Below are 57,671 nucleotides of genomic sequence, written 5' to 3'. Positions count from 1 at the left end.
CATACGAAAAGGCCAAGGCTTTTTTCAAGAAGCGCCTGGCTGATTTGGCATCTCTCGCTTTACTAAGGAAAAAGTCAATGGTATCCCCATCTGAATCAACTGCACGATACAGGTACATCCATTATCCTTTTAATTTTATTTACGTTTCGTCTACTCTCCATGAGTCATTGGTTTGTTTGAGATGACGTCGGCTCCTCTCATCCAACTCAGGACCATATTGATGTACCCAGCGCATTATGGTTGTGTGAGTAATGGGTAAGCCTCGTTCCTCCATCATTTCCACCAAATCACGAAAACTTAGCCTGTACCGTAGATACCATCTCACCGTTAATAAAATAATATCAGGCTGATAGTGCTTCCATTTAAACAAATTGTCCTTTTCCAAACCAATCATACACCTTTTTAGAGTAATAGTTTTAATATGTCCAAGTCTCCAAACTCTTCGCTGATAAATTCTGGCTCCCATTTTTCTTTTCTCAAAAAATAATAAATTGACTATTTATAATAATCTATATATAATCGAAAGCGGTCATTTACAACCAAAATCAGTCAAAATCTTTCATGATTCATTCATCCTGAAGGAGATTTTGGTTTTTTTTGAAAGCGATAAATTAAATTTAAAGATAGGGGGAGTTAATTGTGAAGGGGTTACATACCTTTTTAATTTTCTTTTTCGGGGCTTTGGGAGGTCTTTTATTTGGCTATGATACCGGCGTTATTTCCGGTGCTATTCTATTTATCCAAAAAGAGATGCATCTTTCCGTTTCATTGGAGGGATGGGTTGTCAGTGCAGTGTTAGTTGGAGCGATTATTGGGGCCGGAATAAGCGGACCGCTTTCTGAAAAATTTGGACGTAAGTGGCTTATTTTTTTCGAGGGGATTATTTTTTGCGTGGGTGCAATAGGTTCGTCTCTTTCTACTTCAGCTGAGATTTTAATTGCCTTTCGTGTTTTTTTGGGACTAGCAGTTGGCGGGGCCTCCGCATTAGTTCCCGTTTATTTGGCGGAAATGGCTCCGGCTGAAATTCGTGGTGCCTTAACGTCGTTAAACCAATTAATGATTGTAATCGGCATCTTAGTGGCTTATTTAGTTGACTTTGCCTTTTCAGCATCTGGTCAGTGGCGCTGGATGTTGGGACTAGGAATCGTACCGGCACTAATTATGATTATTGGCGTTTTATTTTTACCTGAAAGCCCGCGTTGGCTGATCGTGCACAAGCGTGAGGGTGAGGCACGGAAGATATTGGCGAAATTAAAGCCGAAAGAAATGGTAGACGCTGAAATTGCTGAAATTAAGCGTATGAATATAGATCAGCAAGAGGATAAAGGCGATATATTCCAGCCATTTATGCGTCCTTTATTAGTCGTTGCCGTGTTACTTGCTATGTTCCAACAGGTTGTTGGGGTAAATGCGGTCATTTATTATGCACCAACGATTTTGACGCAGGCTGGCTTTGGTACATCTGCTTCGATATTGGGCACAATTGGAATAGGCGTAGCGCAAGTGATTATGGTATTAGTCGGAATGAGTTTGGTGGACAAACTGGGCCGTAAACGCTTGTTGATGATGGGGAACGTTCTAATGTCAGTCAGTATGATTGTAATGGCTATTGTACTAAAAGTTTCGCATGGCGGCATTGCTGTTGGTTGGACGGAACTTATTTGCATGACTTTGTTTATTGCTGCTTTTTGTATGAGTTGGGGACCAGTGATGTGGGTGGTTGTTTCTGAATATTTACCACTTAAATATCGTGGTGCCGGTTTAGGAATTGCCAGTGTTGGTAACTGGGTTGCCAATTTAATAGTTTCGCAATCATTCCCTATTTTGCTTCAGGCGATTGGCGGTGCAAACGTCTTTTTGATTTATGCAGTGATGGGGGTTTTGGCCATTTTGTTTGTTAAATTTTTCGTTGTTGAAACAAAGGGCCGCACGCTGGAACAGATTGAAGCGGACTTCCGAAAAGGTTCTAATCGAAAGATAAAAACCAAAACGTCTTTAAGTGAATCCACAAAAATGTAAATTTTGGAGGAAAAAAATATGTATTATGGTGCCATAGAAGCTGGAGGTACGAAATTCGTATGTGCCATCAGCAATGATCAATTAGAAGTGATTGAGAGAATCAGTATTCCAACGACAACTCCACATGAAACTCTAAACCAAGTGTTTACGTTTTTTGACCAATTTTCATTAAAATCGATTGGAATTGGAACATTCGGGCCGATCGATGTGAATAAAAATTCAGAAACATACGGGTTTGTCACTTCAACCCCAAAACCCGGTTGGAGTCATTTTAATTTTCTAGGAGCAGTGAAAGAGCGCTTCAATGTTCCAATCGCATGGACGACTGACGTCAACGCCGCTGCATATGGGGAGTATCAAAAAGGCAATGCAAAAGATAATAAAAGCTGCCTTTATCTGACGGTCGGCACAGGAATCGGCGGCGGTGCGATCATAAATGGCGAGATCTTAGAAGGATTTGGACACCCGGAAATGGGGCATATTCTTGTACGACCACATGAAAATGATTCTTATCGAGGAAAATGCCCATACCATCATAATTGCCTGGAAGGTCTGGCATCCGGTCCTGCGATTGAAGGCAGGTATGGCAAAAAAGGATTTGAACTTGAAACTGAAGACGAAGTGTGGGAACTCGAAGCCTATTATTTAGCCCAGGCATTGGTGGACTATACCGTCATCTTACGGCCTGAAAAAATCATCTTAGGCGGCGGTGTGATGAAACAAAAACAACTTTTCCCACTTATTCGAAATGAATTTGCAAAAATCATGAATTCATATCTGCCAACTCCAGATTTGAACCAATACATCGTTAGTCCAGGATTAGGCGACAACGCCGGAATCATAGGATGTCTCCTATTAGGCTCCGCACAAAAGTAGGGACAAGAATACAAGAATGATCTGAACCCAAAAAGTTAGACACGGGATTTAGGCGGCTACTTGGGCATGAGTTCGGTACTGCACTGGACTCATGCCTTTTAATTTTGCCTTAATTCATTTATTTGAGACCTAACCAACATTATAGCTTTTCTTGACCAAATGGAAGATGACGTCCTGCCTGTTAATGCAGAAAAGTAAAAAGCAAATGTGATGGTGGTGGAGTTATCAATCCACTACCTTCCATTAAAATCCCTTCCAAACACTCTAATAATAAAAAAACGGCTGATCTGCCTCGTAACGGTCAGCCGTTACTAAAAGAAAAAGATATCACCCATAATTTGAATCTGTTTATTTTCTATTTCTTTTATTTTTATCTGCTATGTCTTCTGTGCCATTCACAATTACCTTTTCAATTAACGTTTTCCGATACCTAGTTTCATGCTTTATGCTATGAATGTTCTGATGGGCTACGTTGGGAATTTCTTTTTTATTCTTTGCTGAGAAATGTCCTCTATATAATAAACTGTTCCTTCAGTATATAACTGCACCTCAAGATTAACCCCATAACTCTTTACCTCTTTTTTATTATTATGGAATTTACGTTCCTTTCTAGAGCATAAAAAAGGCCGGAGTATTCTCCTAGCCATTTCTATATAAATAGTTATTCAGTGCTGATTTAAAAAATCGAATAATTTAAACTACATTACCCTAAATCCTATGATTACTGATATATCCCCAAAGGCAAATGATATGACGTTTTTTCCTTACTATTTTTTACCTTGGACAACTTTCTTATCCTCCCTAAAAATTTTTTCGAGCTGTAAGCCAATTATAAGAGAACAATAAACTAATAAAATACTATATTACCCAGATACTTCCGTAATGAATATCATGGTTAACAAGCCAATAACAAAGGAAAAGGTTGCAGATCTTTCATTACCATCACCGTGACTTTCTGGAATCAGTTCCTTGTATACTACAAACAACATGGAACCTGCAGCAAATGCTAACCCATAGGGAATAATATCTAATTGATTATTTAATTGCAGACCAATAAATGACGAAACTAATTCAATTCCTGCAGTAAAAACAGTATATAAGAGTGCTTGTACCTTTGGGATTTGATTCGTAATTAAAAATAGGCAAACTAGAAATCCTTCAGGTATATTTTGAATACCAATGGAAAAAGAAACGAGTGAGCCTAAGTCCTCAAGATGACTAGCATAGCTAATTCCTACTGACATTCCTTCAGGTATATTATGTATCGCCATTGCAGCGATTAGAAGAAAAGGATTGGTTTTTTGGTTCGCGTGCACCGAGTGATCGATCTCTAAATGTGGTAAACTAATCTCTAATAATGTAAGTGTCGTAGTTCCTAATAATATACCAATCACCAAAACAATCATATTAGACAACTTTAACGTTGAAGGGATTAAACCATAGGTAGAAGCAGCTACCATTATTCCAGCACTATAAGCTAACAAATTATCCTTAATACGATGTGTTACATTGCTTAATAATAAAGCGGGCACCGCACCCAAGGTTGTCCCTAAAGCACTAATTAGGATTCCTAAATTAACTACCACAAGTATCCACCTTTAATCAATTTTTATAGCATTATATGTAAGAGAAGTGTATTGCAGAATAAGGACCAAAGGGAAAATCCTTTATTTTTTTAAAAAGGATTTCCGACATGTTCTATCTTTCAACTAAAACTAGAAAGTGAGAAAAATGCACTTTCTGTAGCAATTGCATACGACCATAAGGTAGATATTGTGGCGTCGATAGCAGCTGCAGGAGGGGTAATCCTATCGATTATTGGGGATAAACTTAATATTCATGTTCTCCTTTATGGTGATAATATAGCTAGTATAATCGTTGCTATTTTAATTTTTAAAATCGCGTTTGAAATGCTTAAAGATTCCTTTGTTTTACTTGAAAGAAATATAGATTCAGAAATAATGAAGGACTACCGTAGGATTATTTCGTCATTTCCAGATGTTAAACGAATCGATAGGATTAGAGCAAGGGAGCATGACCACTATGTATTAGTAACCCTTCAAATTTCGATAGATCACGAGAAAACCATTAAGGAAGGACATAATCTTACCAGAGAAATCAAACATGAACTAATGAAAAAGCATGATAATATTGAAGAGGTTCTCATTCACTTAAATCCATACTATCAAAATTAGTTTTAAAATCTCTTCTTACCTTTATACAATCATTAGATGTTTATAGGAGAAATGTTGATTGTTGCTGTGTTTACATTGGGATGAAAGTTAATTGTATCTTTATCAAGTAAATCACTGTCTAAGACAACCTGTACATGGTTAGCCGTATCATTTATCAACCCGAAAGCGCCGACTGCCCCAGGATAAACTTTTAAATATTTATTCAATCTTTCCGGTGAACCAAAACTCAACGGGGTGCTAGCAATAAGCCTAGATAAACGTTTCAAATCTACATCTTTATCTTCTGATATAATCACTAAAAAATGTTTATCCCCTTTATTACTTCTTAAAAATAAATTTTTAGTATGTCCTCCGGGAATAGCGATATCCAAATTTCGAATTTCCTCAACTGTGAAAACAGCTACATGTTCATTCCTTTCAAAGGAAATGGTTAGCTTTTCCAAAACATCATATACACTTTTTTCCTGTTCTAGCAGTATCAGTGGTGCTTTCCTCCTATTTGACTAATTGTATATCAACAGCTTTTCTTTTCTTAGCCTTAGACCTTGCATCTGCGACAAGAATTGCTGAATACAAAACCAATGCGATCCCTAACACCTGCCACCCCCGCAGATGTTCCCCAAGAAAAAGTACTCCAGTTAATACTGCAATGATGGGTTCTACCGTTGCTAAAATGGAAGCCTTACTAGCTTCTAAATGTTTTAGTCCTGAAGTGTACAAAACAAAAGCTGCAACCGTTGATACTAGCGCTAACAATACCGCTGACATCAAAACATCTACATGTTGAAATTGATCAGTCTTTCTTACTATGTCACTTGTCAGTAGCATGAAAATACTCATATAAAGAAATGTGTACGTTGTAATTGTCAATCCAGAATACCGTTTGGTTAAGGGTTTACTGAAAATACTGTACAATGCATAACAAAATCCAGATAGAATCCCCATTAACAATGTTTTCATAGGTATACCTTCTTGACCGAATGGCAGTAGACCTACAACAAATGCACAACCTGTAATAGCAAGAGCAAGGGCCCAGCCTTTACGAATGGTCAAGGGCTCTTTAAAAAAGAGCCTAGATAGGATGGTTACAAACAAAGGCCCTGTATATAAAAGGGTTACTGCTAGAGATAAACTCGATTGAGAAAAAACTTCAAAATAAAAAAAATTAAAAAAAGCGATGCTAAAAATTCCCGCACCAGCAAAAAAAATATGATCCTTTAATCTAGTTCGTAACTGACCACGATAAAATGCTGCCATAAGCAGAATTAAGATAACAAAGGTAAAAATACCCCGAATGGCAACTACGTCCCAAGCTGTGAAGCCGTGAGCATACAATGGAGTAATAAATAAACCAATAAGTCCCCAACATACCGCACCAACAATTGTAGTCAAATAAACTCTCAGACTTGACTGTTTTTCCATATCATTCACTTCCTATTCAGTTCTACGCTATTTTCAGCCATTTCATTCGCTTTTCTTGTTTGGAAGGTTAATAGTACCCATCTTTCTTCCTCTTCTTGATATAGAATAACCGTTCCATGGTCAAAGATTTTTGCTTCCTTAGAACCTTTATAGCTTCGATGAAATCACTATAGCATATAAATCTAATATTTTGACTTGATGACCCAGAGATGTTAGTTCCGTAACAGCGAGGTCCTTTAAAGCACCATTAAATGACTTTGGCTCTGGGTGTAAGGAGATAATAAATATATTCATATTTGTATCTCCTTAAGTAATAATTGTTTATTAGATGTAGATTTTGCAATAACAACCCCAACTAAAATGAGCAAAGCACCAACATACCTTGTAGTCCCATATTTTCATGCAGGAAGATAATTGCAAATATGGCTAAAAAAATATGCTCAAGCGAAAAAAGAAACCCAGTGTTTTCGGGTGTCGTGTACTTTTAAGCAATTGGCTGCATGACAAAAGCATAAGCAGAGTGCTAATCTAAGTATTGTAAACCACTGAATCGACGAATGAGGTAAAACAAGTGTTTCAAACAGAAAAGTTCCAATGGTTGCATAAACGCAGGCAAATGCGAGTTGATAAATCCCTAGCTGTAAGGCATCAACCTCTCAGGAAAAGTGGTTTGTCACTATTATGTGTACCGAATATAAGAAGGCGGTACCAAACAATATAACGATCCAACTCAAAGGTAAAATCATCCCGAATAATAGTTATTTTATTTTCCCCAAAAAACTTTAAAGGAAAGTAGACGTCCACACCCTTATACATAACCTGCACTTTATAAGATTGTAGATTTAACTAAATAATCATCATTAAAATAAATCACTTGGGTAAGAAATTTACAGCCTTGCGTTCTTTCAAAAGCGGCTTTTGCTTCTTTTTCAGTTTCAAACTCAAACATCGCAATATTGTTCTTGGAATGGACAGTCATAATCCACATGAAAAAAGTTCCTCCCATTTAAAAGAATATTTTTTCCTTTTTTCCATAAATTTTAGATAATTTTGGAGTTTATCCTACTTTAACAGGTAGTAAAACCCCCACATCAAACCAAAATACTAGATAAAGAAGCACGAAGGAGACCCCTTACTCTAAGCCTTAAACCTAAGAATGCAGACTTGGCCACAACTGAAACTAATGATCCACCAGTAGGGAAGAAGCTCCCTACTTTGGCGAATATTTTACATTATACCCAGCCACGGAACCGTGAAGCTTCAGCTGGTTTTCTAATTCCAACCATATAGGCCGCTAAACGCATATCAACTTGATGGGTCTGTGATGTTTCATAAATCGTTTTAAAAGAATCGATCATGATTTTTCGCAGTTTTTTAGCCACCTCTTCTTCTGACCAATAATAGCCCTGATTATTTTGAACCCATTCAAAATAAGAAACGCTGACACCACCTGCACTAGCCAATATATCCGGTACAAGGAGGACTCCTCGTTCATCCAAAATTTTTGTTGCTTCAAGTGTTGTTGGCCCATTTGCTGCCTCTACTACAATCCGAAAGCTTCCTGCATTCCCAAAGCCTTGGATTACGATTCGTGCACCTTGTAAATCAATGCCCCTCTTCTTTGCAGCTTCTTCAATGCCAAATTACCACGCCGCGTGCTGTTGCCGTTTCACGGCCTTGTGATCCCCCTAACACAATTGGTTTCCCTGTAATAAATCCGGGAGAATCAAACTCTCGAAGGCAGCTGTATTCATCCATCATCCACGCCATAATTTGAGAGTTCGTGTACACATCTGGTGCCGGAATATCTTTTGTGGGGCCCACAATTTGGCTAATAGCACGTACATATCCACGACTTAATCTCTCAAGTTCTCCAAAGGACATGTTCCTTGGATCACAAATAATACCGCCTTTCCCCCCACCGTAAGGAAGATTAGTGATTCCGCATTTTAAACTCATCCAAATGGATAGTGCTTTTACCTCTTCCTCAGTTACTTCAGGATGGAAGCGTACGCCTCCTTTTGTGGGACCTACTGCATCGTTATGTTGAGAACGATAACCGGTAAAAATTTGATAGGAACCATCATCCATTCGGACTGGAATGCGCACGGTAAGGATTCTTAGCGGTTCTTTCAGCAGCTCATACATGTCACTACTATATCCTAATTTTTGAATCGCCTCTTTTATAATCGACTGAGTGGAGCTTAATAAACTTAACGTTTCACTTTTCTCAAAGTCCTGTTTTTGAACTTGATCACTGGTAATAAGGGATGTCACTTTCATTTTCTACTCCTCTTATATAAGTCGTTTAATGAGAAATATTGGAGATGGCGTTCAGCTACATATTTCTTCTTATTATCTATAACTATATTTTGCGATTTTCTTGGATGATGTACTTTTAAAAAACGAGGCTAACTTTCTGTTAAAAAAATCAGGATTTAGAAAGCGGTTTCACTGAATGGATTATTTAGAGTAAATTACTTTGAAAAGAGTCCTTTTAAAGCAAAAGTTACATTTTGTGGTCTTTCTGCCAACCGGCGCATAAAATACCCAAACCAATCATTACCAAAGGGAATGTAAACACGCATTTTGTATCCTTCTTGAACTAAACTTAATTGCATGTCTGTTCTAAATCCATATAACATTTGAAATTCAAATTGGTCACGAGGAATATGATTTTTTTGGGCGAATTCTTTTACTTGCGCAATAATATGGTGATCATGGGATGCAATCGCCGTATAGCTTCCGCTTAGCAAATGCTCTTCAATGATTTTTATATAATTTTCATCGACCTTCTCTTTCTCTTGAAAGGCAACTTCAGGAGATTCTTTATATGCTCCTTTTACTAAACGAAGAGAAATTCCTTTTAAGTCTTTTACGTCATGGTGGGACCGAAATAAATAGGCCTGAATAACGGTTCCTACATTATCATATGTTTGACGTAATTCTCTCAGGATATCTAGCGTAATTTGACAATGAGCATGATCTTCCATATCGATTCGGACAAAATTGTTATATTTTTTTGCTGTCTCAAGAATTCGACGCATGTTTCTCACGCAAAAATCCCGGTCTATATCTAGCCCCAGCTGGGTCATTTTAACAGATAAATTACTATTTCCTCTGGCTTTTGCGATCGCTTCTAATGTCCTTATATTGTATTCTGTTGCTTCAATCGCTTCTTCTCTACTGGAAACGAATTCACCTAAATGATCCAGTGTACAAACTAAACCCTTTTTATTTAATTCTTGAACCTTTTTAATAGCACTCTCGATTGTATCTCCTGCAACAACTTGAGAAGCTCCAAATCGAAGGCCCCATTTTTTCGCCGCTTTATTTAATCCTTTACTTTGGGAAGCGTAAAGAAAAACATTTTTTGAAACTTCCGCTAGCATAGATGATTCCCCCTAAGATTTCTTTTGTTTATAATGGGGCAACTTAACAAGCTGCCCCCATCTTTTTTATATTGATTCGCTAATAGTTTTTGCTTGCATGTGAAGGATTAGGTAGTCGGGACCTCCTGCTTTCGAATCCGTTCCCGACATATTAAACCCGCCAAATGGCTGGTACCCAACAATCGCTCCCGTACAGCCGCGGTTGAAATAAAGATTTCCTACATGGAATTCTTCTTTTGCCCGCTCAATATGCTCTTGATTGTTGGTAATTAAGGCACCTGTTAAGCCATAATCCGTATTGTTAGCAATTTCCATCATATGATCAAAATCGCGGGCTTTACAAAAAGCAAGAACCGGTCCAAAGATTTCTTCCTGCATGATACGTGCTTTTTCGTCCACATCAGCTATAATGGTTGGTTGAATAAAGTACCCTTTGGAGTCGTTCCCTTCTCCGCCAGTCATCAGTTTGCCTTCTTGTTTACCAATTTCGATATATTTCATAATTTTATTGTAAGACGCCTCGCTGATGACTGGTCCCATATAGGTATTTACATCTTCAGGGCTTCCAACGGTTAATGTTTTTGTTAATGCGACTGTTTTTTCAAGTACTTCATCATAAACATCTTGATGTACCACCGCACGGGAACCTGCTGAACACTTTTGTCCAGAAAATCCAAAAGCGGAGTAAACAATCGAAGAGGCCGCTAAATCCAAATCAGCGTCTTTATCAACTACTACTGTATCTTTCCCCCCCATTTCTGCAATCACACGCTTTAACCAAATTTGACCTGGATGTACTTTTGCCGCCCGTTCATAAATGCGGCAGCCGACTTCACGAGAACCTGTAAAGGAAATGAAACGAGTTTTCGGGTGATCAACCAGGTAATCACCAATTTCGGCACCTTCTCCTGGAACAAAATTCAGTACTCCCTGAGGAAGTCCTGCTTCTTCCATGATTTCTACAAATTTTGCTGCCACTACCGGTGTGTTGTCGGAAGGTTTAAGAAGAACAGTGTTTCCAGCAACGATCGCTGCTGTTACTGTTCCTGCCATGATTGCTAACGGGAAGTTAAACGGTGAAATGATAATACCAACACCTAGTGGTATGTAACCAAACTTGTTGATTTCCCCATCCCTACTATTTACCGACACTCCATCTTTTAATTTGATCATCTGACGGGCATAGAACTCGAGAAAATCAATTGCTTCTGCTGTATCTGCATCCGCTTCTTTCCAAGGCTTTCCGGCTTCTTTAACTAGGTATCCAGAGAATTCATGTTTGCGGCGGCGAAGAATATCTGCTGCGCGAAAAAGAATGGTTGCCCGTTCTTCTGGATCACGCTTTTTCCACGTTTCGAACGTAGAAAGTGCAACTTGCATAGCTTTTTCAGCTAATTCTTTATTTGCTTTGGAAACCTTGCCAATGACTTCTGCCTTATTACTTGGGTTGATCGAGATCGTCTGTTCATTTGTTTTAATCCGTTCTGCTCCAATGATGAGCGGATACTCCTGACCTAATTGGGATTGGACCAATAACAAGGATTCTTCAAAAGCCTTTTTGTTTTCTTCATTTGAAAAATCAGTAAATGGTTCATGTTTATAAGGCTTAACCGTATTCATGTATTCTGTGATCATATGATTCTCTCCCTTTTAAATGTAATAGTGAATGAATAGAAACCTAGTTCTCTAAACTCTAGAATTGAAAAAGTGATAGTCTTGAGTATCCCCTTCTTTATTTGAAAATTTTTAATATTTAATATAAATGTATTATAAATGATATTTTACACTTTTGTACATAGTTTTTTGAAAAAATGTTCAAAAATGTTTTATACTTAAACACAAGTGTTCATTATTAATTAAAAATACACTTTCGTTTATATTAATAACCTCTCCCAAAATTGGTTGTACCCAAAAACCTGGTACCTATTGACTTAATCAAGGACAAACTTCATTAAAAATTGTTCCTCCGGCCTAAGAAGACACACTAAAAAAGCCTCAAATTTATTAAATTCGAGGCTAAATACAATAAACTAGATGATCTGTTTCTTTTTGTCTTTTACTAACGTAGTTGATCTTCTATTCTTACCAACAAAAAAGGAACAAACAACAAACAATGCAATTAGTGCCGTTAAATAGAATTGTGAACGGAGCGAATCAATAAATGGCATCATGATAAAAATAGCTGTGATTACAAGGATAGTGGCGTATGTCAGATAAGGAAATAACCACATTTTTATTTTTAGAGCACCAGGGTTTTCTTTTTCATATTTTCTTCTTAAACGCAGTTGGGATAAGGCAATCACTAGATAAACAAGAAGTGCTACACCCCCGGAAGCATTGACTAAAAAGATAAATATTTTATCAGGAGATAGGTAGTTAAAAATTACACTAATATAGGATATAGCAGTACATCCCAGAATCGCATAAACCGGCACTCCCTTCTTGTTTACCTTTGAAAATGCACGGGGAGCATCACCATTTTGTGCCATAGCAAACAGCATACGGGAACTTGTATAAAGACCTGAATTCAAGCAAGAAAGTACGGCTGTCAAAACAATAAAGTTCATGATTTGACCCGCAGCCGGTATATTTAAAACATTAAGAACGGAAACAAATGGATTTTTTAATAGAGTATGAGAATCCCATGGAAGAATAGTAACTAGAACTAAAATGGAGCCAAGATAAAAAATGATGATCCGATAAATAACACTATTTGTAGCAACCGTAATGGCTTTTTCAGGATGTGATGTTTCTCCAGCTGCAATTGCTACAATTTCACTTCCCATAAAAGAGAACATAACAACAGCAATCCCCATAAATATCGAGCTTATTCCATTAGGCATAAATCCTCCTCTATGAAGAAGATTAGTTGTCCCTGGTGAATGTACTCCGGGTATAAGACCGAATATGATGGCCCCTCCAAGAATCAAAAATAAGACAATACTTACAACTTTGATTAGTGAAAACCAATACTCAAACTCACCATATGATTTAACTGAATACAAGTTAGTTAAAGTTAATAAAAAAGTGAGGGCGAGGCTGACAGACCAAGAAGGCAGAGATGGAAACCAATATTGAATGATGTTTGCACCCCCAATCGCTTCAACAGCAATAACGATTACCCAAAAAAACCAGTATAACCAGCCGATTGTATAGCCAGCCCACGGCCCTAATCCTTCTCGGGCATACGTAGCGAAAGAACCACTTGTTGGATTGACGATTGACATTTCTCCCAGCATCCGCATCACCAAAACCACAAGAAGTCCTGCGAAAACATACGAGAAAATGGAAGCCGGTCCAGCTACGTTAATCAGGGAGCCACTCCCGACAAATAAACCGGCTCCTATGATTCCCCCCAGAGAAATCATGGTAATATGACGAATTTTCAAGTCTTTCTTTAACTCCGTTTGCTGATGATTCATAGTCCTACACTTCCTTTATAATATATTGGCTATTAAAAAATAATAGTTTACTACCATAGGAATAATATGTAATCGTTTTCAATAGTTCAAAAAAAATAATAGTTTCATTTTGATATGAGGTAACCAAATTGCGGTTTAAATATTGCTAAAATTTTGTATATTTATAATTTATACAATTTTGTTCACACTTGTCAATAAAAATATACAATTCTGTTATTTTTAATTGATAAATATATACAACTGTATATTTCTTTTACATATATGAACCTTTACCCGGGATCAATTAATGGATCTGACTACCCCTTTTTCTTTCAAGTGGTGGATAGGGACAGTTCAACATAGGCTATTACTTAGACACATCTGTTTACCATAATTCAATAACTAGATAATAGTGTACAAATATGATACATTGATAAAAATCAATGCTTTATTTGGAAAGGAGGCAAATATGTTTAAATCCGGACAAATCAATATAGATGACTCCTTTATTTTGGCAGGGCCACATACACCATTAACGGAACTAAAAAACATGCTCCTACAATTCCATTATGTTGTCGTTACTACCAAGAAAACACACTATACCATTACAAATAGTGAATTAAATGTTGTCGAATCATACGCCGACTTAAAGACTATAGGTCTTTTACTTGAAGAATTACAATGGATTCCTTCAACACGCTTGACCCTATCGGAAGTGGAATCAGAAGTAGAATGGAGACGTCCTGTTCTAATAGAGGATGATGAACGAAAACACATTATCGGCATTTTAACTGCTAGCGAATGGATTCGAAATCTCCAAGTTGAAAAAAAGAAAGTAACTGCTTATTTTCACACATTAGCGGAAACGGTAAATGATGCCGTTACGGCTGTAGATCAAGAAGGTAAAGTCATTTGTTGGAACACGACAGCTGAAAGAACATACGAAATCAAGCGTGAAAATATTCTCGGCCGGAAAATCGGAGAATATTTCCAAGCGGAAGATATCGTGTTACATCGTATATTAAATGAGGGATTCCCTGTTCGACAAGCCTATCACCGTCCTGACAATGATACTCATGTTTTAATAAACGCTTCTCCAATTATTCAAGACAATACTATTATAGGAGGAGTTGCAACGGAACAAGATATTACCCGAATTGTTCGACTCAATGAAGAATTATACGCATCGTTACCTCTACATGTTCATCCAGAAAAACCTTTCTCTTCTATCATTGGGATTAATCCTGAAATTAAGCAAGTATTACAAATTGCACAGAAAACAACTTCAGCTGATATCCCGGTCCTCCTGACAGGTGAGCCTGGTTCGGGGAAAGGGATGCTAGCACAGGCTATCCATTATGGAAGTTCAAAAAAGAACGAATCTTTTTTATCCGTTAATTGCATATCTGTTCCTTCAGGACTTTTAGAAGCAGAGTTATTTGGATATCAAAGAAAGGCTTTTACCGAAGAGGAACAAGTAGTCCAAGCCGGGAAACTAGAACAAGCACGCGGAGGAACCTTGTTCATTATTGACATAGACCGAATGCCGATTGACATTCAAGTTAAACTTTCAAATTATTTAGAGCATCAATCATTCCTTCGTATAGGAGGCAGTGAACTCGTCAATGCCCAAACACGCATTATTGCTTCTGCGTCACCCAGGATCGAAAAACTGGTACAGGAAGGAAATTTTCACAAAGATCTTTATTATCAACTGACTGTAATAAAAATTGATATTCCCCCATTAAGTGATCGAATGGAAGATATTGTTGAGTTGCTTCAAAAATTCATACGGGAATTTACTATAAAGTACAAGAAGCCAATGCCAAGTATTGATCCCCTAGTTATGACTGCCTTAATAAATTACGATTGGCCTGGAAATGTGCGGGAACTTCGAAATGTGGTAGAACGTTTTATCCTTTTAAACGATGGTGATATCATTACAATCGAACACCTTCCACGAGAGATCATTACCTCCACCCAGTCTTTAAATACTAATAGTGAAGCAATCCATGATGAGCCGTCATACAAGAAAGAGGATGAATCAACTAAAGATGAATCCTTAATGATTGAAGATGCCTTACGAAAAACATATGGAAACAAAAGTGCAGCAGCAAAGTTACTTGGTATATCAAGAGGAACCCTGTACAATAAAATTAAAGAATACGGATTAGATTAACATAGTAAGCAACAAAAACACTATTTTGGGCTAGTATAAGAAATAACAGGACCATCTTAGACAGGTTATTAAATTAAATAAGGTGACAGACACCGCTTAATATTTAGATGGCGTCTGTCACCCAGTAATATTTTCCATTTTGGAAATCTGCCTTTTAGTACTTCTATAACCCCCCTACTATTTTGTTTGCTGTCTCTTTGACCGTCTAATTATTTAAACAAACTAAATAATATATATATTCAAAAAAATAAAAGTTTATCGTTTAATGAAAAACAAAATACAACCGTTCCACCACTTCAGTTATATTTTCTTCCTTAAGATTGGCAAAGCCCAATACCAGACTGATACTATTCTCCTTATTAACATTTTTCTTTAACATAAACCTCCGCATAGAATAGATTTCAAGCTTTAACTGTAGTGCTCTTTCTTCAATTTCCCGATAACTTTTCTCCGTTTGAAAGTGAGCAAGAAAATGAAGTCCTGCCGGCACATCTTCAATTTTGATTTCATCTTGAAAGCGCCGCCTAAGGTCTGCTATTAATAATTTTCTTCGCCTTTCATACAGATGGTTCATCTTTTTTACGTGCCGGGCATATTCTCCCCCTTCGATAAAATAATGTAATGTAAATAAAATAAGCGAATTGCTGTACTGCATGAAATTAGCATAATATTCTCGGTATTCCCTTAATAGATCAGGAGGTAAAACCATGTAACTGATCCGTAAACCTGGGAGCAGTGTTTTTGAAAAAGTCCCCATGTAAATAACCCGGTGATTTCTGTCTAAACTTTGTAAGGATGGAATGTTATCTGTTTCATATTTAAATTCACTGTCATAGTCATCTTCCACAATGTATCTGTTATCGCCTTCAGCCGTCCAGTTTAACAGCTCGATTCTTCTGGAAATCGGCATAATTTTTCCCGTTGGGAATTGATGGGATGGTGTAACAAACACAACATTTGCCTTTGTTGCTTTAATCTCTGCCATCTTGATTCCATGGTCATCCAATGAAACAGGATGAACGGCAAAATTCATTTTTTTTAGCGTCTGGTAAAATCGGGAATAACCCGGATTTTCTACGGCAATGACAGAATCCTTGCTGATCAATTCCATCAATTGTCCTACCAATAATTGTGTCCCTGCCCCAAGAACAATTTGTTCTGGCTCACAATTGACACCCCGTGTCAAGGCAATCATGTGGCAGATCGTATCTCTCACTTCATACGGTCCCTGGGAATAGGCAATTTCTGAGAGCTCCCTTTTATAGGATTGAACCGCTCTCTCCTGACACTTCATCCATTCCTTAAACGGAAAAAACGAAATATCTGAGGCCATATGCGACAATGATAGCCAGCCATCCCGGTTGACGGGATCTTCCTTTAAATCTTCCGGCAGTTTATCTTTAAACAAATTGCCTCGTTGAAGAATTTCAGTAATGTTTTCAACAAAGTACCCTTTTCGTTCAATCGTATAAATATACCCTTCCGCTAACAGCTGTTCATAGCCAAAACTGACCGAATTAATACTGACGTTTAGTTGTTCTGCTAATGACCTTTTTGATGGAAGCTTTTCATTCGCTTTTAGCCTTCCTTTTAGAATGTTATCCTTAATCCCCTCGTAAATTTGCTGGTAAATAAAATTCATATTCCGCTGTTTATCGATCAATATGAACATTCTCTTTCATCCCCATCTGGTGCCTAATTTTTTTCTAATTTGGTACTTTTTATTATACCAGATTCCTGTAATACTCTTCTTATAAGACAATAAACGAAGGGGAGATCAAGATGCCAGTTTCTTATTCACACACAGCAGATCTACAGGAAAAAAGAAAAAAATATGTTCCAAAGGGTGTAAGCAACGGCAATTTTAACTTTGCCCAGCATGCCTCCGGGTCAACCGTAACGGATATTGATAACAATGAATGGATCGACTTTGCCGGTGCGATTGGAACTTTAAATGTCGGCCATAGTCATCCAAAAGTAACTGAAGCAGTCAAAAACCAAGTAGATAAATTTTTACATCCCGGATTCAATGTCATGATGTATGATGGTTATATCAATCTTGCTGAAAAGTTATGCCAAATCACTCCTGGGGATTTTAACAAACAAGCTATTTTCTTTAACTCTGGTGCGGAAGCAGTTGAAAATGCCATTAAAATTTCCCGCCGCTACACGAGAAGACCTGCAGTGGTTTCGTTTGTACGCGGGTACCATGGACGAACCAATTTAACAATGGGCATGACAAGCAAGGTAAAGCCGTATAAATTTGGGTTTGGACCATTTGCTCCAGAAATCTATCAAGCCCCATTTCCATACATGTACCATAAACCAGCAGGGATGACAGAGGAAGAATATGTAGAGCAGGTCATTCAAGACTTTGAGGATTTCTTTATCGCAACAGTTGCTCCGGAAATGGTTGCTTGTGTTGTCATGGAGCCTGTGCAAGGCGAAGGCGGTTTTGTCATTCCACCGAAGAAGTTTGTACAAGCGGTCAGCCGTTTCTGTAAGGAGCATGGAATTGTCTTTGTCGCGGATGAAATCCAAACTGGATTTGGCCGGACCGGCAAATTATTTGCCATCGAACATTTTGATGTAACTCCGGATTTAATCACTGTTTCGAAATCTTTGGCAGCTGGTCTGCCGTTAAGCGGTGTCGTTGGAAAAACAGAAATCTTGAATGTTGCTGATCCTGGCGAGCTTGGCGGCACATATGCAGGAAGTCCTGTGGCTTGTGCGGCAGCGTTAGCCGTCATCGGTATTATTGAAGAAGAAAATTTAGTGGCTAATGCCGAAATCATTGGGCAAAAAATTGAAGCGAAATTGCAAGAGCTTAGCAAAAAACATGACTTTGTTGGAGACATCCGCCGTTTAGGCGCGATGGTTGCTTGTGAAATTGTCGAAGACCGCTCCAGCAAAAAACCAAACAAAACGAAAACAGCGCAAATTACGAAATATGCTAATGAAAATGGATTATTACTCCTATCAGCTGGCCTCAAAGGCAATGTTATTCGTTTCTTATCCCCATTAGTGATTACTGATGAAGAATTAGCAAAAGGATTAGCGATTCTGGAAAAAGCTTTTGAATAAAAAAACGAGGTGCCCGGTCTGAATTGGATAGGCCAGGTTATTTTTAAAAAAATTGGGTGGTGGACATAAATGGCGGATCTATTACAAGTGAAAAATCCTGCAACAGGTCAAGTTATTAAAGAAATCCCTATTAATACTGAAGAGGAAATCAAGCAAGCTCTAAAAACTGGGCATGACAGCTTTAAGAAATGGGCAAAGGTAAATGCCCATGAGCGCTCCCGGTTATTACGAAACTGGTCACAAATCATTCAAGAGCATAAAGCGGAAATCGCGGAAATCATGACAATGGAAAACGGTAAGCCGCTAGCTGAATCTCTTGGTGAAGTGGATTATGCCACAAGCTACATTGATTGGTATGCAGAAGAAGCAAAACGCATCTATGGAAGAACGGTCCCTGCTTCATCTGAAACAAAAAGAATCGTTGTCACAAAACAGCCGATCGGATTAGTGGCGGCCATTACTCCGTGGAATTTCCCAGCTGCGATGATGACAAGGAAAGCAGCACCTGCTTTGGCTGCGGGCTGCCCGTTTATTGTAAAACCAGCCGTCGAAACACCATTAACAACTATTAGATTAATTGAACTTGCCCACGAAGCAGGAATTCCTGCTGATGTCATCCAATGCGTGAATGGTTCTGGTTCGAAGGTCGGCGATCTTTTTACAAGCAGTGAGTACGTCCGCAAAATTACGTTTACAGGATCTACCCCTGTAGGAAAGCAATTAATCAAAAACAGCGCTAATACAGTGAAACATGTAACGATGGAATTAGGTGGCCACGCTCCTCTCATCGTTGCGGAGGATGCGGATCTGGATTTTGCTGTCGGACAAACAATCCTCACTAAGTTTCGTAACGCCGGCCAAACATGCGTATGTGCAAACAGGATTATTATCCATGAAAACATAGCCAAAGCCTTCTCTACCAAATTAGCTGAAGCAACGAAAAAGTTGAAAGTTGGTAATGGACTGGATAAAGATACACAAGTAGGCCCAATTATTAATGAGAAGGGTTTCAACAAAATCGTTTCCCAAATTAATGATGCGATTGAAAAAGGAGCAGAAGTCCTTGCAGGGAATCAATTCAATGCTGATCAGAAACACGACTATTACTTTGTCTACCCTACCATATTATCAAATGTTACTCTTGATATGAACATCATGCAGGAAGAAACATTTGGCCCGGTTGCACCGATCATTACTTTTAAGACTCTGGAAGAAGCGGTGGAGATTGCCAATAGTACCCCCTATGGTTTGGCTGCCTATTTCTTCACAAATAATTATAAAACCGGAACCTACCTTAGTGAGAATCTCGACTTTGGGATTGTTGGCTGGAATGACGGTGCTCCGTCCGGGGCCCACATCCCATTTGGCGGCATGAAGGAAAGCGGAATTGGACGGGAAGGCGGTATGGAAGGGATTGATCCCTACTTAGAAACAAAGTATTTATCTATTGGACATCTATAAAAGTGGAAGGACCCTTTAAGAAATGTGTGGACCCGGAGGAAGACTCGACGTAATAAAAGAAACACAAAATTGTGTCTACCTTATACCACCAAACATTACTATCTATTGTCCAGACTAACAAATTTTACCAAACAGTAATTAGAAACCTATATAACCAAGGATTAGAAATGATAATGGAGAAACATCTTTAAAGCTGTCTGATGATGAATTTTACATTCTGACTAGTTAGATTCATGAATACAATCGTTATGCCTGGAACTTGATTATTTGTAAGCAACTCAGTATAAAGTTTAAAACACAAGACTACAACTCTATGAATCTTGGTACGGCATTAAACTCCATCTTAAAAGGTTTGGTCTAACACCTCTAAGGATGGGGTTTTTTATTTACGATTCATATACAGGATGTTTCACCGCACTGACCTAATAAAATGAGACAAATAAAAACACCTTTCGTTGAAAAACGGGTATTAAACCTATAAATCCAACGTGGAGGTGTTTTTTCTATGGGTACAAGAGTTAGTTATCCAGTAGAGATTAAAATGAAAGCAATCGAAATGAGATTAGCAGGAGTACCTAATCAAGTATTAGAAGAATTGAATATCCGAAATCGTACACAATTGAAAACATGGATGAAGTGGTACCGAAATGGGGAACATCGTCGTTTTGAGCAGCCTGTTGGAAAGCAATATACCTTTGGTAAAGGACCAGAAAATGAAAATGAAACGGCTAAATTAAAGGCAGAGAATCGGTATTTAAAGCAACAAATTGAAGTTTTAAAAAAGTACGTAGAATTGGAAAGAAAGTGGTGCCAAGAGTAGTTGTACAATTGGTAGATGAACTACAAGAAATCATGACAATTGGTGAAATCTGTGACCACTTGAGGGTCAGTAGATCATCTTATTACCGTTGGAAAAAGAATCAAAACGTTGAAACAAAGAAAGATATTCGGGATAAGAGAATTGGTGAGTTATGTAAACTTCATAAATATCGATACGGATACCATAAAATCGCGAGCATTTAAGGAGAACCCATAAGTAAAAATACAGTACAAAAAGTAATACAAAAATATGATTGGCAGTGTCGAGTAAAAGTAAAGAAACGTAAACCCACTGGACAACCAGCTTACGTGGCATCGAATTTATTAAATCGTGAATTTACAGCAGAAGCACTGTTTGAAAAGTTAGTTACAGATATTACCTACTTGCCTTTTGGACAATCAATGATGTATCTTTCAAGTATTCTAGAAGTCTTTAATGTCGAGATTGTAACGCGTACAATCAGATTTACTCAAGATACTGAGTTTGTTTTAGATACATTAGGAGGATATAACCAAACAGAAAAAATAACCATGACTTATCAAATTGTTAACCCTCAAGGAACAGGTTCAGAGAATAAAGGCGGGGGATCACAACAAAAACCTTACTTGAATATTTCTGAAACCGGTGATTCCATCCATCAAATGAGTCGCGAATTTTCATTGAGAAGGATCGCCCCATATTCCAGCCCCCAACTTAAAGTTATTGTTATTAGTAAGGATCTTGTACGTAAGTATAGATTGGAACAATTAGTTGATCAACTACTTCGTGATAATGAAATTAGACCAAGCTGTCTTGTGTTCATTAGCAAGGGGCGGGCAAATGAGACACTAGAATCAAAAGAATCAGGAAAAATTCCAGCGTTCCGTTTGATTGGAATTTCAGATAATGAATATCGAACAACAAGGATTTTGGCACCTATGTCACTTGCCAAATTAGAAGGCAAGATGCATTCAGGATCTAGTTTTTTCTTTTGCAAAATGTTATTCCGACGAATGGAGAAGTTAAATTTTCAGGAGCTGCCGTGATTACAGGAAAGACAAAAAAGCTTCTTGGTTTTTTGAATGAAGAGGAAATGGAAGGCTTAACGTGGATATCTGGAAAGGGAAAAGGCGGTTTGGTCAAAAGCTTTGATGCAGCGACAAATCAGCCAATCATTTACGAGGTAAAGACAATGAAAAGTAAAATTACACTCATGTTAATGGGAACAACATCTCTTTTGATATACAAATCGAATCAGAAGGACGCCTTTCTGAAAATTGGGTGGTTTCGGGGGAAACTTTTGAAAATAAATTTTTAAAAAGTGCTGAAAAAGCCGCTAAGGAAGAAGTAAAACGATTGGTAAATAATGCAGGAGAAAAAATGCAAAAGGATTACCATGTCGACGTTGTCGGCTTTGGAAACCGATTGAGAATTGAACATCCTAAAGTATGGGAAAAAGTAAAAAAAGATTGGGACCAAACTTTAAGTGAAGTTCCAATCGAATACAACGTGAAATTAACTATTATGGATTATGGATCGTCAAACTGAAATTGAGATTGTGAGAGTAGCAATAGTTAGAACAGAAAAAAGCCTGATCCTAATTGATACAAGCTTTTAACTTTTCTGTTAATCCAAGAGCTAATTTGTTAGTTAAAAATGATGAAACAGACTGAATCTGTTGGTCGAATGGGATGTAAAAAGTCAACTGAATCTGTTGAAGCCATGACACATTCCCTTCGACTATGACTCGCTGCGGAAATGGAGGCGATTTTATCCAAATCAATCATTAACCGACCACCAAATAAAGTATTGTGAGTATTTACATGGTTTGGGAATACACGACTAGTTCTTATCACTCGTGATTCTTTACAGTATTTTACTTCCATACACACATCTCCCTAAAACATATCAATCTGTTTACGTTGTATTCACATCATTACAGGTATATCCTCTTCCTACCTAAAAGCCATAACCTAAAATATTAAGCGATTTCATATTTATTTTTAATCAATCGAGTAAGTTTTCATGCACGACTTTCTTTGTTTCTATGAACCTTTTAGCATTATATCCAGCCCCGGTAACGTGAAGCTTCAGCCGGTTTTCTTATTCCAACCATATATGCGGCTAAACGCATATCAACTTGACGTGTTTGTGATGTTTGATAAATTTCTTCAAAGGAAGCGACCATTACTTTTCTCAGTTTTTCAGCAACCTCATCCTCTGACCAATAATATCCTTGATTATTTTGAACCCATTCAAAGTAAGAAACGGTGACACCACCTGTACTTGCCAGTATGTCCGGTACAAGTAGGACCCCTCTTTCATCCAATATTTTTGTCGCTTCAAGGGATGTTGGTCCATTTGCTGCCTCCACCACAATCGCTGCTTTAATACGACCAGCATTTTCTTCTGTAATTTGGTTTGAAATGGCAGCTGGTACAAGAATGTCACATTCTTTTTCAAGCAATTCTTGATTCGTAATGACATTAGAAAATAAAGTTGTTATTGTACCGTAACTATCACGTCGTTCAAGTAAAGAATCAATATCAAGTCCTTCTGGATCATATAGTGCGCCATATGCATCTGAAATACCAATCACCTTTGCTCCGGCGTCATGCATGAATTTGGCCAAAAAACTTCCTGCATTTCCAAAGCCTTGAATTACGATTCGTGCACCTTGCAATTCCATGTTTTTTTTCTTTACAGCTTCTTCAATACAAATTGTTACACCGCGAGCTGTTGCTGTTTCACGACCTTGTGATCCCCCTAATACAACCGGCTTACCCGTAATAAAACCAGGAGAATCAAATTCACGAAGACGACTGTACTCATCCATCATCCACGCCATGATTTGAGAATTTGTATACACATCGGGTGCCGGAATGTCTTTTGTCGGGCCGACAATTTGGCTGATTGCACGAACATATCCACGACTTAATTTCTCCAGTTCCCTAAACGACATGTTTCTTGGGTCACAAATAATACCACCTTTTCCACCGCCATAAGGGAGATTTGCAATCCCGCACTTTAGACTCATCCAAATCGATAACGCTTTTACCTCAGCCTCATTGACTTCAGGATGAAAACGTACTCCACCTTTTGTCGGACCTACTGCATCGTTATGTTGCGAGCGGTAACCGGTAAATATTTTAATAGTCCCGTCATCCATTCGTACTGGGATACGTACAGTGATAGTTCTAAGTGGTTCCTTTAGCAGTTCATATACATCATCGGTATACCCTAAATTTTGAACCGCCTCTTTTATGATCAACTGAGTTGAACTTAATAAATCTTTTGTTTCACTTTTCTTATTACCTGGCTTTTGGACTTGATCACAATTTAAAAGTACTGTCATTTTTCTTTACACCTCTTAGTCTATAAAATGGTTTAATTTAGAACCCAATTGTCCAATAGAATTCTTTAATGCTGAAGTATCAAATTTGGGAAATCCCCTCCTCCTGAATCCTGTAGAATTAAATGAACAAAAAAGTATATGCACCCTTGTTTTCTTCACCTGCTCTACTCAGGTTAACGCTTAACTAAAACCCAAAATATTAAACGCTTTCATATTTTCTTTAATAAAAACGTAGCTTTACTTTATAATAGGAACTACATAATGATACGGAAAAATACAAAAATAAGATGAATTTTTTTAAAAAAAGACTCCCCTTAATTTCGAGTTAAATAAATACTTTTGTCCTAAAACCGGTTGCCTATTTTTACGGAATCTAAAACATATAGTTTGAAGAGGTTGCGTTGGTCCGTTTAGTTGGCGGGACGTGTGGGAATAACCCCCACTAAATCTGGCACGCAGGTCTCAAGCAGTTTTCAACTTAGAGGGGGTTTATAAAGGTATTTATCGTTTAATAACCGTTTTAAAAAATAATTTAAGACTTTACAGACAATATAAGTTCAAGTAAATAAGTATAGAAATATGTTAATAATGAAGCCCAGTAATACCTTCTAATACATTCTTCATGTTCTCTTCTAAGGCATTAGTAGGATTGAAAATTCTCCCCCCTGCTAATGGTGACCAAAACATCGGATGAATTCCTTCCTTTAAACAATGGGTCATTGTTCCATTCTTATAATTTTCAATTCCCAGAGGATGCAACATAAATTGATGTGTAACAAATTTTACATCCGCATATTTTTGTAGTGTATCGAATTCCAATGGATTATGGTTTGATAGCCCAAAGTATCTAACCTTTCCTTTATCTCTTAATTCATTAAGAGTATCATTTAATTCTTTCGGATTAACTAGCAAGTCATGCATATGAATGAGTAATAAATCAATGTAATCACAGTTTAGTTTTTCAATTGATTTGTTAACCTGATTTATTATGTACTCCCTATCAGTATTGAAGTATCTCGTTTTTATATTAGGGTTTTCATCATTACCAACACATATTGAACATTTTGTGATAATTTCCATTTCATTTCTTAACTGGGTTTTCATTTTAAGAACTTCACCGAATAGAGCTTCGTTATGGTGATTTCCACCATAAATGTCAGCATGATCAAATGTAGTAATCCCTTGTTCAATACACCATTCAACAAATTCTACACTTTGTTCTATACTGAAATTCCATTCATTCATTCGCATACATCCGATAACTAATTTTGATATTGAAAAATTGTCCTGTAAATTTACTTTCACAATTAGATACCTCCATACTTTTTTTATCAGTGATACTGAAAAATTACTAGAAAACAGAATAAAAAGCTTTAGTTCTTCATCATTTTTTTAAATATAACAGAATGTTCAGAGGTAATATTTCAATATTTTTTGTTTTGGACATTTAAAATCTTTGGAGTTGAAATCGGTTGCAAAAATCGGCAATTCTTCATCACCGATCTGGCCCTATACATAAAGAAAGAGCACAATTCTGTTGAAGAATCGCGCCCTTTAGCTGAATAAGTATTATTTTAAAACGCTTATTAATATTATTAATCATAGCTTAATATTTTCTAATTTAAGGGAGTGGAATTAATGAATTATTTTATTGGTAAAAATCAAGATAATCATGCTCCTATTTCTAATGGCAATGTATTAGCTTGGCTTCAGCAATATGATGTAAAGTGTCGCCCAGTTGATAAAATAAGTCAACTTTTTTTCCAAAACTTTGACATGTCAAGTTCACTTTTAGATAATCCAGGTTCTTATATACTAGTTAAAGATCATAATGAGAAAGTATGGTATGATCCATACGGAATCGTTCAAGAGAGATTAGGACAAATCGGTGAAATTATTTCATTAAATAGCACTCAATATTTGAATGGTTATGGAATATATGAAGTAGTCTCCCATAAAGGTAATACTGTAGTAAGGACAAAAAGTTGGGCTCCTCCTAACAGGAATTCTTTCATACGCTCTATTGAAGTCAAAACTCTTCGCAATAATCCTTCAGAAGCATCAATCTATCCTGTTGTATATCTGCAAAACATTGTACAAAGAATCGAAAACATCTTTATTTCTCGAATTTCTGGAAATCAATGGCTAGCGACTACGGTTTCTCCCTTTGCTAAAGGTATAACTGGAAATATTGCTAAAGCGGTAACTGGAGGTGAGGTAACCATTTTTGAACATAGTTTGCAACCCGTTCCCTTAATCTTTACGATCCCTGTCCAAACTATCCCAGGTCCAGAATATAGCAGGCCAGTATATCAAGTATTTTCAGCAGGGACTTCAAAAGAGGAGGCACTTCAGGAATTAGAGGAAACATTGGTTCAGATTAGTCAGAGTGAGCAACATACGTTGCAAGTATGGCAAACTTGGTATAATAAATCGATAGGAATCGATACTCTCTCACCAAAGCTTGAATATTTCTGGAGACTTAGCAACACGCTTACAAAAATGAGCCTACAGAGAGACGGTACTCCTACTATAATTGGATTTCGACCTTACCAAGGGAATGTGTGGATTCGTGATAGTTTATGGATTGCATCTACTTTAGCACTAGCGGGTCACCTTGAAGATGCTGTTAGGGCTTTATATGCAACACTTAGTTATTTAATAGAACGTCCAGATGGAAACTATTATTTTGCCTATAATGTTGTTACACGTTTACCGAACGAACATGCATTTGAAAACGACACTACAGGGCTAATATTATATGGAATATGGCAAGTTTGGGCCAGGGTAAGAAATCATAGGATCATACACGATATGTGGCCAATTATTAGCCAATCAACCAAATGGATTTTAAAAAACCGTGATTCAAGTGGGCTGATCCACCCAGATGCAGGCATTTGGGAAACTTTTGGACCACACTTAGGAGAAAATTTTGAGCATATGACATGGACCACAGCTATTTCAGCATTTGGATTAATTAGGGCTGCTGAAATGGCTGAAGCTATCTATGAAAATGAGAAAGCTAATCAATTTAGACAGGGTGCAAATGAACTAATACGGGCCATTCACAAACATAATGTACATAAAGGGATTGTAACTCGGTCTTTGGAATCAAGGTTATTGGATGCATCTGTCACCTTATTCTTTTCTGAATTTCCAATATTTCCAAAAGAATGGTTAAATCCAACACTGAAAGCAATTCAGCAACGATTAGAAGACCCCTTTATTGGTGGTATTTGGAGACATGAGAGTTTAACAACAGAAGAGGGAGATTTAAAGCCTTGGACTGGACCAACTTTTTGGTTAGGTGAAGCATTCTTAATAAACCATGATATAAAACAAGCCTGGAAGTATTTTAATCATAATTACAATAATAGTTCTTTTTGTGGCCTTATGCCCGAATTACTTTATAGCAGAGGTCGCCCAAGAGGAATTGGGATGCCAAGTTATTCTCAGTCAGGTGTTATTAGATCCCTATTGTTATATAAAAATTTATATAGTAGTAGAGGTCCATCCTAATGTTCCTAAAAAGTTTTCTAAGGTTTATTTCAATATTGTTACCATTACCTTATACGGTTCCACAATTAATCACAAAATATCTTTTAGGTGAAATTAAAAGCTAAGTATCACTTTCGTTTAGGTCGACACTTAGCCTTGTAAAACATGTCCAATTTTTTGTTTCATTTTTGCCTTTAACGAAGATCGTTGAATACCTGTGGTTGGTTGTGCAATTTTTAAGTTATTCAACAATCTGGCCCGATTGCTGAACAGTCGAGTATAAGGGAGCCTTTCTACCTTGCGGTAAATTGGACTCCCCCCTCACAGAACCGTGCTAGAGTCTGTCTAATAATTTAAAATTTGTTTTGAATATTTAGAAGAAAATGGATATTAAAGTCGAATACATTAATTAAAGGAGATGTTAATATGCCATTTATTCTTGGGGAAGATAGAAAACAAATCAATTTGTTACCATACACTTTAGATGACTATGTTATTGAAGATAATCCGGTAAGAGTAATTGATGCATATGTAGATAGTTTAAATTTAGAGGAACTAGGATTTGTTATTTTTTCTGGTAACAGTGCTGGTCAAAAACCCTACAGAAGACAAGATCTTCTTAAGCTATATATATATATTGTTATATGAATAAAATCAGATCATCACGCATGATGGAAATCGAGGCAACTAGAAATATTGAATTAATGTGGTTGATTGGGAAAATCAAACCTGATCATGGGACTCTTTCTTCATTTATGAAAATTAACACAAACGCCATTAATCAGTTGTTTAAGGAATTTACACATATGTAAAAAGGGTTTGGTCTTATTGATGGAGTCCTTATCGCAATTGATGGTACAAAGATTAAAGCCAGTAGTGCAATTAGCTACATATTTATCGGTTAATCGAACTTGGTTTAAAAATGTTTCTTTAAACGCCTCCTTTCGAGCTGAATCCTCTCTTCAGGGGTTAACTCCGGCTCTGCTTTGCGCTGGCCGCGCTTATCCTTAAGACCGTCCTCTCCTTCTTTCCCAAACTTCTTCACCCATTGATAAACCTGTTGATGGGAGACATTGAAATGTTCAGATGAGTATGGGAATTTATCCGAATGGGATTCATGGGGCCACTTTCAATCATATGGGTTTGAGGCAAAAATCACTAGTATGGGCATTAAAAAAAAATTGGAATTGAATCTCATCCCCTTAACTATTAGCCAAAGCAAAATAAAAGCACTACCCTATGGATGCTTTAAAAATTCTAGATTCCTATTATTAATAAAACTGCCGACACAATTCCCGATGAACGGAACAAAAGAGATAGTGCAATTAAGATACAGGCAATCGAACATAACAAGGCTGCTATTTGATTTTGTTGAATTAGTCTCCCCTCCTTTTTTATAAGAATCATAGTATAACATCTGAAATCTTTCCTTTTATAATAAAAAATAGGAGATTAGGAAAAATAGGGGTAGAAAACATCCAAAGAAACAATCTATACGAAAAAAGCGTTTTTAAATTAAGGCCCTGTTAAAGAAATGTGTTGATATTTGCCCTACTGCACAAACAAGGGAAAATTGATAAAGTTATAAAGATAAAAATCCGAACCATTATTTGTAAGGGAATAAGCAACAATAATTAACTTTTATTTATTAAACTAGCGTTTTTAGATTATAATCGAAAAGATTAAGAAATAAATAAGGGGAATTAAGTAATGAAAAAATTAGTCTTAACATTTGTATTTGTGATCGCATTGGTATTGCCGAATGTGGCAGAGGCGAGAGGTTTTAGTGGAGGGCATAGCTTTAGTGGTGGACACAGTTCCTACAGCAGCCATACGTATTCAGGCGGACATACCTCTTCTTTTGGAACGAGAAGTACAAGCAAAAGTATTGGTGTTACTTCTTCAGATGGAACTTATCACTCTGGATATACTTCTCCATCCAGTAAAGTATCCAAAACACCATCTACTAACTACAATACAAATAACCATAGCACAAATTACACACAACCCACCCGTTCGAAATCAGGAAGTTTTTGGACCCATACAGCAGCATTTGGAGCAGGAACACTTTTAGGAAGTATGTTTCATCCTTTCGGTTACCATTCATACGGAGGTAGCGGTGCACCCGTTTCCTATGGTTTTAACTTTACAGCTCTTTTAATCGACATTGTAATTGTGTTGGCGATCGTCTGGTTATTTAAAAAGATATTTACTAGAAAGAGATACTAGGAGGAACCAACATGGAGGTGTTATTTAATCAATTCGATGTAATTGACGGAATTTGCGTAGGGGTAGCCACAAGAGAACAAATTCACACCGAAGGAATCGACGTAGATTTAACCTTTCATCCTGATTTTGGGATAGGGGCTTCCGTTAGAATCCCCCACCGACCGCTTCCTGAAAGATTAGGAGAGCAAGACATAAAGGATTCGATTGCTATTTATTTACGTGATCATCATAACTTTAATCCAGACCATTTAATAATCGATTTAACTTATTTAGAACCAACCCAAACATTCGGTGCTTCTATAAAGGTTGGGTAACAAAAGCAGGTCAATAGAAAAGTCTACAATTTTTGTGGGCTTTTTTTGCACACTTAATGAAGGCTTTGTTAAAACTTCTAACAAATAGTTTTTTACTTTTATAAACGGCTAGGGCACATATAGTATCGTTAGATCTATTAATGGGAAGATAGAGAAGTTAAAACAAAAGGTTGTTACGACACCTATCTCACAAGTAACACTAACCTGGTTAGAAAACTAATATTGGAAGGAAAGATTTTTAATTAAAGAATCCTTCCTTTCTTTTAGTTGGCAAAAGGTAGTTTGTAAAATTTCCTACTTCAATAACGGTGCGATACTTCAAGGAGAAGGTGGCCTTTTTCTTTTTACACAAGAAAGATTGTGAAATGTTCTACTTAAACAAGACAGGATAGTTGCATAAGGATTTTATTTCCAAACAAGAAGGAAAGACTATAATAAATATTGAATTTATTTAGGGGTGAGTTATTACTGCATCTCTATATCAGTGGCTTGTTAGTATGTCGAGAGAATTATGGTTGAACCTGCCAGTGCGAGCGAGAACCAGAACGATCAAAGGCGTTTTATACGCAGCTCGGTTTTCAGTTGAATGAGCTGTATGCGAGTCAAGACGGATCATTCAGCTTGATAGTAGGCGACAATCAGATTGTTTTGATGCTCTTCCCAGATTCCGCGTTTCGCGTTTTTGCTGGTAATGCGGTTGCCGATTCCTGACAAGGTACTGAAGTGTTATTCTCCCTGGGGGCAAATTCCAGGGATGAAGTTGACGAGCTCGCCTTGAAAACCGAACGTGCCGGCGGCACGGATCGGACGGTCATCGGTGGAACGCTTTGTATATGGATATGGGCAAAATGCCGAAAGGCTAAAAAACCGATTCGCCATAAAACGCTTCATCACAGGAGATTATTGACGTGATATTATGAAAATGGAAAGTAACCTGTAAAATAGGAGGGGTTTGATGGTCAGATTTTTAGTTCTATATAACAAACCTGTAGATATTGAAGCATTTGAGCGACACTACCGCGAGGTGCATATTCCCTTAGCAAAAAAGCTTCCTGGTCTTCGACGATATTCTCGAAGCCGCCATTCAGTTCCAGTTAGAGGCGGCGAGCCATATTATCTTGTGGCTGAGCTTGAATGGGACAGCATGGAAGATATCAAAAAAGCCTTTCAGTCAGAAGAGGGTCGAGCCACTGCAGAAGATATGGCTAACCTAGAAAAACTGAGTCCGGGCGTGCACAGTATGATCTACGAGCTTGAAGAGATGTAGTATGGAGTTGCAGCAGCATCAATTTATTAATTGGATAGTTTTAAAAATATTGACGTATTTTTTGAATGGAGCTATCCCCTTATGCAATGGTTAAAAGTTATGATTAGAGTGTTTCTGAACGAACCTTTGTAGTTCAAATTACTAATCTCCGTAACTTTTCTTGCTTCAATTGTTTTAAGCAATTCAGCCTTTTCAAATCATACTTATCTTCAAGGGTGCTCCAAATTAGCAGCGGCTATCTTCTTTTGTGCTTACGGTATTAAATTTAGAAAAAAATATTTGAACAGTTTTACTCTTTTTGGCTTGTTCCGTTATATGTATTTACCTATCTATCATTTCAATTATTTAATGTTACCCATTTACTATTTTGAATTGAAATTAGTTACATTAAAAAGATGAAAATTAAATATCCATCTTCAATTAAGGGTGTAAGAGCGGAAAGAGTGTTGCTGTGGCAGCCCTCTTTTTTATTGAACAAAAGGGGCAGGATAGTTCAATAATTATTTATCTATTTGGTTGAATTTGGTTTATTATGAAAGGAAATATACGTTCTTATTTATAGGAGGAAGTATGGTCGATATGGAAAAGGATTGAATGTGTTGCAATTTATACAGAGGACATTGAAAGCTACTTGCCATTAGATTTACAACGCGCTCGTCTTACAGTTTTTATGTTTAATCTGCAAACAGTCCTAGTCAGCAGGTCTCAAGCAGTTTTAAAGTTAAGGTGAATCGTTAGAATTTATCTATAAATGTAAGTTAATATGAAATTAAAACTGTATGGAGGTTGTTATAATGATTAAACGTCCGAAAATGAACGAATATCATCCGTATTTTGAAAGGTACATAGAGCTTGTTCCTGAACAAGGATTACTTGATATTCTAAAGAAACAACAAGAGGCAACTACTAATTTGCTAAAAGGTATATCTAGAGAACAAGGAGAGTACCGCTACAAAGCTGAAAAATGGAGTCTGAAAGAAGTACTCGGTCACATGGCAGATATTGAACGTGTACTAAGTTATCACATTCTTGTGATTGCTCGAGGAGATGCTATTACATTTACCCCATTTGATAAAGACTTATATAACACTAATGCAGATTTCAGTCGACTCGACCTCCAAGACATTCTTTTAGATTGTTCAATTGTGCGTCAGTGTACTTCTTCATTAGTCTCTTCTCTTCCGGATGATGGATGGGTGCGTACTGGAACAGTTTTAAACCACCCAATTACTGCACGTGCACTAGCATATATTATTGCCGGTCACGAGCTACATCACCTAGCGATTATCAAGGAAAGGTACCTACTGAAATAGCAACGTAAGTATAAAGAAAGATAGGAAATCGAAATGATTCCTTTTTCCCTTTGTACCCTACATATTTTACTAACATTACACCGTTGATGAATAAATTTTTTCGTCATCTAAAGATCCTGGAGGCTTCAAAACAAAGAAAGATTTATTCAACTAGGTAAATTCAATATAATAGCATGTTTGTAGAATACTAAATAACATAGATTCGGGGAAATCTTAATATTAACTGGTTTTGTTAAGAAAACAATCATGAATAAATTATCTTTAATTTCTTTTGGAGTTTGAGCTTATAAGTTCAGGCTCCTTTATGTTTTTTTATGGCACATGAAAAAAACACCCCCTTACAAAGGTGCTGTAAAACTTACCATAAATAAAAGAGGAAGTTTTTTACTTTTATGTTCTTGTAAATAATCAGTGGGGCTTTTTTATAGGTAAGGCTAAAAGTTAAGTTATCAAACATATATTAATCAAAAGCTTTAACCATTCTATTCCCCCATATCTGAAATAATAGTAGATCCTAAAGCTGTAATAATTCTTTGTGAAGTATAGCCTTCAATTGCGTGAGCTAAAGCATCCATTCCTGTAAGAGCAGTAATAAATTTAGGTAAACCCAGTGTTAGTAGTGGATCCAAAAATACCACACTGGACATTATAGGTTGTAGTCTTTAAAGGATAGTTCATTTTTGATAATAACCGGCTTTTTTCAAACGGATAAAATTGTATAAATAGAGTAACTCCAACAAAGAAAACTAAAATAATTCCCATTTGTCAAAGATATTCGTATGATAAATCTATGATATACCTTATTTCCACGTGTCTTTCTAATTTAATTACACCCTTGACAACTAAAATATAAGACACTATTATTAATACTTCCTTTCCTTAAACGATTCAAGGTTTTAAAACCTGATACATAATAAATTTTAACACGAACACCGAAAATCAAAACAAAGCCCACTTTTTTTGAAAATGGACTTTGTGCAACTGCTATTCAGATGAACTTCATACAAGTGTATCTTTGTTTCCCTTTCCTTCATTACTTTTTTCATAATTTATAACAATCATTTACATGGTTCCATCCTACAGCTCTCATTACAGTAAATCCAATTCCTGCTGCAGCAAATTGTCCAACGACAGGTATGTCTTTCCTCCATATTTGAGAGAAAAATAAAATCTATTTCCATCGTATTTGATCTGCGTTCTTTTGCTATTTATTCCAAATTCGCTCTTATTCCTATCGCTGTCAAAATTCCAATCACTGAAATCAGGATGGTTACTAGTAAATTCATATAAATCACTCCTCTACGTTTATGAATTTACATTGTATCATTTCTTGCTTGATTTTTTATGGTCCTAAAATCACAAGTATTATAAGAGATGATTCTCAGTAATTAAAATTCACAGTAATAATGGTTAGTCAATTCGTCATTTTTTTAGAGCACATCAAGTGTGATTTAAGCTGCCTTAGCTATTTATTCTATATTCTTTACATTTCTTTATCCAATTTTCAACCATTTCAGGGCAAGAACCAAAATGAAAGTGTGTATAACCCGCGATTAAATTTCCTTTCATATACCCCTCTTTTTTTAATCCTTGCATGCCCTTCGTATAGTGTGCAAACGGAATTTCCGTTTTTGGAACAAAGGTCGAATAGTGGAACTCATGCCCTTTCGCTTTTAAGTTTTTCGGTAATAAAAAATTTCCTTCTATTGCTGTAATTTCCCGATATCCCAAAGCGGCAAGCCTGGTTTGCATTTTCACCTTTCCAGGAATGATACCCACCATTTCATAGCTTTTTTCATCTGTAGTTTCAATAGATTCAGTTAAATACATAAACCCGCCGCATTCTGCCAAAGTTGGTAAGCCGTTTTCAATTACGGCACGAATTGATTTTTTTACGTCACTTTGTTCAGCAAGTTCTGTTGCAAATTCTTCCGGAAATCCTCCGCCTATATATAAACCATCCACACCCTCTGGAATTATTTCCCCTTTTAATGGGGAAAACTCAACGAGCTCTACTCCGGCTGCCTCTAACATGTCTAGATTTTCCTGATAATAAAAGTTAAAAGCAGCATCTCTGGCAACGGCAATTCGCACCTCTTGCTTTTCTCTTCTCTTAAACTGGGATTCTTTAATCTTTATGGGTGCAGCTTTAGAAAGTTTAAATAAGGTATCTACATCTATTGTTTCAAGTACAAGATTGCCAAGCCGTTCAAAAAATGGAGAAAGCTCACCCCGTTCGATCGATGGAATCAACCCTAAGTGCCTTTCCGGGATGGATAAATCTTGGTCCATTTTCAAATAGCCCAGAACCGGAATGCGGCACTCTTGTTCAATCGCCGTTTTGACGATTTGAAAATGTCCTTCACCGCCAACCTGATTGGCAATGACACCGACAATATTCGTTTCTTTAAGAAACTCCTGAAATCCCTTTACGATCGCGGCTGAACTCCGGGCCATACTTGCACAATTGACGACAAGAACAACCGGACTTTCCGTTATGATGCTGATTTCTGCTGTCGAACCGTTGTTATTCATGGGGTTATGTCCATCATAGAATCCCATTACCCCTTCTATAATGGAAATATCCGCCCCTTCGCTGCCACGGTTGACAATTTCTTTGACCATCTCTTGATTAAGCATCCAGCTGTCAAGATTTCTCCCCGGTCTGCCTGTCACTGCTGTATGATAGGTGGGATCAATATAATCCGGACCGCATTTAAAACCTTGAACAATATAGCCCTTCTTCTTTAGGGCGGATATTAGTCCGATTGTCAAAGTTGTTTTCCCTACACCGCTTCCTGTACCTGCAATCACAAGTCTGCGATTTTTCATGCTAATTCCACCTCTCTCTATATGGATAAACTACGACTTACATCCTTATTTGGACGGAGTGAAAATAGCTTCCGGCCAATTTTTTTATTTCCTCTTCCATATTTTCCTGATAAGTAACAAGGAAACATGTAGCCGGACCCGAGGATTTTACTACATCAATGTCCGTGATGATTTTCTCCTTTAAAAATGTCTTGTTCTTAACCATCTGATTCAATTCAGATTGGATACCTTTAGAACCGACCGGCCAAACCCCAATCCCTTTAAGTCTGCTAATCTTTTGAAAAATGGGTAATGGGGCAATTTGATCTTCCTGTTCTATTACCTCATTGCCAACCAACGGGTTACCGATGATAGCGATTTTCGACTGTTCGTTAAAAATGATCTCATCCATTTTTCCAATCTGTTTTTTGCCAAGGACGATGATCCCAATGGCAGATTGGTGCATGGTAAAGTTGCTTTCTGTACTGCCTGTAATCGGAACATTCTTTAATTGAAGCTCGTCTACTCCTCTTTGAATTCCACTTATCAGTTTCTCCCAAGCTTCATTCCCGCAAAAATTGTGAAGGATGACGGAAATAGGGTCTCCTCCTGCTGCGATACATTCCATCACGGCCACTCGAAAAGAATAGTAGGCGACCGTTTCATATGGTACAAAAACAAGATCATCCTTTTTCATACCAATCGCACCACTGTTATCGCTGGCAACAATGAGGTTGCCTGCCTCATCAAACGGAATGGTTAAAATGTTTCTCATCAATGTGCATCTCTCTTTTTCAATACTTGCTGTGTAAAGGATGAAAGTCTTGGAATTAAAACCACAGCAAGCACGGTATTTAGGAACGAACCAATCAAAAGGGAAGGGACAATTGCAGAATAAAAGCCTTTATTCATAAGAAAAATAAACGGTACAGGAGCGATAAAGGCATTCCCCACAATAAAAACGAGACAAGCCAGGATTTTTTTATTTTGTTTATATAAAATCCCAAAGATCCAAACAAGTACAGCCATTTCTGCTGCAATTAACAGATGCATAGGGCCCAGTGGAAATCCTCCGACTAAGGCCGACAATAAATGACCTAACGCTCCAGTAATCGCTCCTGCTCTGACACCCAAAATTGCAGCAGCAAGAAGAGCAGGTAAGGCATCCAATGCCACACTATCAATCACGGCAGGAATTTTGATGTTTGCTCCAACTGCCGAAAGTGCAATCATCAAGCCTAGCAAGCTAATCGTTTTTCCCTTCAATTTATTTCTCCTCCTTGCGGTTTCCTATACGAAAAACTTTTGCACTGCGTTCATATTCTACGTCTTGCACGTGTAGTCGAAAGTTAATGACCCTTGCCAATGCAAAAAAATAGTCCGAAAGCCGATTTAAATATTTTTGTGCTGTTTCCGGTGGTTTTCGATCTGTCTTCGAAAGCTTGACAACTAATCTTTCAGCTCTTCTTGTTACCGTTCTGGCAATGTGAATCGATGCGGAGGGCTTTGTTCCTCCTGGGAGGATAAAACGTTCCAGCTCTGGTGCTTCAGCTATATATTCGTCAATTCTTGATTCCAAGTACTCAATCGACTCTTCTTGAAGTTTGGTTTCACGTATTTCAGATATGTTTGCAAGGTCTCCTCCGCAATCAAATAATTCATGCTGAATTTTTTGAAGATCAGCAATGACATCCCCAAAAACTTCCTGGTCCAATTCAACCATTGCCTGCCCGACAAAACAATTAACTTCATCTACTGTTCCGTAAGCTTCTACACGGGTGTCGTCTTTATCCACCCTTCCACCGATGATGCTTGTTTTTCCTTTATCCCCTGTTCGTGTGTAAATTCTCATTTCACATTCTCCTTTTCTTTAATGGTTTTATTGATTCCGTACCAGATGACATCCACTTTTTGTGCCTTGGCAGCTGTATCTTGATACGCCCATCCTGTTAGATCCCGCCACAATCGATTTTCTTTTTCCAAAGGAACAATTCCCTTTGTTATATCCGTTCCGATTATAATTACATTTCGGCTGACCTTTTCCTTCTCCCATTTCAGCCAGTTATTTAAGCAGCTATTCCAAATTTCTAAGGATTGCTGTACATCGACCTGCTCGGTTAAAAGCTTTAACCAGATTTCGATGCCTTCCAGGATGAGAAAATTTTGATCATGGTTTACATACCGTGGCAGCGGATGATTTTCATAGGCTGACAACCAGCTTTCATCCTTTTCGACCTTGTATGTTTTTATCACCCATGCTCTTTTCCCGTTAAAGGCACCTCCTGTAATAAAATGCACCGTTCTCTCCTCCTTAGTGCTTCTCGTTCAAAAATAAGTTCGATCCCGTAACCATGTGGTACCCTCCAGCTCCAAAATTCCTTTATCTCTGGGGCAAATTCTGCTAAAAGATATTTGATTACTCCTCCATGAGTGATTACTGCACAGCGCTGAAAGTTTTTCGTAAAGATTTCTTGAATCACTCTGTTCCAGCCATTTTGAACTCTTTTGCTGAATTGCTGAAAAGATTCTCCATCCGGCGGAACAATATTAAACGGGTCATCTATCCATAGCCGGTAAAGCTTTTCTGTTTTCAATTCTTCATACGTTTTTCCTTGCCATTTTCCAAAATCCATTTCCCGCAAATTCTTCAAGAGGAAAAGATCCTCATTTGGAAACAATACATTCGCTGTTCTTATGCAACGGTTCAGGTCACTGGAAAAATAACAATCGTAGGTACGAGTTGTTGCTAAATTATGTGATTCTGGGCATAAGGGGGAATCATTCCATCCTAAATACGCTTTTCGTTTATTTTCTTCTGTTAAGCCATGACGAAATAATGCAATAACCACACTGTCATCCATAAAATTAATTCAGTCCCTTCTACTGTCGCGCCTAAAACATCACCCGTAATACCTCCGAACCATTTGAGTGCATTCCTGCGAGAAATCAAATAACAAAGAATTGAAGCTAAAAGCAACAGGCATATAGGGATGAAAAATACCTTTGATAAAAAGACTGCTATCAGAAAAACAAGGATATAGAAAGGATAAATCCAAAGCACTTTTGCGGTTGCGGCCTGTTGAAACATACGGCCAAGACCTTCATTTTTAGCCGTTTGAACGGTTAGCAGCACCGTACCCATTACACTTTTACTAAAAAAAGGCAATGCAGCAATCAGGTAATAGATGACAGGCCCAATGTTCATGATCAGTTCATAGATAAAGAAAAAACGGCAGCTCAGCAACACAATAACCGAGATGACTCCAAATGCACCTGTTCGCGGGTCCTTCATAATCTCAAGTCTTTTTTCCTGATCCTGATACGAAAAATAAGCATCACTTGCATCTATCCAGCCATCCAAATGGATGCCTCCTGTAAGAAGAATGGTGGCTAGCCACAATAGAAAGGCAGCAGCTACATGAGAAAAAGGTGTCCAGTTCATCACACCATACAATAGGATTGAATAAGAAACTCCTTGAATGAATCCTAGTAACGGAAAAGCCTGGACTGCCCCCCGAAGATTCTGTTGATCCATTGGCAATTCCCGCTTAATTGGAATAGACGTGAAAAATTGCAGGTTAATCATCAACCCCATAAGTAATTTCATGCTCTTCTACTCCATTGGTTAATAATGTGATTAAGCAAATCCCAATTGATATGATCTTTCATTTGCCGGGCTAATTCATTAAATCTTTGATCTTTAAAATCTTTTATATGGACCACTTCTTTGTTTGGAAGTCCCTTCCACTCCCGAATCCTATTCAACCATTGGTTTCTCCAACCGTCATTATGAAAGAGATGATGGAGATATGTTCCTATAATTCTGCCGTTATTGCCGTAGTAACCATCTGCTTTCCCATCAGTGGTTAGGAGAAAAGAACATCCTTCCTGAGATAGGGTGGTACTGCCTAAATGTATCTCGTACCCTTCTAACCTATGACGATTGAGTAGACCGGTGTCCTTGTGAAGTTGGGCTGCTGTCCTTGTGGTTTCTTTTTCACGTTTAAACAATGTTTTCGCAGGTATCATCCCTAATCCCTCTACGTGGCAGTAAGTTTTCCCTGTATCTGAACCAACTTCATCTATCAATTCATTCCCCAGCATTTGATAGCCGCCGCAAATTCCTACCAAAAAACCGCCATCTTCCAAATGTCTTTGAATCGATTGATCCAGATTTTTTGCTCTAAGATCATTCAAATCGCTGATCGTGCTTTTTGTACCGGGGATAATCACTGCATCCGGCCTGCCGAATTCTGAAGGATCTTTCACCCAGCGCAGTGAAACATCTTCTTCATACAAAAACGGGTCCAAATCACTATAATTTGAGATAAATGGAAGTTGAATCACGACAATATCAAGGTCAGCTTTTTTTCTGCCTCTAAATTGCTGAACAATCGATAAAGAATCTTCCCCATCTATCATATGGTTTTCCACATATGGCAAAACTCCTAAAACAGGAATCCCTGTTTTCTCCTCTAACCAACGGATGCCATCTTCAAATAAAGAGCGATCTCCTCGAAATTTATTAATCAACAAGCCGGAAATCCTTTTTCTTTCAATCGGTTCAAGTAAATCAAGCGTGCCAACAATACTTGCAAAAACTCCTCCCCGGTCGATATCGGCAACAAGGATGACTGGAACATCCGCCATTTCAGCTACTTTCATATTGACAATCTCTCGATCTTTTAAATTGATTTCAACAGGACTGCCGGCCCCTTCGATTACTAATAAATCGAATTCTTTTTCTAAATGGGAGAGCGATTCCTTGATCACCTCAAGCCCTCTTTCATAAAAGCGGTCTCGATATTCCTGTCCTGATAAGGATTCAACAGCCTTTCCCAAATACACTACTTCAGAATGCATATGCGATCTTGGTTTTAGTAAAATCGGATTCATCCAGACACTCGCTTCCGTCTTCGCTGCTTCTGCCTGCATTCCCTGAGCTCTCCCAATCTCTTTGCCATCAAGAGTGACATAAGAATTATTGGACATGTTTTGTGATTTAAAAGGGGCAACCTTTATTCCTTCATTGGCAAACATCCTGCACATAGCGGTCACAATTAAACTTTTTCCCACATCAGATGCCGTCCCTTGAATCATCACTCCCTTCATCACATCACCTCCTTCATGACAATCGGTATTCCACCTTCAATCAAATATGCCCAATCTGCATCCTCAACTAACCTTTTATGGATTTTACCAAGCAAACGTTTATAGGCTAAAACAAGTTCATTCTCTCTAATCGGTTCGTGTAATACTTCGTTACTGACCACAACCAAGGCACCGGCTCGCCTTTTTATCGCCAAAATTCCGGTTATGATCTTTTCATACACTGAATCTAAGAAAGGTTCGTCCCACTTATGTACTGCCGCATACAGTTCATTGTTTAATAAAGTTGTCACACAATCAAGTAACAAAAAATCATGTTCATTATAATGGTCAGCTAATTCACCAATGTTTAAAGACTTCTCCTCCGTATACCAGTAAACCTTCGCATTTTCTCGGTCCTGCTGATGTTTTTTGATTCGTTCTTTCATTTCGGAATCAAATGGCACACCCGTTGCGATATAATGAAGTTTTCCTTCAGTTGCAGCTGCTCTTTCCACAGTAATCCGTTCTGCAAAGCTGCTCTTTCCGCTTCTGACACCGCCTGTGATAAAGATCAACAATGGTGCTCTCTCCATTGGTTCAGCACCTCCATTAACTGCTCGTTTTCTTGATTGTTTTTAATGGCAAATCGCAGCCAATTCCCTTCTAAACCAGAGAAATTAAAGGTATGCCGTGGAATGATTCCTTTTTTTAACAGGAATTCAAATAACGCAAACTGGTCTTTTTGATAGGAATCCTGCAATAAATAAAAGTTCACTTTGGAAGCTGAAACCATAAACCCCTGTTTTTTGTAATAAGTGAAAAGCCTCTTTCGCTCATTTGCCATATATGTTTGGGTCTGTCTTATAAATGCTTCTTCCTCTATACATAATTCACCAGCTGCCAAAGCAATTACATTCGTGCTCCAATGGGATTGCAAGTTTTGAAGCTTCGCAATCGTGGCTGAATTTCCAACTGCATAGCCAAGCCGAATCCCAGGGATTGCAAACATTTTGGTCATCGAACGAATCACTATTAAATTGGGAAATCTCTTAATATATGGAAGAAGCGATTGATAATCCTCCAAAAAGTCGTAGAAGGCTTCATCCAATATAAACAAACAATCGTGTTTTTCACATTCTTCCATAAGCATTATCATGTCGGATTTCGTGTAGTGGATTCCTGTCGGATTGTTTGGATTACAGAAAAACAGTGCATCTGCATCCCTTAATTTCTGACGGATGCTATCAAAGTTAAGTGCAAAATCCGGCGCTTCCAATTGATCTATAATGATCTCACAGCGATTGACCCTGCACGCTTGTTCGTACTCCGAGAACGTGGGCTGAATCAATAAAACTTTTTTCCCCTCCAGCATTCTTGCGGCAAGGGTGATTAGATCTGCTCCGCCGTTTCCTACCAGCAGAGAATCGATCGGGACCTGTTCCTTTTTTGACAGTTGTTCCTTCAACGTTTTGGAATATGGATCCGGGTACACCGTTACCTTGTTATAAAAGTCATTCCACTTCTTTTTCAATGCATCTGGCGGTCCAAGTGGATTGATATTGGCGCTAAAATCCAGGTATTGATCCAGAAGCTTCATGCCCATTGCTTCATAAAGATATTGGGGATTCGAACCATGTGATGGCCATTTCAAAGCACATCCCTCCTGCCCATAAGAAAAGTAAAAATAAAAAAACCGTTTTGCTTAAAATTGCATTTGCTGCTTTTATGTGTTCCGGCTGAATCGTCTCAATCGGATTCCCCATTTTTGCCCGGTTCGATACGAGCCCTTTGTAATAATTAATCCCCCCAAGCTGGATACCTAAAATAGAGGCAACTGCCGCTTCGCCCCATCCGCTGTTCGGGCTTGGATGCATATTGGCATCACGGAACAAAATCGTCCATGCTTCTTGATAGGTTGTTTTTCTCGGTCTATTCCCAAGCATCATGATGATTCCCGTCAAGCGGCTCGGAATCCAGTTCATCACATCATCCCATTTCGCTGAAGCCCAGCCAAATTCCTTGTAGCGTTCATTCATATAACCAACCATTGAATCACACGTATTGGTTGCCCGATAAACCATCGCAAGCGGCGCGCCCCCCACTAATGCCCAAAACAATGGCGCTGTGACCCCGTCACTTGTATTTTCCGCAACAGTCTCGATTGCACCACGGGCAATTTCTCCTTCCTCCAACCGATCCGTATCCCTGCCGACAATATAGGATAATTTTAATCTTGCTGTTATTAGATCTCCTTCTTTTAACGGCCCATACACCTCAAGAGAGGCTTGTTTTAGGCTTTTTTGAGCAATTGTGGTTGAAATAATTATGCTCTCAAGGATAATTCCAAGGGCGGGATGAAGCTTATAACCGATAAAAATAATGAGAAGAACGAACGCAAAAACAGACACTAAAACAATCAGAAGCATAAAAGCCCCCTTCATGCGTTTTCTTTCTCCTATATTCCAACGCTTTTCAAAGAAAGCAATCATCCAGCCCATCCATTTGACTGGATGCGGCCAATGAGGCGGGTCTCCAACGATCATATCAATAAGGTACGCAATCGTGATTGAGATTAAATGATAAACTATCATGATCGAATCCTTTTTCGCGATTTTTGTAACGCTCTTGTTGTACACTGATACACAGCTTTACTGATGAGTTTTCCTAAAGGCGTAATCGTTCCTGCAAATTCCAAACATTTTCCTTGCTGTGTGGCGGCAATTAAAATACTGTCGGTGGAAGTTCCAGTCGCAATCGTTCCCGTGACCTTGTCCATCACCTTTTGATCATTCATCACCTTACCCTTTGCTTCAGTTGCCGTCATAATGCTTTGAATAAATGCCTCCTCGGTCAGTTCACCATTCACAAAGATCCAAGTATTAATGGTTCCAGGCGAAAATTCATAGGAATGCATTTCACTTTTTGAAGCATCAATCGCATTGCTAACACCAGCTGTCACGACAACAAAAATCGAAAAATCATCGTGTTCATAAAATTGATATGCCGCATCATCGAGGAACACTGCCGTCATCATCCCGACCGTCTCTGCCGGTTCAAACCCATTTGCGCTAAGAAAAGCCGACATTTCCTGGCGGTGATCACTGCAGTTATAGTTTTTATCCACATGGCGATTCACGAACTTTTGATACCAGCCGGTCCCCGCCCCAACTACACCGGAAGACATCGTTCGGAGCTGTATGGGAGATTCTAATCGAATGTACTTTTTAAAAAAAGATAGACAGCTTTCATCAATACACTCGGCATTTTCGGTTTGCAGTATATTAGGTAAGAGAACCATTTGCGGAGCAGCCACTTTCGGGTGCGGATGCTTCTTGATGTCGGTATGAAATACATTTCGGATTCGCTCTTCTTTTAGTACTTCATTCGGAATATGTTGAATATTCATTGTCCCTTTTTCCAACAGAAGAAGCCGATCACAATAAAGCCCGGCAAGATTTAAATCATGAAAAATAGAAACGACCGTTAAACCTTTTTCAATCGTCCATCGTTTGAGGAGATCTAATAATTCTTTTTGATAGGATAGGTCTAAATGGTTGGTTGGTTCATCCAAAAGAAGAATTTCAGGTTCTTGGGCCAGTGCCTGCGCCAAAAAAACACGCTGCTTCTCACCACCGGATAGTTCCTGAATCGTTTTATTTTGTAATGAAGCTACACCCGTCTGTGCCATGACCGTTTGGACAATCTCTTCATCCTCCTTGCTCCACGATTGAAACCAACCTTTTTGATGGGCATAACGCCCCAGTGAAACGGTATCTTTTACGGAATAGGAGAAAGATTCGAAGGAATGCTGGGATAAAACAGCAACCATACGCGCCAACTGTTTAGTAGAGAAATCTTGAAGCCTTTTTCCCTTTAAGAAAATCTCACCGCCACGAATTGGCAAGATCCCGCTAAGCAGTTTTAAGAGAGTCGTCTTGCCGCTACCGTTTGGTCCCAAGACACCAAACAATTCCCCCGTTCCGACTTCAAAAGAAACGCTTTTAAGAACGGCTTCACCTGAATATCCACCTGAAATATTTTCAACTCTAATCATTTCTTATCCACTTCTTTCCTTCCTTTTTCTTTGTAAAAGAATGATAGCAAAGACCGGTGCACCAATTAAAGCGGTGATCACTCCAATCGGTAATTCAGTCGGAGAAATGATCGTCCTTGAAATGAGATCCGCAATGATTAAAAACCCGCTTCCGGTTAAAATCGATAATGGCAAAAGGTGCTTATGGTCCGGACCCCAACATAATCTCGCCATATGTGGAATGACAAGCCCTACAAATCCGATGGTTCCGGAAACAGCTACAGACGCCCCCGTTAGGATGGAACCGGAGATTAAAATCATCAATTTTCTGCTTTGGATATTGACTCCTAAATTCTGTGCCTTCTCTTCTCCGAACGACATTGCATTTAATTCTTTTGCATTCATCATCAAAATGACCGATCCAATAATAAGAAATGGCAGGATAATCTTGATATACTCCCAGCCTCGCATTGAAACGCTGCCCAAAAGCCAGCTGATAATTTGCCTTAGTTCATCACCCGTTAAAGCAATCATTAAGGAAATTAGAGCCCCAAGAAAGGAGCTGAAAATAATTCCTGTTAAAATAATGGTTTCCACTCTCATGGAACGCTCCATTTTTCGTGCGAAGACTAGAACAAAAACGATGGTAACAAGTGAAAAAACAATACTTACAAATGGGAGAGTAAAAGAACCAATAAATGGAATCGAAAGTTGAAAGAACAATGTGATGACCGCCCCGACCGATGCACCGGATGAGACCCCCAGTGTATAAGGGTCGGCCAACGGGTTTCTTAATAAGCCTTGAAAGGCCGCTCCTGCAACAGCAAGAGCAGCCCCGACAAGACCGGATAAGATCACTCGGGGTAGACGAATATCCAAGACGATGTTGATGAACATGGGATCAATTCGTTCCAGAGAAACAAATCCAAAAAGTTTCGCTTCGATTATTTTTATAATCGTTGGAATTGGCACATTTACCGTACCAATGGATGTACCCAATAGAATTGACAGGAGCAGAAAGATTCCTGCAGTTAGATAGGCACTATATTTATTATTTAAAAACGTCCGGATAAATTGCCTTAGCAAGCTCCTCTACTCCTTCAACAACCCTTGGGCCAGGGCGGTCGACAAGGTCTGAATTAATATCAATTACCTGTTTATTTTTTACCGCATTCACATTCTCCCAGCCCTTTCTTGCTAACACCTGTTGGGTAGGATTCTTTACATAATAACCATATGTAGTGATGATAACATCAGGATTTTTTTGAATAATCGCTTCCTGATCAACTTTAATCCAACCTTGTTGATCGTTCGCTACATTGTCAGCATGAATGGTTGTAAGCATTTCGTCCATAAACGTATTTTTTCCTGTTGTATAGATATCGGGTGCAGGAGCTACTTCCATATACACTTTTTTCTTTTCCTTTATGGATGATGCCTTTGCCTTAATGTCCGCCAATTTATCCTTCATGCCCTTAATGACTTCTTCCGCTTTTTTTGTTTCACCAGTTGCCTTCCCGATCATCTCAATAGAGTTATAAACCTGTTCAAAGTTTTGTGCATTAGCAACAACCAGAACCGGAATTCCTGCATCGCGAAGTTGCTGAAGGGCATCCTTCGCGATCGAAGCAGATGAGGCATGCGCCAAAACTAGGTTTGGTTTTAATGCAATGATTTTCTCTGTATTAAATTGCTGTCCGCCGATTTTTTCTTTTTTTAGAGTATCTTTTGGATAATTATCATAATCCGAGACTCCCACAATTTCCTTTCCTAAGCCTAATGCATAGGCAATCTCCGTATTGCTTGGCATTAGTGATACAATTTTCTCAGGCTTTTGCTTCATCAAAACCTTGTTCCCTAAAGCATCCTTAATGGTTACTGGAAAGGTGGCTGTTGTATTTTCTGTTTTCGCCTGATTTCCTTCCTCGTTCGGTTTGGTTGTTCCAGCACAACCTGCAAGCACGCCTATTGTTAATAAAACAACCAGCAATAATGAATACCATTTCTTCATCTTTTTTCCCCCTAATTTTGATTTTGCAGCATAATGAAAATAAATCTTGCCAATGACACTTGATAGCTAAAAACAAAAAACATCTCCATTAAGACATGGAGATGTTGGTATGAGTAGATTCTAATACGAAACGTAAAGAGTCCAGCATGCCACACATTCCTATCCTCGTAGGTTTTGGCTTGAATAAACAGGTAGGTCTCCTGGCTCATGATCATCGCTTCCTATACCTTCCCATCTTAAGACAGTGGCCATTATAGGATGCTCCCATTTACAGTGGCGGGACCGCGTTGGATTTCAACCAACTTCCCTATTAAGCTAATAATCTTTAATGATTTTAGCACCTGTTTATGTAATCTATTTTTTTATGCTAAAGCAATTATATATAGTAGTTAATCAAATGTACATGTTTTTCAGAAACTATTACCATTTTTCAATTCAAGTAAGAGGAATATTTCGACAACTCCTCCCACAATTAGTTTTGCACTCGAATCATAAACAGTCTATGGTGAAACTGACAGAAAACTGTATGGATGTGTAATACCTACCAAACACTTAGTGCTGTATACAAGCCTAAAAAGTAAGTAAATCTTTTATAATGGAGTAATAGTAGGATGACCAACCAGCTTCAACCAGGGCAAGAACTGCAGGCAAACCAGCGGCTAAACGCGAACATCGGGCGAGCATTTCTGATTATGCAGGGTGATGGAAGGGCGTCTGGCACCAATGGCAGCGGTGCTGTAAAAGCAATCATGCGGAACGATGGCTGCCTTGTTGTTTGTAAAGCAAATGGGCAGTAGGTCTGGTCCTCTGGTACCGCGGGGAACGACGGGGCCTATCTCATCCTTCAGGACGATGGGAATGCGGTGATTTAAATGCGCGCTGGGACTCGAGAACATGGCGCCATTTTCAAAAGCTTGGTTTTGACCCAGCAGTTCACGGGTTCTTATTTCCAAACAACTTCGTTAATACTATAGCTAATATTCCCGGATATGGGCAGGTAACAACCCGACTAGTTTATGTGAACACCAACCATACCCTCCACTCCCACGGCGGACACAGTAATCCGAAATGGACGGCTGATCAACAAGAGGTAACGGGCTTTGAGGGCCGGGACGACAATGACTTGAGGTGGCTTTTAGAAATTCGCTGAGGTGGCCATAAGGATTGCCCCTCGTTAGAGAAGTTGTCAATGCATGGATGAAACGCGAGGGTCACTTCGAAAATAAAAGACAGCCTAGAAGGTGAACTGCCCCGTAAATGATAGACACTAAACTTACATTTACGGGGTGTTTTTTAAATTTAAAACAGGCTTTAATCAACTGTTCGGTCCCATCTGCCATAAATATTTCGTCAATTTCAAAATTCTATAAAAATTCCTGATAATTGACAAAACTCATTAAAATGGTTTCATGGCCAACTGATTCATTATTTCAATAAAATAATCATACCCTCTACCTACATGTTCCACTTTATGTGAATCTGATCCATACACAAGCGGAACCCCCAACTTCACCGCTTCTTCGATTACCCATATCGGAGGATAGATTTCTTTGCACATCGGTTGAAAAAGACCGGCCAAATTGACATCGAGTTCCATTCCGCTCTGTTTAACCTTAGAGAGAATTTTGGTTATATGCTCCCGATCGTAATTAGGATCTTTAGGTCTTACAAAATCTTGATACTTATGGATTAACGTGAGATGCCCAATCCTAGAAGGCTTGTTAGGGCCCAAATTCGCCTCAATGCTCTCCTCTACCATCTCATAATAAGCATCATAAACTTTCTCTACACTGCCATAATACTTGACCAACCCATCTTGAAAATCCTCTGCCGAGAAATCCACACATCTCCAACCATCTTTACCAGGAAGAAAGTGGACAGATAATAACCCATCCTCTAGTTCATGACTGTCTAACAAGTCCCGTGTGAATGATTCCATTCCAGATATAAAGTCAACTTCTAAACCCACTAAAATATCAATTTTCTCTTGATACTTATCTTTCAATTCTTTACCTATTTTAAAGTAATCTTTCAACTCGTTCATTGACATAGCTAATTCATCTACTAGCCATTGTCCATTCGGAATGGTTTGTGTCAGTTCAAAAGGCAGTGGGGGATGTTCGGTAAAACTATATTGCTGAAATCCTTTCTTGATCGCTTCAATAATATAGAGTTCTGCGTTCTCCTCCGACCCATGCTTACAAAAGTGAGTGTGGGTATGTCCATCTCGCCCCTTTTGAAAAAATTCATGTCCCATATCAAAAGTCCTCTCTTGAAATACTAAAAATTATAAAGTTAAATATTAATAGTCCAAAGACTCTTCAATTGCTCTAGTCTAACCTTTACATTATCGGAATAGTTTATACATGTGCGTCTACATGGCTAATTTTTCTGAATAATGGAACTTGCATCTTAACGTAACAGAATAATGATGCATGTCAATAATTAATAAGAATTTTAAACATTTTTTTTTAAAAAACACATCTCTGATTGAAAGTCTAACAAACAATCATTTCAATCTCTGTTTTCACCGATTCTAAGGAGCATATATCATTTTCGCATACACAAATTCTAAAATTATACTATAAAAAAGTCAATAACCTACCAAGGTTATATTTATAATTTTCAAAAAAGTATATTACCCCCAAAAATTAAGAGTGATATAATGAAAGGATTAAGTGAAGTTAAGGGAGGAAACAAATTGGCTACCTCACTAAGGGTATTGTCGTTAGCGATGCCTTTTATATGCATGATGGCTATGTCCGTGTTAGAAAAGTCACCCTTTTTTATCTTTTCTAGTATATGTTTTTGACCTTTAATCCGAAAGCGAACCAAAACTGTGTTGGAATTAATAATAAGCTTTCATTTTCTATCAAAATCGGAGGAGAATTTTATGCCTGAAACAGGAACAATAAAAAAATATTCTTCAAAAAAGAAGAAAAAGAAAGCAACTTTTCTAGAAAATTTTAATTTTTTTCTTTTACTTAAGGTTGGCTTTCTTATTTCCCTATCCCTACTAATTGTCTATCTCTATTATCTACATACAAAAGGAACTTTTATTTCCAGTATGGCTTTACTATGGAATTTGCATAAGAAAGTTATTATGATTATGTTCGGGTTTGTTTCATATAGTTTAGGAATTTTTTACTTGGGTTTTAGGAAAGGAAGAAAAGGATAAGAATAAATGGTTCACTTTAATAATTATTTTATTTTTTCTAAAAATCATCATTTACCAGTGATAAGGTTTACCATATAATTTAGACCCAACCCATATTTTAATGTTCCTTGATATTTATGGGATTAAACTTTCGATGTCTAATACTGTTATAAAAGCAGGCTACTGTCAAACACAAAAGATAATCCCGTAGGGGTATTGCTTTGACGTTTTTTCTAATACACAAAAAGCCCCCATAATCATGAGCGCTTCTTCTAGTTTTTATTTTTCACAAGCAATAAAATCTTTATCTCGATCCAATGAACTATTTGCGTCATACAGAGCCTGTGAAACATAAGGTTTATATTTTGTTTTTCCACCTTTATTTTTTACAGATGATGAACGTGCTACACCGCCCTTATAACTATTGTTCAATTCAGTACAATTTTTAAACTTTTTGGCTGCAGCATCTGCACTGTTCGCAGAAACAAAAGAAAAACCGAGTACCAATCCCGCTGAGAGAAAAATAACACAAAGTTTTTTCACAACATCCCCCTACCTTCCCACTTATTTACTTTTCTAAATAATCATAGTACAAGCAGGGGTTCATTATCAAGATAAATATCGTGCGAAATATCTAACATTTCCATCTGATTTTATTTCCATTTTTTTGGAAAAAATGGCGGTTTTTTCTTGAATCATCCTCTGTTATTTGGTCTATTTTTAGTCTAGCTGTTTATGAAAGAGATTTAGGAACTTTAAACTTAATTTGATACCCCAGGCAACCTCATTCATCACTTTTTTTCTATTTTACATAATTACTTAGCTTACCGATATTCTCTACTTCTACAGAAACGAAGTCGCCTGTTTTCATTGGACAACTGCCAGAAGGGGAACCAGTAGCCAAAACATCACCTGGTTCAAGTGTCATAACTTTTGAAATCCAACTAATCAGAAAAGGTATGGAAAGTGACATCTGATTGGTATTACCCTCTTGAACGATTTTGCCGTTTAACTTGGTAACAATGCGTAAATTGGTTGGATCTATACCTGTCACAATCCACGGACCCAATGGGCCAAAAGTGTCGAAACCTTTTCCGCGTGTAAACTGTGGATCCATTTTTGTAAGATCTCTTGCAGTCACGTCATTAAATATGGTACAGCCAAAAACATAATCCAATGCATCTTCTTCTTTTATATTTTTGCCACGCTTGCCGATAATGAGTGCTACTTCCCCTTCCATCTCCACCTGTTTTGTTAAATCACTTGACGGAAGAATAATATCCCCACCGTTTGGAATCAATGAAGTTGTCGGCTTTAAAAACAAAAATGGCTCTTTCAGATTTGCCTTTCCCCCAGTCTCCTTCGCGTGTTCCGCATATGTCCATCCGAAATTAATCACTTTTGAGGGTGCTACAGGCTCCAAAATTTTCACATCACTAAATTTAACTTTTATTCCATCGTAATTTAATTCATTGTTTACAATTTCATTAAAATTACTGGACAATTGTAAAATTTCATTATCCTCAACAATTCCATAATATTTTTTACCACTATGATTCTGATAACGAACTAGTGTCTGTGTTTTTTGTAATAACTGCATTACCAAACCAACCAACTCCATCAACAAATTTAAATGTCATTTACCCTGTACTAGGGGGAATTCAATTAGTTATTAACTCGTAACATGGATCATTAAAGTAAACAATCTGTGTTAGAATCTTATTACCTTGAATACTTTCAAGGAAATTTTTTGCTTCTTTTTCAGTGTTAAACTCATACATTCTTAAATCTTTTCCATTATTAAACACAGTAATATTCCACATTCAAAAATTCCTCACTTTTTCACATTTTTATGTTAAGGATGTTTTTTCACAACTTGGCTAACATCTAATCTTAATGATTTCTCCTTTGAAATCTGACTACCCTGACATGCTATGATTTGGATAGATGAAATTTCCCAAGGATTTTCTTTATTCTATTTCCGATAGCTCCGTAACGAGGGTTATTCCTTTGTTTTGTCACTTTCATTTATAGAATGATAGATTGCTTACATTAAGGATAATGCAGTAATAGAAAAAAATAAAATACCAAATAATTATATTTACTTATAAGAAATTTTTATATCGCATAAACAGGATGTGAAGAAGCTATGAAAACCATAATTCTGGATGTGGTCTACACTCTTCAAAGTTCCCATATCTGCATCGCTGATAGTACTTGAATTAGATAAACAGAAACGGAATAAAGCATGAATGATAATTTACCTTTTAAAAATAGATAATGGAATATTTTCCCTCACATGGTATAATTTTAATTAATAGAAGAGTGGTGGGGGGAAGGTTATGGTTGCTCAAATAATAGGCATAGTTGGTTCAAGTTTAGGATGTTTAGTTGCTGCATTTATCTTTTATTTTTTAGTAAGGAAAATGCTTGTTAAGTCTCTAGAAGGAAAAACATTAATCTTTGTGTCTTTTATTGGTTCGGGTATTATAATTTTAGTCATAAACTCTTTACTAAATGGATTTGTATGGGGGTTTGTAAGATACATTCCTGCTCTATTTGTTTGGTTCTTAATTGATATAATTATAGCGAATAAGAAAAAAATTATTTCAGAAAACATTAATGGATAAGCCCCTCTCGATTGAGAAGGGCTTTTTGTTTAGTCAGTATCTTCCTATAAATGTGGGACGAACAAGTTTTCGCATTAAAAATGCACCCTCGAAAGAATGCTCTTGAATATTTTTTAATTCGTGTTTTCATGTAATTTAAATTTAAAAATTTGTTGTACATTATTTGCGACTTTCAAATTTAAAAGCATTATCCATTAATATTTAACTGTCACTTCCTTCAAATTGAATATCCCAATCATCTGATTCGTCGTCTGTTTCACAATCGTCAACGTCAGTATAAAGGATGGAATCGACTGCAATTCTTTTTATTTTCATTCTCTCCATTTACCTATCTCCCCTGTAATTTAAGTCATTTTTCAAGTTATTCTTTTGTAAGTGAAAGGTGCTTACCAAGTTTAAGTAAACTTCTTCACAATCTTATTTTGCAATAAAAATGAATGCAACAGGACATTAAAAAAAAACAACTGTCATAGATAATCAGGAAATGATGACTTATAGCTTTAACACTCTTTATTAGAGTAAAATGAATAATTTATAAATAATAGACTAGTCTATGAAGTTAATCTGTTAAAAAATTGGGCAGCTTTTTATTGACTAGCCTTCTATTTTATGAAGACACTTTTTATAGATGTTTTAGAATTCCAAAGATATTGATTTTTCGCCATCTTCCAATAAAAGAATCCTATAGGGATATAGTAAGACAAATAGGTACTGATCATAAATCCATAGTAAAATGGGTAGCCCTTTATAATGAGTATGGTCCAGATGGTTTAAAATTAAGGTATACAAATTCCCCTGCACAATTTAAAATAGACGTACCCATGTCCATGCAGATGTGGTAAGAAGTTTAAGAATTGTCAAAGTCGTAAACACGTTACTTAATATCTAGTTAAATATTATATAGCCTCTTTTTGAGGAGTATAAATAAAAAAAGGGAGTTTGAATATTATGGCATTTAAAGAAATAAGCCCTAAAATCAATATTGAAGAAATAAAAGAGCTTGGCAAATTATCAGGAGAAGCGTTAAAACTTAAAAAGGAACGTGATAATGAACTTGAAGCAATTATTAAAGGTGAAGATGATCGCTTGCTTTTGGTAATTGGTCCTTGTTCATCTGATAATGAAGAAGCTGTTCTTGAATATGCTCGTCGCTTAGCAAAATTACGAGAAGAAGTTAAGGATAAGATTTTTATTGTAATGAGGGTATATACGGCTAAACCTCGTACCAATGGTGATGGATATAAAGGCTTAATTCATCAGCCAGATTCCAAAGGTAATCCTAGCTTGATTAACGGTATCAAGGCTGTTCGTGAATTACATTATAAAGTAATTACTGAGACTGGTTTGACAACAGCAGATGAAATGCTATATCCAGAAAATCTTCCTTTGATTGATGATCTGGTAAGCTACATCGCAGTTGGGGCACGAAGTGTAGAAGATCAACAACATCGATTTGTTGCAAGTGGTATTGATGTACCAACAGGCATGAAAAATCCAACTTCAGGTAATTTGAACGTAATGTTTAATGGTATCTATGCTGCTCAAAATGCACAAAATTTTCTATTTAATCATGCTGAAGTAGAAACTGAAGGTAATCCTCTTGCACATGCAATTTTACGTGGAGCGTTAAATGCATACGGAAAAAATATACCAAATTATTATACAGATAATTTACTAGATGCAATCAAAATCTACGAAAAAATGCATCTTAAAAATCCATTTATCATAATTGATACGAATCATGATAACTCTGGTAAACAATATTTAGAACAAATTCGTATCGTTCGCCAAACTTTGATTAATCGTGAATGGAATGAAAAAATTAGGAAATATGTTCGCGGATTTATGATTGAATCTTATCTTGAAGAAGGCCGTCAAGACGAACCAGTAGTTTTTGGTAAATCAATTACAGATCCTTGTCTTGGATGGGAAAAGACAGAAGAACTTATTCATGAAATTTATAAAACAGAAGTTAAATAACAAATAATATTTACGGCAAGAGCCCAGTTTTAACCTGGGCTCTTTATGTTATTGAAGAAGGACAAATTGTTTTGTAAAACACTGTTAGTTCCTTAACGAAATATTGATACAAGGATTATTGAAACATAGAGCTGAAGAATGCAAGTAGGTGAATTTGTAAGCCTTATGTGGCAGGATAATAATTTTAAAAAGCATTCTATTAGAATAACAAAAACCGTTTATTTAGCGTTAAATTTAGCATTTCTTCTAAAGGAAATAAACCGGAATTCTTAAGAGGAAGAAGATCACTATCATCCTCTGACATTTCTAGAAAAACACCTTCCTCATCCAATTCGAAGACTTCACTTAGCTGCTTTGCTGATTCTTCAAATCGGCCCAGCAAAGAAAGGTAGCAGGCTCTGTTGTATCCAAAGTATAAATCCTGACCATGAAGCTCCAAAGCATGATCGATCCATTGCAGTGCTTCCTCAACACGTTCCTGTAATCGATAAATGATAGCTAGTTCGTTGAGGGCATTTGGATCATCTGGTTGAACCTCCAGGGCTTTTTTCATAGCCAACTCCGCTTCAGGATAGTTTTCGAGCGCAACATAAACTTTCCCAAGATAATAATACCCTTTATCAACACTAGGCTCAATGTCCAGACATTGAAGATAAACAGCCTTAGCTTCCTCCAACCTTCCCTGTAAAAATAAGATATAACCAAGTAAATTCATATACTCCGGCTCATCGAACTCTTCCGCAAGAGTTTCCATTAAACGTTTGGCCTTGGCTAAGTTCTTCAACTGTTTCTGCTCACTCATTTCTACACTTTCATTCACATAAAGGGTCGCAAGTTTATAGGCCAAATCAGTATCCCAATGTGATTCTAGCGCTTGCTCTAACACCTTTATGGAATCATCTGGAAGGTATATTCGCAGGTAAAAATCAGAAAACCAAGCAGCTGCTAAACTATTTTCAGGATCTAATTTCAAGGCAGTTTCGTAAAAGCTGATAAGTAACCCCATATGGTAACTAAGTTTAGTAAAACCTGTCAGTCTTTTAAATAAGTTCTTACGCTGTTGGACGGTGCTATCTTCAACTAAATTGACTACCATGTTTTCATAAGCTGCCGCACTATTCATAAAGACAATACTTTTTTCATTATCAGTCAGCTTTAGTTTTTTCAAATCATCTTCGAGTTTAGCTATAGACTTGGACTTCGAATAGATCTCGATAAGTGTTTCATACCATTCCCTCGTATGGAAGTCTTCCTGAATGACGGGCAGGCATTTTTGTTTGGCTCTTTTTAGATCACCTTTCTTTAGGAAAATCTTAGCCTGATGAAGTAAAAGCTGCGGCAATTCTGGTGAATACTCCAGTGCCTTTGTTAAATAGGCCTCTTCTTCTTTTATGTCACCAAGCTTTCCATAAATATATGCCATGGAGTCGTATAAAAACGCCCGGTCATATTTTTTCTTGCCGAGTTCTAACTCCCTGAACCTCTCCAAAAAGTCCTCCAGCATGGAAGGTTGGTCCATCAACCCGATTGCCGCTTCAACCGAAATGCAATAAGGATTAAGACAGAAGGCTTCCATTAAGTAATGCAGCTCTTCTGCCTTGTTCTCTGCCTGGCCTGCAATATTGGCTAAATTCAACATTGCCTGTTCATGATAAGGATCAAGTTTAATCACTTTTTGAAAATATTCTCTTGCTTTCTTATATTCTTCGTTTTTAAAATAAATCTCACCGAGCCTAAATAGTGGCAAGATATCTTCTTTTAAAGTCAGAGCATGTTCATGATAACTTTTCGCCTTGTTCAAATACCCATTCTGTTCATACAAACAGCCAATATAGCAGAGAAACAGAAGATCATTCTCTCTATGATCACGCTCACCTTCAAGAAATGTAATTCCTCTCCTGTAAAATGGTGTGTCTTCGATAAGACCTGTGTACAATTCCAATGCCTCCATCAGATTGGAAGTCGTCCTCTTTATCCCAAGTTCCATGTAAGATAGGGCTTGCAAAAAATACGTTTCATCCATTTCCCTTTCTGTCGCTGTTTCCCACATAATCTTTCCACTGTTAATCAAAAATTCATGATGATCCTTAAATTGATTATAAAGGCTGTTCATATAGGAGAAAAACTCAGTGATTTTTCCTTCTTCCCTTAGTAATGCTCCAAGCGAAAGAAACGCATCTGGCTCCTCAGGTGTCTTTTCTGCTGCTTTTGAATAATAGGTTCTTGCTCGATCATAATTCTGTACCCTTTCGTAAAACTCGCCAAGTTCCATGAGCAGGGGGTAAGATTCATCTGTTTTAGTAAGTCCTTTTTTCAAAGCATCTTCTGCCCTTTTGCGATCTTCATAGGCAAACTCATAGAGATTTGCCAATTCACGATATGGCAGAGGAACATCTGGGTCCAAGTCAATTGCGACTTTGAATCCTCTTTCCGCCTTATGGAAGCGGCCAAGCCGTCTATCACAGAGGGCCCTTTCATACCAAAGATGAGCATTTCTTTTGTTCATTTTTAGAGAGGTGGTAAAGACATTCCTTGATTCCTCGTATTGTTCATTATCAAATAAAATCATTCCATGATTAGTTAATGGAAAAACATCACGGTCATTAATGTCCAGCGCAATAATTGATAGTGTTAATGCGTCTCTAATTTCACCATGGTTGGAGGTTGAGAGTGCCAGATACGACCAGAGGATATAATCATCTGGTTCCAGCTTGATTCCTTTCTTAAATTCATCGGAAGCCGCAAGATAATCACCTTTATAATAAGATAATCTACCCTTCAGATAATGATAAGCAGGATCATTTTTGCTCCCCTTCTCAAGGAATTGAAAAGCAGGCTCCTCCTTCTTAACAGCTGCATAGGCCATGGCAATGGTCAGATTTCGATAATGGGAGTTAGTCATATGACGCTCAGTTACTGCTACAAACTTCTCTAGAAGCTCTTCATCCAGATTACTTGCCAAATATTTGACTGAGTAGACTGCTACAACGGGATTTTCAGCATGTTCTTGTAAAAACGTAAGATCGTCGAGTTCAAGTGGATGGTCACATTCCTCCGTAAGCAGCAACAGCTTTTTCATCCTTTCATGCTCGTCTGGAATAAGGAAATCAAGCTTCTCTGCTTCACTAGAAGGAACAATCGCCACTGATAATGC

The 57,671-nt window shown here is 37.6% G+C and carries 52 protein-coding genes, 5 pseudogenes and 1 riboswitch (2 of these 58 cut by a window edge); of the genes and pseudogenes, 20 read left to right on the top strand and 37 right to left on the bottom strand.

What is annotated here, in order from left to right; translation table 11 throughout:
• A pseudogene (locus tag JOC76_RS03810) lies at nt 1-385 on the bottom strand (IS6 family transposase) (its annotated part extends 206 nt beyond the left edge of the window); the annotation flags it as partial.
• Nucleotides 386-639: 254 nt separating this feature from the next.
• On the opposite strand from JOC76_RS03810, the gene JOC76_RS03805 reads away from it, so the two are divergent.
• Nucleotides 640-2,019, top strand: a complete 1,380-nt coding sequence (locus JOC76_RS03805) for a sugar porter family MFS transporter (RefSeq protein WP_372441898.1) — start codon at nt 640-642, stop codon at nt 2,017-2,019.
• A gap of 18 nt (nt 2,020-2,037) precedes the next feature.
• The gene (locus tag JOC76_RS03800; RefSeq protein ID WP_205176202.1) at nt 2,038-2,895 is read left to right on the top strand and encodes an ROK family protein; all 858 of its coding nucleotides are present in this window, start codon (nt 2,038-2,040) and stop codon (nt 2,893-2,895) included.
• Nucleotides 2,896-3,758: 863 nt separating this feature from the next.
• Here the strand turns inward: JOC76_RS03800 and JOC76_RS03795 are convergent.
• A complete protein-coding gene (locus JOC76_RS03795; protein WP_372441897.1) occupies nt 3,759-4,481 on the bottom strand; it encodes a ZIP family metal transporter in 723 nt (240 codons plus the stop codon).
• 114 nt (nt 4,482-4,595) lie between these two features.
• On the opposite strand from JOC76_RS03795, the gene JOC76_RS03790 reads away from it, so the two are divergent.
• Entirely contained in the window at nt 4,596-5,090 is a 495-nt protein-coding gene (locus tag JOC76_RS03790) for a cation diffusion facilitator family transporter (RefSeq protein WP_205176337.1), read from the top strand.
• Between the two features lie 32 nt (nt 5,091-5,122).
• Here JOC76_RS03790 and JOC76_RS03785 read toward each other — a convergent pair whose 3' ends face one another.
• From JOC76_RS03785 to JOC76_RS03750, 8 genes and pseudogenes are all read right to left on the bottom strand, one after another.
• Entirely contained in the window at nt 5,123-5,533 is a 411-nt protein-coding gene (locus JOC76_RS03785) for a prolyl-tRNA synthetase associated domain-containing protein (RefSeq protein WP_205176200.1), read from the bottom strand.
• A gap of 52 nt (nt 5,534-5,585) precedes the next feature.
• Nucleotides 5,586-6,512, bottom strand: a complete 927-nt coding sequence (locus JOC76_RS03780; RefSeq protein ID WP_205176198.1) for a DMT family transporter — start codon at nt 6,510-6,512, stop codon at nt 5,586-5,588.
• A 147-nt stretch (nt 6,513-6,659) separates the two neighbouring features.
• On the bottom strand, nt 6,660-6,806 hold the full coding sequence (locus tag JOC76_RS03775) for an NAD(P)H-dependent oxidoreductase (RefSeq protein WP_239557517.1): 147 nt from the start codon (nt 6,804-6,806) through the stop codon (nt 6,660-6,662).
• Nucleotides 6,807-7,338: 532 nt separating this feature from the next.
• Entirely contained in the window at nt 7,339-7,500 is a 162-nt protein-coding gene (locus JOC76_RS03770) for an RNA-binding protein (RefSeq protein ID WP_205176196.1), read from the bottom strand.
• Between the two features lie 244 nt (nt 7,501-7,744).
• A pseudogene (locus tag JOC76_RS03765) lies at nt 7,745-8,777 on the bottom strand (Glu/Leu/Phe/Val family dehydrogenase).
• 212 nt (nt 8,778-8,989) lie between these two features.
• Nucleotides 8,990-9,904 (bottom strand): proline dehydrogenase family protein, encoded by a 915-nt coding sequence (locus tag JOC76_RS03760; protein ID WP_205176194.1) that lies wholly within the window; start codon nt 9,902-9,904, stop codon nt 8,990-8,992.
• 66 nt (nt 9,905-9,970) lie between these two features.
• Nucleotides 9,971-11,524, bottom strand: a complete 1,554-nt coding sequence (pruA, locus tag JOC76_RS03755; protein ID WP_239557539.1) for an L-glutamate gamma-semialdehyde dehydrogenase — start codon at nt 11,522-11,524, stop codon at nt 9,971-9,973.
• A gap of 410 nt (nt 11,525-11,934) precedes the next feature.
• Nucleotides 11,935-13,326, bottom strand: a complete 1,392-nt coding sequence (locus JOC76_RS03750) for an amino acid permease (protein WP_205176191.1) — start codon at nt 13,324-13,326, stop codon at nt 11,935-11,937.
• A gap of 448 nt (nt 13,327-13,774) precedes the next feature.
• Between JOC76_RS03750 and JOC76_RS03745 the strand changes: the two genes are divergently transcribed.
• Nucleotides 13,775-15,484, top strand: coding sequence for a sigma-54 interaction domain-containing protein (locus JOC76_RS03745; protein WP_205176190.1), 1,710 nt, complete (start codon nt 13,775-13,777; stop codon nt 15,482-15,484).
• Between the two features lie 262 nt (nt 15,485-15,746).
• Here JOC76_RS03745 and gabR read toward each other — a convergent pair whose 3' ends face one another.
• On the bottom strand, nt 15,747-17,156 hold the full coding sequence (gene gabR / locus JOC76_RS03740; protein ID WP_205176189.1) for a MocR-like transcriptional regulator GabR: 1,410 nt from the start codon (nt 17,154-17,156) through the stop codon (nt 15,747-15,749).
• Between the two features lie 110 nt (nt 17,157-17,266).
• Between gabR and gabT the strand changes: the two genes are divergently transcribed.
• The 5 genes and pseudogenes from gabT (at nt 17,267) to JOC76_RS03715 (ending at nt 22,376) form a co-directional block, all read left to right on the top strand.
• Complete coding sequence (gene gabT / locus JOC76_RS03735) at nt 17,267-18,568, top strand: 4-aminobutyrate--2-oxoglutarate transaminase (RefSeq protein ID WP_205176188.1); 1,302 nt, start codon at nt 17,267-17,269, stop codon at nt 18,566-18,568.
• A 69-nt stretch (nt 18,569-18,637) separates the two neighbouring features.
• Nucleotides 18,638-20,029: an NAD-dependent succinate-semialdehyde dehydrogenase gene (locus JOC76_RS03730; RefSeq protein WP_205176187.1), complete on the top strand. Its 1,392-nt coding sequence runs from the start codon at nt 18,638-18,640 to the stop codon at nt 20,027-20,029.
• 505 nt (nt 20,030-20,534) lie between these two features.
• On the top strand, nt 20,535-20,849 hold the full coding sequence (locus tag JOC76_RS03725; RefSeq protein WP_205176186.1) for a hypothetical protein: 315 nt from the start codon (nt 20,535-20,537) through the stop codon (nt 20,847-20,849).
• A gap of 8 nt (nt 20,850-20,857) precedes the next feature.
• Complete coding sequence (locus JOC76_RS03720; protein ID WP_205176184.1) at nt 20,858-21,052, top strand: helix-turn-helix domain-containing protein; 195 nt, start codon at nt 20,858-20,860, stop codon at nt 21,050-21,052.
• A 194-nt stretch (nt 21,053-21,246) separates the two neighbouring features.
• Nucleotides 21,247-22,376, top strand: a pseudogene (locus JOC76_RS03715) (Ger(x)C family spore germination protein).
• Nucleotides 22,377-22,489: 113 nt separating this feature from the next.
• On the opposite strand, the pseudogene JOC76_RS03710 reads toward JOC76_RS03715, so the two are convergent.
• The 3 genes and pseudogenes from JOC76_RS03710 to JOC76_RS03700 all read right to left on the bottom strand — a co-directional run.
• Nucleotides 22,490-22,714 (bottom strand): annotated as a pseudogene (locus JOC76_RS03710) (acyl-CoA thioesterase); the annotation flags it as partial.
• Between the two features lie 176 nt (nt 22,715-22,890).
• On the bottom strand, nt 22,891-24,183 hold the full coding sequence (locus JOC76_RS03705) for a Glu/Leu/Phe/Val family dehydrogenase (RefSeq protein WP_205176182.1): 1,293 nt from the start codon (nt 24,181-24,183) through the stop codon (nt 22,891-22,893).
• Nucleotides 24,184-24,765: 582 nt separating this feature from the next.
• Nucleotides 24,766-25,488, bottom strand: coding sequence for an aldo/keto reductase (locus JOC76_RS03700; RefSeq protein WP_205176180.1), 723 nt, complete (start codon nt 25,486-25,488; stop codon nt 24,766-24,768).
• Nucleotides 25,489-25,821: 333 nt separating this feature from the next.
• Here JOC76_RS03700 and JOC76_RS03695 point away from each other — a divergent pair, with 333 nt between their 5' ends.
• From JOC76_RS03695 to JOC76_RS03685, 3 genes are all read left to right on the top strand, one after another.
• A complete protein-coding gene (locus JOC76_RS03695; RefSeq protein WP_205176178.1) occupies nt 25,822-27,702 on the top strand; it encodes a glycoside hydrolase family 15 protein in 1,881 nt (626 codons plus the stop codon).
• 405 nt (nt 27,703-28,107) lie between these two features.
• The gene (locus JOC76_RS03690; protein ID WP_205176176.1) at nt 28,108-28,329 is read left to right on the top strand and encodes a hypothetical protein; all 222 of its coding nucleotides are present in this window, start codon (nt 28,108-28,110) and stop codon (nt 28,327-28,329) included.
• Nucleotides 28,326-28,493, top strand: coding sequence for a transposase (locus JOC76_RS03685; RefSeq protein ID WP_205176174.1), 168 nt, complete (start codon nt 28,326-28,328; stop codon nt 28,491-28,493). Before JOC76_RS03690 ends, JOC76_RS03685 begins: the two co-directional genes overlap by 4 nt.
• A 104-nt stretch (nt 28,494-28,597) precedes the next feature.
• On the opposite strand, the pseudogene JOC76_RS30805 reads toward JOC76_RS03685, so the two are convergent.
• Nucleotides 28,598-28,753, bottom strand: a pseudogene (locus JOC76_RS30805) (helix-turn-helix domain-containing protein); the annotation flags it as partial.
• 638 nt (nt 28,754-29,391) lie between these two features.
• On the opposite strand from JOC76_RS30805, the gene JOC76_RS03675 reads away from it, so the two are divergent.
• From JOC76_RS03675 to JOC76_RS03655, 5 genes are all read left to right on the top strand, one after another.
• On the top strand, nt 29,392-29,910 hold the full coding sequence (locus tag JOC76_RS03675) for a hypothetical protein (RefSeq protein ID WP_205176171.1): 519 nt from the start codon (nt 29,392-29,394) through the stop codon (nt 29,908-29,910).
• An 11-nt stretch (nt 29,911-29,921) separates the two neighbouring features.
• Nucleotides 29,922-30,224, top strand: a complete 303-nt coding sequence (locus JOC76_RS03670) for a DUF2653 family protein (protein ID WP_205176169.1) — start codon at nt 29,922-29,924, stop codon at nt 30,222-30,224.
• Nucleotides 30,225-30,998: 774 nt separating this feature from the next.
• Nucleotides 30,999-31,136, top strand: a complete 138-nt coding sequence (locus JOC76_RS29825) for a hypothetical protein (RefSeq protein WP_239557516.1) — start codon at nt 30,999-31,001, stop codon at nt 31,134-31,136.
• 43 nt (nt 31,137-31,179) lie between these two features.
• Nucleotides 31,180-31,491 (top strand): EthD family reductase, encoded by a 312-nt coding sequence (locus tag JOC76_RS03660; protein ID WP_205176167.1) that lies wholly within the window; start codon nt 31,180-31,182, stop codon nt 31,489-31,491.
• Between the two features lie 794 nt (nt 31,492-32,285).
• The gene (locus tag JOC76_RS03655) at nt 32,286-32,804 is read left to right on the top strand and encodes a DinB family protein (protein WP_205176165.1); all 519 of its coding nucleotides are present in this window, start codon (nt 32,286-32,288) and stop codon (nt 32,802-32,804) included.
• 482 nt (nt 32,805-33,286) lie between these two features.
• On the opposite strand, the gene JOC76_RS30380 is transcribed toward JOC76_RS03655, so the two are convergent.
• From JOC76_RS30380 to JOC76_RS30800, 18 genes are all read right to left on the bottom strand, one after another.
• Nucleotides 33,287-33,451: an iron-containing alcohol dehydrogenase gene (locus JOC76_RS30380; protein ID WP_205176163.1), complete on the bottom strand. Its 165-nt coding sequence runs from the start codon at nt 33,449-33,451 to the stop codon at nt 33,287-33,289.
• A gap of 814 nt (nt 33,452-34,265) precedes the next feature.
• Nucleotides 34,266-35,636, bottom strand: coding sequence for a cobyrinic acid a,c-diamide synthase CobB (locus JOC76_RS03645; protein WP_205176161.1), 1,371 nt, complete (start codon nt 35,634-35,636; stop codon nt 34,266-34,268).
• 37 nt (nt 35,637-35,673) lie between these two features.
• Nucleotides 35,674-36,390, bottom strand: a complete 717-nt coding sequence (locus JOC76_RS03640; protein ID WP_205176335.1) for an ATP-binding protein — start codon at nt 36,388-36,390, stop codon at nt 35,674-35,676.
• Entirely contained in the window at nt 36,390-36,881 is a 492-nt protein-coding gene (locus JOC76_RS03635) for an ECF transporter S component (protein WP_205176159.1), read from the bottom strand. Before JOC76_RS03635 ends, JOC76_RS03640 begins: the two co-directional genes overlap by 1 nt.
• Nucleotide 36,882: 1 nt before the next feature.
• Nucleotides 36,883-37,467 carry a cob(I)yrinic acid a,c-diamide adenosyltransferase gene (locus tag JOC76_RS03630; RefSeq protein WP_205176157.1) on the bottom strand — a complete coding sequence of 195 codons (585 nt, stop codon included), beginning with the start codon at nt 37,465-37,467 and terminating at the stop codon, nt 36,883-36,885.
• Nucleotides 37,464-37,913 (bottom strand): bifunctional adenosylcobinamide kinase/adenosylcobinamide-phosphate guanylyltransferase, encoded by a 450-nt coding sequence (locus JOC76_RS03625; RefSeq protein ID WP_205176156.1) that lies wholly within the window; start codon nt 37,911-37,913, stop codon nt 37,464-37,466. Before JOC76_RS03625 ends, JOC76_RS03630 begins: the two co-directional genes overlap by 4 nt.
• Nucleotides 37,865-38,476 (bottom strand): histidine phosphatase family protein, encoded by a 612-nt coding sequence (locus JOC76_RS03620; RefSeq protein WP_205176155.1) that lies wholly within the window; start codon nt 38,474-38,476, stop codon nt 37,865-37,867. Before JOC76_RS03620 ends, JOC76_RS03625 begins: the two co-directional genes overlap by 49 nt.
• On the bottom strand, nt 38,434-39,222 hold the full coding sequence (gene cobS, locus JOC76_RS03615) for an adenosylcobinamide-GDP ribazoletransferase (protein ID WP_205176154.1): 789 nt from the start codon (nt 39,220-39,222) through the stop codon (nt 38,434-38,436). Before cobS ends, JOC76_RS03620 begins: the two co-directional genes overlap by 43 nt.
• Nucleotides 39,219-40,727, bottom strand: a complete 1,509-nt coding sequence (locus JOC76_RS03610) for a cobyric acid synthase (RefSeq protein ID WP_205176153.1) — start codon at nt 40,725-40,727, stop codon at nt 39,219-39,221. Before JOC76_RS03610 ends, cobS begins: the two co-directional genes overlap by 4 nt.
• On the bottom strand, nt 40,727-41,299 hold the full coding sequence (locus tag JOC76_RS03605; RefSeq protein WP_205176152.1) for a bifunctional adenosylcobinamide kinase/adenosylcobinamide-phosphate guanylyltransferase: 573 nt from the start codon (nt 41,297-41,299) through the stop codon (nt 40,727-40,729). The genes JOC76_RS03610 and JOC76_RS03605 overlap by 1 nt, the downstream gene beginning before the upstream one ends.
• The gene (gene cobD, locus JOC76_RS03600; RefSeq protein ID WP_205176150.1) at nt 41,278-42,357 is read right to left on the bottom strand and encodes a threonine-phosphate decarboxylase CobD; all 1,080 of its coding nucleotides are present in this window, start codon (nt 42,355-42,357) and stop codon (nt 41,278-41,280) included. The genes JOC76_RS03605 and cobD overlap by 22 nt, the downstream gene beginning before the upstream one ends.
• Complete coding sequence (gene cbiB / locus JOC76_RS03595) at nt 42,314-43,297, bottom strand: adenosylcobinamide-phosphate synthase CbiB (RefSeq protein ID WP_205176148.1); 984 nt, start codon at nt 43,295-43,297, stop codon at nt 42,314-42,316. The genes cobD and cbiB overlap by 44 nt, the downstream gene beginning before the upstream one ends.
• Nucleotides 43,294-44,760 carry an adenosylcobinamide amidohydrolase gene (locus JOC76_RS03590; RefSeq protein WP_205176146.1) on the bottom strand — a complete coding sequence of 489 codons (1,467 nt, stop codon included), beginning with the start codon at nt 44,758-44,760 and terminating at the stop codon, nt 43,294-43,296. The genes cbiB and JOC76_RS03590 overlap by 4 nt, the downstream gene beginning before the upstream one ends.
• A gap of 3 nt (nt 44,761-44,763) precedes the next feature.
• On the bottom strand, nt 44,764-45,825 hold the full coding sequence (locus JOC76_RS03585) for a FecCD family ABC transporter permease (RefSeq protein WP_205176144.1): 1,062 nt from the start codon (nt 45,823-45,825) through the stop codon (nt 44,764-44,766).
• Nucleotides 45,791-46,750: an ABC transporter substrate-binding protein gene (locus JOC76_RS03580; RefSeq protein ID WP_205176142.1), complete on the bottom strand. Its 960-nt coding sequence runs from the start codon at nt 46,748-46,750 to the stop codon at nt 45,791-45,793. Before JOC76_RS03580 ends, JOC76_RS03585 begins: the two co-directional genes overlap by 35 nt.
• An 11-nt stretch (nt 46,751-46,761) precedes the next feature.
• Nucleotides 46,762-46,959 carry a hypothetical protein gene (locus tag JOC76_RS03575; protein WP_205176140.1) on the bottom strand — a complete coding sequence of 66 codons (198 nt, stop codon included), beginning with the start codon at nt 46,957-46,959 and terminating at the stop codon, nt 46,762-46,764.
• Nucleotides 46,924-47,110, bottom strand: a riboswitch (cobalamin riboswitch). (Overlaps the previous gene by 36 nt.)
• A gap of 1,036 nt (nt 47,111-48,146) precedes the next feature.
• Entirely contained in the window at nt 48,147-49,007 is an 861-nt protein-coding gene (hisJ, locus tag JOC76_RS03570) for a histidinol-phosphatase HisJ (RefSeq protein WP_205176138.1), read from the bottom strand.
• A gap of 368 nt (nt 49,008-49,375) precedes the next feature.
• Nucleotides 49,376-49,603, bottom strand: coding sequence for a spore germination protein (locus JOC76_RS30800; RefSeq protein ID WP_372441902.1), 228 nt, complete (start codon nt 49,601-49,603; stop codon nt 49,376-49,378).
• 40 nt (nt 49,604-49,643) lie between these two features.
• Between JOC76_RS30800 and JOC76_RS03560 the strand changes: the two genes are divergently transcribed.
• Entirely contained in the window at nt 49,644-49,928 is a 285-nt protein-coding gene (locus JOC76_RS03560) for a hypothetical protein (RefSeq protein ID WP_205176135.1), read from the top strand.
• 258 nt (nt 49,929-50,186) lie between these two features.
• On the opposite strand, the gene JOC76_RS03555 is transcribed toward JOC76_RS03560, so the two are convergent.
• Nucleotides 50,187-50,450, bottom strand: a complete 264-nt coding sequence (locus JOC76_RS03555) for an excalibur calcium-binding domain-containing protein (protein WP_205176133.1) — start codon at nt 50,448-50,450, stop codon at nt 50,187-50,189.
• A 259-nt stretch (nt 50,451-50,709) separates the two neighbouring features.
• The gene (locus JOC76_RS03550) at nt 50,710-51,507 is read right to left on the bottom strand and encodes a fumarylacetoacetate hydrolase family protein (RefSeq protein ID WP_205176334.1); all 798 of its coding nucleotides are present in this window, start codon (nt 51,505-51,507) and stop codon (nt 50,710-50,712) included.
• Between the two features lie 742 nt (nt 51,508-52,249).
• Between JOC76_RS03550 and JOC76_RS03545 the strand changes: the two genes are divergently transcribed.
• Nucleotides 52,250-52,537: a hypothetical protein gene (locus tag JOC76_RS03545; RefSeq protein ID WP_205176131.1), complete on the top strand. Its 288-nt coding sequence runs from the start codon at nt 52,250-52,252 to the stop codon at nt 52,535-52,537.
• 201 nt (nt 52,538-52,738) lie between these two features.
• On the opposite strand, the gene JOC76_RS30375 is transcribed toward JOC76_RS03545, so the two are convergent.
• Nucleotides 52,739-52,861 carry a hypothetical protein gene (locus JOC76_RS30375; RefSeq protein WP_275591319.1) on the bottom strand — a complete coding sequence of 41 codons (123 nt, stop codon included), beginning with the start codon at nt 52,859-52,861 and terminating at the stop codon, nt 52,739-52,741.
• Between the two features lie 624 nt (nt 52,862-53,485).
• Between JOC76_RS30375 and JOC76_RS03540 the strand changes: the two genes are divergently transcribed.
• Nucleotides 53,486-54,517: a 3-deoxy-7-phosphoheptulonate synthase gene (locus JOC76_RS03540; protein WP_205176129.1), complete on the top strand. Its 1,032-nt coding sequence runs from the start codon at nt 53,486-53,488 to the stop codon at nt 54,515-54,517.
• Between the two features lie 199 nt (nt 54,518-54,716).
• Here the strand turns inward: JOC76_RS03540 and JOC76_RS03535 are convergent, their stop codons facing one another.
• Nucleotides 54,717-57,671 carry the 3' portion of a tetratricopeptide repeat protein gene (locus JOC76_RS03535; RefSeq protein WP_205176127.1) on the bottom strand. 1,296 nt of this gene lie beyond the right edge of the window, so the window shows 2,955 of its 4,251 coding nt (coding positions 1,297-4,251); its start codon lies beyond the right edge, outside the window; it ends in the stop codon at nt 54,717-54,719.

The sequence above is a fragment of the Neobacillus cucumis genome, from assembly GCF_016908975.1.
GTDB lineage: Bacteria > Bacillota > Bacilli > Bacillales > Cytobacillaceae > Neobacillus > Neobacillus cucumis.
This window is presented reverse-complemented; position numbering and strand designations above follow the sequence as displayed.

Excerpts from the sequence above, each read along its gene's own strand:
- JOC76_RS03800 (WP_205176202.1), top strand. The coding sequence starts at position 2,038 with ATGTATTATGGTGCCATAGAAGCTGGAGGTACGAAATTCGTATGTGCC.
- JOC76_RS03780 (WP_205176198.1), bottom strand. The coding sequence starts at position 6,512 with ATGGAAAAACAGTCAAGTCTGAGAGTTTATTTGACTACAATTGTTGGT.
- JOC76_RS03775 (WP_239557517.1), bottom strand. The coding sequence starts at position 6,806 with ATGAATATATTTATTATCTCCTTACACCCAGAGCCAAAGTCATTTAAT.
- JOC76_RS03770 (WP_205176196.1), bottom strand. The coding sequence starts at position 7,500 with ATGTGGATTATGACTGTCCATTCCAAGAACAATATTGCGATGTTTGAG.
- JOC76_RS03760 (WP_205176194.1), bottom strand. The coding sequence starts at position 9,904 with ATGCTAGCGGAAGTTTCAAAAAATGTTTTTCTTTACGCTTCCCAAAGT.
- pruA (WP_239557539.1), bottom strand. The coding sequence starts at position 11,524 with ATGAATACGGTTAAGCCTTATAAACATGAACCATTTACTGATTTTTCA.
- JOC76_RS03750 (WP_205176191.1), bottom strand. The coding sequence starts at position 13,326 with ATGAATCATCAGCAAACGGAGTTAAAGAAAGACTTGAAAATTCGTCAT.
- JOC76_RS03745 (WP_205176190.1), top strand. The coding sequence starts at position 13,775 with ATGTTTAAATCCGGACAAATCAATATAGATGACTCCTTTATTTTGGCA.
- gabR (WP_205176189.1), bottom strand. The coding sequence starts at position 17,156 with ATGTTCATATTGATCGATAAACAGCGGAATATGAATTTTATTTACCAG.
- gabT (WP_205176188.1), top strand. The coding sequence starts at position 17,267 with ATGCCAGTTTCTTATTCACACACAGCAGATCTACAGGAAAAAAGAAAA.
- JOC76_RS03730 (WP_205176187.1), top strand. The coding sequence starts at position 18,638 with ATGGCGGATCTATTACAAGTGAAAAATCCTGCAACAGGTCAAGTTATT.
- JOC76_RS03725 (WP_205176186.1), top strand. The coding sequence starts at position 20,535 with ATGGGTACAAGAGTTAGTTATCCAGTAGAGATTAAAATGAAAGCAATC.
- JOC76_RS03705 (WP_205176182.1), bottom strand. The coding sequence starts at position 24,183 with ATGACAGTACTTTTAAATTGTGATCAAGTCCAAAAGCCAGGTAATAAG.
- JOC76_RS03695 (WP_205176178.1), top strand. The coding sequence starts at position 25,822 with ATGAATTATTTTATTGGTAAAAATCAAGATAATCATGCTCCTATTTCT.
- JOC76_RS03690 (WP_205176176.1), top strand. The coding sequence starts at position 28,108 with ATGCCATTTATTCTTGGGGAAGATAGAAAACAAATCAATTTGTTACCA.
- JOC76_RS03685 (WP_205176174.1), top strand. The coding sequence starts at position 28,326 with ATGAATAAAATCAGATCATCACGCATGATGGAAATCGAGGCAACTAGA.
- JOC76_RS03675 (WP_205176171.1), top strand. The coding sequence starts at position 29,392 with ATGAAAAAATTAGTCTTAACATTTGTATTTGTGATCGCATTGGTATTG.
- JOC76_RS03670 (WP_205176169.1), top strand. The coding sequence starts at position 29,922 with ATGGAGGTGTTATTTAATCAATTCGATGTAATTGACGGAATTTGCGTA.
- JOC76_RS03660 (WP_205176167.1), top strand. The coding sequence starts at position 31,180 with ATGGTCAGATTTTTAGTTCTATATAACAAACCTGTAGATATTGAAGCA.
- JOC76_RS03655 (WP_205176165.1), top strand. The coding sequence starts at position 32,286 with ATGATTAAACGTCCGAAAATGAACGAATATCATCCGTATTTTGAAAGG.
- JOC76_RS30380 (WP_205176163.1), bottom strand. The coding sequence starts at position 33,451 with ATGTCCAGTGTGGTATTTTTGGATCCACTACTAACACTGGGTTTACCT.
- JOC76_RS03645 (WP_205176161.1), bottom strand. The coding sequence starts at position 35,636 with ATGAAAAATCGCAGACTTGTGATTGCAGGTACAGGAAGCGGTGTAGGG.
- JOC76_RS03640 (WP_205176335.1), bottom strand. The coding sequence starts at position 36,390 with ATGAGAAACATTTTAACCATTCCGTTTGATGAGGCAGGCAACCTCATT.
- JOC76_RS03630 (WP_205176157.1), bottom strand. The coding sequence starts at position 37,467 with ATGAGAATTTACACACGAACAGGGGATAAAGGAAAAACAAGCATCATC.
- JOC76_RS03620 (WP_205176155.1), bottom strand. The coding sequence starts at position 38,476 with ATGGATGACAGTGTGGTTATTGCATTATTTCGTCATGGCTTAACAGAA.
- cobS (WP_205176154.1), bottom strand. The coding sequence starts at position 39,222 with ATGAAATTACTTATGGGGTTGATGATTAACCTGCAATTTTTCACGTCT.
- JOC76_RS03610 (WP_205176153.1), bottom strand. The coding sequence starts at position 40,727 with ATGAAGGGAGTGATGATTCAAGGGACGGCATCTGATGTGGGAAAAAGT.
- JOC76_RS03605 (WP_205176152.1), bottom strand. The coding sequence starts at position 41,299 with ATGGAGAGAGCACCATTGTTGATCTTTATCACAGGCGGTGTCAGAAGC.
- cbiB (WP_205176148.1), bottom strand. The coding sequence starts at position 43,297 with ATGATAGTTTATCATTTAATCTCAATCACGATTGCGTACCTTATTGAT.
- JOC76_RS03590 (WP_205176146.1), bottom strand. The coding sequence starts at position 44,760 with ATGATTAGAGTTGAAAATATTTCAGGTGGATATTCAGGTGAAGCCGTT.
- JOC76_RS03580 (WP_205176142.1), bottom strand. The coding sequence starts at position 46,750 with ATGAAGAAATGGTATTCATTATTGCTGGTTGTTTTATTAACAATAGGC.
- JOC76_RS03575 (WP_205176140.1), bottom strand. The coding sequence starts at position 46,959 with ATGAGCCAGGAGACCTACCTGTTTATTCAAGCCAAAACCTACGAGGAT.
- hisJ (WP_205176138.1), bottom strand. The coding sequence starts at position 49,007 with ATGGGACATGAATTTTTTCAAAAGGGGCGAGATGGACATACCCACACT.
- JOC76_RS03560 (WP_205176135.1), top strand. The coding sequence starts at position 49,644 with ATGCCTGAAACAGGAACAATAAAAAAATATTCTTCAAAAAAGAAGAAA.
- JOC76_RS03550 (WP_205176334.1), bottom strand. The coding sequence starts at position 51,507 with ATGCAGTTATTACAAAAAACACAGACACTAGTTCGTTATCAGAATCAT.
- JOC76_RS03545 (WP_205176131.1), top strand. The coding sequence starts at position 52,250 with ATGGTTGCTCAAATAATAGGCATAGTTGGTTCAAGTTTAGGATGTTTA.
- JOC76_RS30375 (WP_275591319.1), bottom strand. The coding sequence starts at position 52,861 with ATGGAGAGAATGAAAATAAAAAGAATTGCAGTCGATTCCATCCTTTAT.
- JOC76_RS03540 (WP_205176129.1), top strand. The coding sequence starts at position 53,486 with ATGGCATTTAAAGAAATAAGCCCTAAAATCAATATTGAAGAAATAAAA.